The organism is Lysinibacillus sp. F12, assembly GCF_057773605.1.
In genome coordinates, this window is sequence record NZ_JBYMLP010000003.1 from 457,955 (window position 1) to 515,625 (window position 57,671).

The 57,671-nt window shown below is 36.8% G+C and carries 55 protein-coding genes, 2 pseudogenes and 1 riboswitch (1 of these 58 cut by a window edge); of the genes and pseudogenes, 39 read left to right on the forward strand and 18 right to left on the reverse strand.

Features of this window, described 5'->3' with window-relative positions:
• On the forward strand, positions 1–2,254 hold the 3' portion of the coding sequence (locus AC3CH7_RS16295; RefSeq protein WP_488381645.1) for a hybrid sensor histidine kinase/response regulator. 809 nt of this gene lie to the left of the window's left edge; 2,254 of the gene's 3,063 nt are visible here — the last part of the coding sequence; the start codon falls outside the window, past its left edge; it ends in the stop codon at positions 2,252–2,254.
• A 27-nt stretch (positions 2,255–2,281) separates the two neighbouring features.
• On the opposite strand, the gene AC3CH7_RS16300 is transcribed toward AC3CH7_RS16295, so the two are convergent.
• A complete protein-coding gene (locus AC3CH7_RS16300; protein ID WP_241740631.1) occupies positions 2,282–3,148 on the reverse strand; it encodes a DMT family transporter in 867 nt (288 codons plus the stop codon).
• A gap of 215 nt (positions 3,149–3,363) precedes the next feature.
• On the opposite strand from AC3CH7_RS16300, the gene AC3CH7_RS16305 reads away from it, so the two are divergent.
• From AC3CH7_RS16305 to AC3CH7_RS16315, 3 genes and pseudogenes are all read left to right on the forward strand, one after another.
• Positions 3,364–3,834 carry an Lrp/AsnC family transcriptional regulator gene (locus AC3CH7_RS16305; RefSeq protein WP_012294382.1) on the forward strand — a complete coding sequence of 157 codons (471 nt, stop codon included), beginning with the start codon at positions 3,364–3,366 and terminating at the stop codon, positions 3,832–3,834.
• Between the two features lie 576 nt (positions 3,835–4,410).
• Positions 4,411–4,695: an ArsR/SmtB family transcription factor gene (locus AC3CH7_RS16310; protein ID WP_481276398.1), complete on the forward strand. Its 285-nt coding sequence runs from the start codon at positions 4,411–4,413 to the stop codon at positions 4,693–4,695.
• A gap of 47 nt (positions 4,696–4,742) precedes the next feature.
• Positions 4,743–5,125 (forward strand): annotated as a pseudogene (locus tag AC3CH7_RS16315) (VOC family protein).
• Positions 5,126–5,174: 49 nt separating this feature from the next.
• On the opposite strand, the gene AC3CH7_RS16320 reads toward AC3CH7_RS16315, so the two are convergent.
• The gene (locus tag AC3CH7_RS16320) at positions 5,175–5,354 is read right to left on the reverse strand and encodes a hypothetical protein (protein ID WP_036161610.1); all 180 of its coding nucleotides are present in this window, start codon (positions 5,352–5,354) and stop codon (positions 5,175–5,177) included.
• Positions 5,355–5,436: 82 nt separating this feature from the next.
• A complete protein-coding gene (locus tag AC3CH7_RS16325; protein ID WP_031418166.1) occupies positions 5,437–6,279 on the reverse strand; it encodes a copper amine oxidase N-terminal domain-containing protein in 843 nt (280 codons plus the stop codon).
• 141 nt (positions 6,280–6,420) lie between these two features.
• Between AC3CH7_RS16325 and AC3CH7_RS16330 the strand changes: the two genes are divergently transcribed.
• Entirely contained in the window at positions 6,421–6,585 is a 165-nt protein-coding gene (locus AC3CH7_RS16330) for a hypothetical protein (RefSeq protein WP_171821090.1), read from the forward strand.
• Between the two features lie 130 nt (positions 6,586–6,715).
• Here the strand turns inward: AC3CH7_RS16330 and AC3CH7_RS16335 are convergent, their stop codons facing one another.
• Positions 6,716–7,198 (reverse strand): DinB family protein, encoded by a 483-nt coding sequence (locus AC3CH7_RS16335; RefSeq protein WP_197223966.1) that lies wholly within the window; start codon positions 7,196–7,198, stop codon positions 6,716–6,718.
• Between the two features lie 91 nt (positions 7,199–7,289).
• Positions 7,290–7,907, reverse strand: coding sequence for a LysE family translocator (locus tag AC3CH7_RS16340; protein WP_012294389.1), 618 nt, complete (start codon positions 7,905–7,907; stop codon positions 7,290–7,292).
• Between the two features lie 244 nt (positions 7,908–8,151).
• Here AC3CH7_RS16340 and fabZ point away from each other — a divergent pair, with 244 nt between their 5' ends.
• A complete protein-coding gene (gene fabZ, locus AC3CH7_RS16345) occupies positions 8,152–8,577 on the forward strand; it encodes a 3-hydroxyacyl-ACP dehydratase FabZ (RefSeq protein ID WP_197223965.1) in 426 nt (141 codons plus the stop codon).
• 857 nt (positions 8,578–9,434) lie between these two features.
• Positions 9,435–10,181, forward strand: a complete 747-nt coding sequence (locus AC3CH7_RS16350; RefSeq protein ID WP_036168261.1) for a polysaccharide deacetylase family protein — start codon at positions 9,435–9,437, stop codon at positions 10,179–10,181.
• Positions 10,182–10,237: 56 nt separating this feature from the next.
• Here AC3CH7_RS16350 and AC3CH7_RS16355 read toward each other — a convergent pair whose 3' ends face one another.
• Positions 10,238–10,510, reverse strand: a complete 273-nt coding sequence (locus tag AC3CH7_RS16355) for a hypothetical protein (protein ID WP_012294394.1) — start codon at positions 10,508–10,510, stop codon at positions 10,238–10,240.
• A 797-nt stretch (positions 10,511–11,307) separates the two neighbouring features.
• Between AC3CH7_RS16355 and AC3CH7_RS16360 the strand changes: the two genes are divergently transcribed.
• The 6 genes from AC3CH7_RS16360 (at position 11,308) to AC3CH7_RS16385 (ending at position 18,677) form a co-directional block, all read left to right on the forward strand.
• Positions 11,308–12,822 (forward strand): lmo1851 family serine protease, encoded by a 1,515-nt coding sequence (locus tag AC3CH7_RS16360; protein WP_031418171.1) that lies wholly within the window; start codon positions 11,308–11,310, stop codon positions 12,820–12,822.
• Positions 12,823–12,893: 71 nt separating this feature from the next.
• A complete protein-coding gene (locus AC3CH7_RS16365) occupies positions 12,894–13,796 on the forward strand; it encodes a CobW family GTP-binding protein (RefSeq protein WP_488381646.1) in 903 nt (300 codons plus the stop codon).
• Between the two features lie 444 nt (positions 13,797–14,240).
• On the forward strand, positions 14,241–14,927 hold the full coding sequence (locus AC3CH7_RS16370) for a CAP domain-containing protein (RefSeq protein WP_012294395.1): 687 nt from the start codon (positions 14,241–14,243) through the stop codon (positions 14,925–14,927).
• A gap of 222 nt (positions 14,928–15,149) precedes the next feature.
• Positions 15,150–16,583: a spore germination protein gene (locus AC3CH7_RS16375; RefSeq protein ID WP_488381647.1), complete on the forward strand. Its 1,434-nt coding sequence runs from the start codon at positions 15,150–15,152 to the stop codon at positions 16,581–16,583.
• Positions 16,580–17,608, forward strand: a complete 1,029-nt coding sequence (locus tag AC3CH7_RS16380) for a GerAB/ArcD/ProY family transporter (protein ID WP_488381648.1) — start codon at positions 16,580–16,582, stop codon at positions 17,606–17,608. Before AC3CH7_RS16375 ends, AC3CH7_RS16380 begins: the two co-directional genes overlap by 4 nt.
• Complete coding sequence (locus AC3CH7_RS16385) at positions 17,598–18,677, forward strand: Ger(x)C family spore germination protein (RefSeq protein ID WP_031418179.1); 1,080 nt, start codon at positions 17,598–17,600, stop codon at positions 18,675–18,677. Before AC3CH7_RS16380 ends, AC3CH7_RS16385 begins: the two co-directional genes overlap by 11 nt.
• Before the next feature lie 40 nt (positions 18,678–18,717).
• Here AC3CH7_RS16385 and AC3CH7_RS16390 read toward each other — a convergent pair whose 3' ends face one another.
• Positions 18,718–20,067: an MATE family efflux transporter gene (locus tag AC3CH7_RS16390; protein WP_099805155.1), complete on the reverse strand. Its 1,350-nt coding sequence runs from the start codon at positions 20,065–20,067 to the stop codon at positions 18,718–18,720.
• Positions 20,068–20,237: 170 nt separating this feature from the next.
• Between AC3CH7_RS16390 and murG the strand changes: the two genes are divergently transcribed.
• A complete protein-coding gene (murG, locus tag AC3CH7_RS16395; protein ID WP_012294400.1) occupies positions 20,238–21,314 on the forward strand; it encodes an undecaprenyldiphospho-muramoylpentapeptide beta-N-acetylglucosaminyltransferase in 1,077 nt (358 codons plus the stop codon).
• 72 nt (positions 21,315–21,386) lie between these two features.
• Here murG and AC3CH7_RS16400 read toward each other — a convergent pair whose 3' ends face one another.
• Positions 21,387–21,935, reverse strand: coding sequence for a GNAT family N-acetyltransferase (locus AC3CH7_RS16400; protein WP_012294401.1), 549 nt, complete (start codon positions 21,933–21,935; stop codon positions 21,387–21,389).
• 541 nt (positions 21,936–22,476) lie between these two features.
• Here AC3CH7_RS16400 and AC3CH7_RS16405 point away from each other — a divergent pair.
• The 9 genes from AC3CH7_RS16405 (at position 22,477) to AC3CH7_RS16445 (ending at position 34,654) form a co-directional block, all read left to right on the forward strand.
• Entirely contained in the window at positions 22,477–24,504 is a 2,028-nt protein-coding gene (locus tag AC3CH7_RS16405) for a sensor domain-containing diguanylate cyclase (RefSeq protein ID WP_281486477.1), read from the forward strand.
• A 113-nt stretch (positions 24,505–24,617) separates the two neighbouring features.
• Positions 24,618–25,295 (forward strand): response regulator transcription factor, encoded by a 678-nt coding sequence (locus AC3CH7_RS16410; RefSeq protein ID WP_036168245.1) that lies wholly within the window; start codon positions 24,618–24,620, stop codon positions 25,293–25,295.
• Positions 25,292–26,677 carry a HAMP domain-containing sensor histidine kinase gene (locus AC3CH7_RS16415; protein ID WP_036161625.1) on the forward strand — a complete coding sequence of 462 codons (1,386 nt, stop codon included), beginning with the start codon at positions 25,292–25,294 and terminating at the stop codon, positions 26,675–26,677. Before AC3CH7_RS16410 ends, AC3CH7_RS16415 begins: the two co-directional genes overlap by 4 nt.
• Before the next feature lie 232 nt (positions 26,678–26,909).
• On the forward strand, positions 26,910–29,735 hold the full coding sequence (locus AC3CH7_RS16420) for a 2-oxoglutarate dehydrogenase E1 component (RefSeq protein WP_036168246.1): 2,826 nt from the start codon (positions 26,910–26,912) through the stop codon (positions 29,733–29,735).
• A gap of 91 nt (positions 29,736–29,826) precedes the next feature.
• Positions 29,827–31,083: a 2-oxoglutarate dehydrogenase complex dihydrolipoyllysine-residue succinyltransferase gene (gene odhB, locus AC3CH7_RS16425; RefSeq protein WP_031418188.1), complete on the forward strand. Its 1,257-nt coding sequence runs from the start codon at positions 29,827–29,829 to the stop codon at positions 31,081–31,083.
• Positions 31,084–31,380: 297 nt separating this feature from the next.
• Positions 31,381–31,567, forward strand: a riboswitch (Lysine riboswitch).
• A 118-nt stretch (positions 31,568–31,685) separates the two neighbouring features.
• A complete protein-coding gene (locus AC3CH7_RS16430; protein WP_031418189.1) occupies positions 31,686–32,543 on the forward strand; it encodes a transporter substrate-binding domain-containing protein in 858 nt (285 codons plus the stop codon).
• A 169-nt stretch (positions 32,544–32,712) separates the two neighbouring features.
• A complete protein-coding gene (locus tag AC3CH7_RS16435) occupies positions 32,713–33,438 on the forward strand; it encodes an amino acid ABC transporter permease (RefSeq protein WP_012294408.1) in 726 nt (241 codons plus the stop codon).
• 12 nt (positions 33,439–33,450) lie between these two features.
• The gene (locus AC3CH7_RS16440; protein WP_012294409.1) at positions 33,451–34,185 is read left to right on the forward strand and encodes an amino acid ABC transporter ATP-binding protein; all 735 of its coding nucleotides are present in this window, start codon (positions 33,451–33,453) and stop codon (positions 34,183–34,185) included.
• 271 nt (positions 34,186–34,456) lie between these two features.
• Positions 34,457–34,654: a DUF6501 family protein gene (locus tag AC3CH7_RS16445; RefSeq protein WP_012294410.1), complete on the forward strand. Its 198-nt coding sequence runs from the start codon at positions 34,457–34,459 to the stop codon at positions 34,652–34,654.
• A 46-nt stretch (positions 34,655–34,700) separates the two neighbouring features.
• Here the strand turns inward: AC3CH7_RS16445 and AC3CH7_RS16450 are convergent, their stop codons facing one another.
• The 4 genes from AC3CH7_RS16450 to AC3CH7_RS16465 all read right to left on the reverse strand — a co-directional run bounded on the left by AC3CH7_RS16450 (position 34,701) and on the right by AC3CH7_RS16465 (position 39,195).
• Complete coding sequence (locus AC3CH7_RS16450; RefSeq protein ID WP_447402953.1) at positions 34,701–35,774, reverse strand: toxic anion resistance protein; 1,074 nt, start codon at positions 35,772–35,774, stop codon at positions 34,701–34,703.
• Positions 35,771–36,421, reverse strand: coding sequence for a 5-bromo-4-chloroindolyl phosphate hydrolysis family protein (locus tag AC3CH7_RS16455; RefSeq protein WP_012294412.1), 651 nt, complete (start codon positions 36,419–36,421; stop codon positions 35,771–35,773). Before AC3CH7_RS16455 ends, AC3CH7_RS16450 begins: the two co-directional genes overlap by 4 nt.
• Positions 36,422–37,143: 722 nt before the next feature.
• Entirely contained in the window at positions 37,144–37,425 is a 282-nt protein-coding gene (locus tag AC3CH7_RS16460; protein ID WP_031418192.1) for an acylphosphatase, read from the reverse strand.
• Positions 37,426–37,467: 42 nt separating this feature from the next.
• Complete coding sequence (locus tag AC3CH7_RS16465; protein WP_012294415.1) at positions 37,468–39,195, reverse strand: methyl-accepting chemotaxis protein; 1,728 nt, start codon at positions 39,193–39,195, stop codon at positions 37,468–37,470.
• Between the two features lie 87 nt (positions 39,196–39,282).
• Between AC3CH7_RS16465 and AC3CH7_RS16470 the strand changes: the two genes are divergently transcribed.
• From AC3CH7_RS16470 to AC3CH7_RS16480, 3 genes are all read left to right on the forward strand, one after another.
• On the forward strand, positions 39,283–39,603 hold the full coding sequence (locus AC3CH7_RS16470; RefSeq protein WP_227256844.1) for a DUF1033 family protein: 321 nt from the start codon (positions 39,283–39,285) through the stop codon (positions 39,601–39,603).
• Positions 39,604–39,825: 222 nt separating this feature from the next.
• Entirely contained in the window at positions 39,826–40,026 is a 201-nt protein-coding gene (locus AC3CH7_RS16475; RefSeq protein WP_004230088.1) for a cold-shock protein, read from the forward strand.
• A gap of 324 nt (positions 40,027–40,350) precedes the next feature.
• A complete protein-coding gene (locus AC3CH7_RS16480; RefSeq protein WP_036161631.1) occupies positions 40,351–40,836 on the forward strand; it encodes a YkvA family protein in 486 nt (161 codons plus the stop codon).
• Positions 40,837–40,888: 52 nt separating this feature from the next.
• Here AC3CH7_RS16480 and AC3CH7_RS16485 read toward each other — a convergent pair whose 3' ends face one another.
• Positions 40,889–41,713, reverse strand: a complete 825-nt coding sequence (locus tag AC3CH7_RS16485; RefSeq protein ID WP_031418196.1) for a S1C family serine protease — start codon at positions 41,711–41,713, stop codon at positions 40,889–40,891.
• Positions 41,714–41,774: 61 nt separating this feature from the next.
• Positions 41,775–42,383, reverse strand: a complete 609-nt coding sequence (locus AC3CH7_RS16490; protein ID WP_036161635.1) for a hypothetical protein — start codon at positions 42,381–42,383, stop codon at positions 41,775–41,777.
• A gap of 169 nt (positions 42,384–42,552) precedes the next feature.
• Here AC3CH7_RS16490 and AC3CH7_RS16495 point away from each other — a divergent pair, with 169 nt between their 5' ends.
• The 4 genes from AC3CH7_RS16495 (at position 42,553) to AC3CH7_RS16510 (ending at position 45,823) form a co-directional block, all read left to right on the forward strand.
• Entirely contained in the window at positions 42,553–43,023 is a 471-nt protein-coding gene (locus AC3CH7_RS16495) for a DinB family protein (protein ID WP_447402954.1), read from the forward strand.
• A 79-nt stretch (positions 43,024–43,102) separates the two neighbouring features.
• Entirely contained in the window at positions 43,103–43,660 is a 558-nt protein-coding gene (locus AC3CH7_RS16500; RefSeq protein WP_012294422.1) for a TetR/AcrR family transcriptional regulator, read from the forward strand.
• A 19-nt stretch (positions 43,661–43,679) separates the two neighbouring features.
• Positions 43,680–44,915: a beta-ketoacyl-ACP synthase II gene (fabF, locus tag AC3CH7_RS16505; RefSeq protein WP_012294423.1), complete on the forward strand. Its 1,236-nt coding sequence runs from the start codon at positions 43,680–43,682 to the stop codon at positions 44,913–44,915.
• 164 nt (positions 44,916–45,079) lie between these two features.
• Positions 45,080–45,823, forward strand: coding sequence for an amidohydrolase family protein (locus AC3CH7_RS16510; protein ID WP_036161638.1), 744 nt, complete (start codon positions 45,080–45,082; stop codon positions 45,821–45,823).
• Between the two features lie 49 nt (positions 45,824–45,872).
• On the opposite strand, the gene AC3CH7_RS16515 is transcribed toward AC3CH7_RS16510, so the two are convergent.
• Positions 45,873–47,477, reverse strand: coding sequence for an ABC-F family ATP-binding cassette domain-containing protein (locus tag AC3CH7_RS16515; protein WP_031418205.1), 1,605 nt, complete (start codon positions 47,475–47,477; stop codon positions 45,873–45,875).
• 1,163 nt (positions 47,478–48,640) lie between these two features.
• On the opposite strand from AC3CH7_RS16515, the gene AC3CH7_RS16520 reads away from it, so the two are divergent.
• Both AC3CH7_RS16520 and AC3CH7_RS16525 read left to right on the forward strand, forming a co-directional pair.
• Positions 48,641–49,177 carry an RNA polymerase sigma factor gene (locus AC3CH7_RS16520; RefSeq protein ID WP_036161640.1) on the forward strand — a complete coding sequence of 179 codons (537 nt, stop codon included), beginning with the start codon at positions 48,641–48,643 and terminating at the stop codon, positions 49,175–49,177.
• 1 nt (position 49,178) lies between these two features.
• The gene (locus AC3CH7_RS16525) at positions 49,179–50,780 is read left to right on the forward strand and encodes a DUF4179 domain-containing protein (protein WP_447402967.1); all 1,602 of its coding nucleotides are present in this window, start codon (positions 49,179–49,181) and stop codon (positions 50,778–50,780) included.
• A gap of 799 nt (positions 50,781–51,579) precedes the next feature.
• On the opposite strand, the pseudogene AC3CH7_RS16530 reads toward AC3CH7_RS16525, so the two are convergent.
• The 3 genes and pseudogenes from AC3CH7_RS16530 to AC3CH7_RS16540 all read right to left on the reverse strand — a co-directional run.
• Positions 51,580–51,768 (reverse strand): annotated as a pseudogene (locus tag AC3CH7_RS16530) (DUF6262 family protein); the annotation flags it as partial.
• 322 nt (positions 51,769–52,090) lie between these two features.
• The gene (locus AC3CH7_RS16535; RefSeq protein ID WP_080695195.1) at positions 52,091–52,528 is read right to left on the reverse strand and encodes a DUF3021 domain-containing protein; all 438 of its coding nucleotides are present in this window, start codon (positions 52,526–52,528) and stop codon (positions 52,091–52,093) included.
• Between the two features lie 4 nt (positions 52,529–52,532).
• Positions 52,533–52,979, reverse strand: coding sequence for a LytTR family DNA-binding domain-containing protein (locus AC3CH7_RS16540; protein ID WP_012294430.1), 447 nt, complete (start codon positions 52,977–52,979; stop codon positions 52,533–52,535).
• 174 nt (positions 52,980–53,153) lie between these two features.
• Here AC3CH7_RS16540 and AC3CH7_RS16545 point away from each other — a divergent pair, with 174 nt between their 5' ends.
• From AC3CH7_RS16545 to AC3CH7_RS16575, 7 genes are all read left to right on the forward strand, one after another.
• Entirely contained in the window at positions 53,154–53,777 is a 624-nt protein-coding gene (locus tag AC3CH7_RS16545) for a CPBP family intramembrane glutamic endopeptidase (RefSeq protein ID WP_012294431.1), read from the forward strand.
• A 430-nt stretch (positions 53,778–54,207) separates the two neighbouring features.
• Positions 54,208–54,630, forward strand: a complete 423-nt coding sequence (locus AC3CH7_RS16550) for a hypothetical protein (protein WP_036161646.1) — start codon at positions 54,208–54,210, stop codon at positions 54,628–54,630.
• Positions 54,631–54,937: 307 nt separating this feature from the next.
• Positions 54,938–55,900, forward strand: a complete 963-nt coding sequence (locus AC3CH7_RS16555; protein WP_012294433.1) for a helix-turn-helix transcriptional regulator — start codon at positions 54,938–54,940, stop codon at positions 55,898–55,900.
• Between the two features lie 76 nt (positions 55,901–55,976).
• Positions 55,977–56,609 (forward strand): type 1 glutamine amidotransferase family protein, encoded by a 633-nt coding sequence (locus tag AC3CH7_RS16560; protein WP_012294434.1) that lies wholly within the window; start codon positions 55,977–55,979, stop codon positions 56,607–56,609.
• Between the two features lie 216 nt (positions 56,610–56,825).
• Positions 56,826–57,197 (forward strand): IS3 family transposase, encoded by a 372-nt coding sequence (locus tag AC3CH7_RS16565; protein WP_081112813.1) that lies wholly within the window; start codon positions 56,826–56,828, stop codon positions 57,195–57,197.
• 3 nt (positions 57,198–57,200) lie between these two features.
• Positions 57,201–57,527 carry an IS3 family transposase gene (locus AC3CH7_RS16570; RefSeq protein ID WP_012294436.1) on the forward strand — a complete coding sequence of 109 codons (327 nt, stop codon included), beginning with the start codon at positions 57,201–57,203 and terminating at the stop codon, positions 57,525–57,527.
• Positions 57,469–57,636: an IS3 family transposase gene (locus AC3CH7_RS16575; protein ID WP_080695197.1), complete on the forward strand. Its 168-nt coding sequence runs from the start codon at positions 57,469–57,471 to the stop codon at positions 57,634–57,636. The genes AC3CH7_RS16570 and AC3CH7_RS16575 overlap by 59 nt, the downstream gene beginning before the upstream one ends.
• The last annotated feature ends 35 nt before the right edge of the window (positions 57,637–57,671 follow it).

Consider the following 57,671-nt stretch of genomic DNA (forward strand, 5'->3'; position numbering starts at 1 on the left):
AGTCCATCTTTCTATGGTAGGCATTGGCTACTCGTTATTGCAGTGTATAGAGCACTGGCTACCGCCACATTTACAGCACTATAAACGGATGTACACTTTTTTCTGCTTGGTGGCAATCCTATTAGCCTTTACTTTACCGATACGTTATCTTGTTTCCATACAAGCTTTTTATATGGTTATTTTAGGGGCTCCCATAGTGATTACTTTGATTTTGATGACCGGAAAATCCATCAAAGATATTCGCAGTAATGTCTTTATTTTATTAGGCCTAGTGGCTTTTGTGAATAGTATCCTTTGGGATGTCATGCTGCTGATTACAGGAATTAAAGTCATTTCTTATCCATTTGATTTGATGGTGACAATTGCCTGTTTAGCGACATTGTGGTTTAAAGATTACGCAAAGGTACATGCCGATACGAAGAAGCTTGCTCATAAATTGCAAGAGACTGATAAAATTAAGGATGAATTTTTGGCAAGTACCTCTCACGAATTACGGAATCCACTTCATAGCATCATCAATATGTCCAAAGCGGTACTTGATCGTGAAGCCAATCGGTTAACTGCAAAAAGTGTGACTGATTTAGAAACTGTCCTGTCCGTAGGTAATCGGATGTCTTTGTTGTTAAATGATTTGCTGGATGTCGTAAGTTTGAAAGACAATACACAACAATTACAACTAAGTAGGGTTTCCATCCATTCCATTGCTGTGGGTGTTTTTGATATGCTGCGCTTTATGATTGAGGGGAAGCCTGTTCAGTTTGTCCTGAAAATACCTGAAGATTTTCAAAGAGTGCTAGCTGATGAAAATCGTGTGATTCAAATTGTCTTTAATTTAGTGCATAATGCTGTGAAATTTACGAATGAAGGGTCGATTACAATCTCGAGTTATACACGCAATGGAATGGCGAACATCGTCATTACGGATACAGGCATTGGTGTGGACGATGAAACCATGCGTCGAATATTTGAACGATATGAGCAAGGGACGATCAGTAAAACTATGGTAGAAGGAGGGTTTGGGCTAGGACTAAACATTTGTAAGCGGCTCATTGAATTGCATGGCGGTACATTGAAAGCCCAATCTATTGTTGGACAAGGCTCGACCTTTACATTTACATTGCCCTTAGCGGTTGAATCGAATGTCCAAGAGCCACTTGAAAAGGGACGACAAAGTGTTAGCAAGATTCCAGAGCGCATAACACCTTTACAAACTGACTTGGAACATGAACAGAGTACGGAGTTTAATCATCCGCGTATATTGGTAGTGGATGATGAGCCTATTAATTTGCGGGTCGTTGAGACCATTTTAGCGAATGAACAGTATGACATTGTTACGGTGACAAGTGGTATAGAAGCGCTAGTATGTATTCAGTCACACGAGTGGGATTTAGTTATTTCAGATGTGATGATGCCGAAAATGTCAGGGTACGAATTAGTTCGTCTTATTCGGAAGCAATTCTCCATCACCGATTTACCTGTATTATTACTGACAGCGCGTAGTCAACCCCAGGATCTTGAAAATGGTTTTTTAGCAGGTGCAAATGATTATGTGACCAAGCCTGTCGATGCCCTAGAGCTACGATCACGAGTAGCGGCTTTAATAAAGGTGAAGCGATCTATACAGGAGCGTCATCGTATGGAGGCTGCTTGGCTGCAGGCACAAATTGAGCCTCATTTTCTTTTTAATACGTTAAATGCCATTTTAACGTTGAGTGAAATGGATAGTGAGCGAACAAGTAGATTAGTAGAGGCACTCAGTGATTTTTTAAGAGAATCCTATAATTTTCAAAATGTTGAAGCACTTGTGCCGTTAGAAAATGAACTTACGTTAATTCAAGCTTATCTCTATATTCAGCAGGAGCGCTTCGGCGATCGTATTCAGGTTAAATGGGATTTAGAGGCATCTACAGATGTGCTTATTCCATCATTAACGATTCAACCCTTAGTTGAAAATGCCTTACAGCACGGTATTTTAAAACGTACAGAAGGGGGAACGATCCATATTCGGATTTATGAAAGTGAATCACAACTTGAAATTACGGTTTCGGACAATGGTGTTGGCATAGATGAACAACGATTGTCCCAGTTGCTTCAGACAAAACGACAGCCATCCGGAAGCATTGGCTTAATGAATACCCATCTTCGTCTTCAACAGCATTACGGACAAGGATTGCACATTACGAGTAAGCTTCATGAAGGAACGGCTGTTTCTTTTGTGGTTCTTGTAAAGAAGCCTGTAAAACAAAATGCATGACACTTCAGTGTGCCATGCATTTTTTCTTTATATAATCGCCTGCGGAACTTTTGCTTTAAACTGAGTGAATAAATAGCATCCCACAATGACGATAAGTCCACCAATTCCCTGAAGCCAAGACATATTTTCTCCAATAAATAAATAGGCGAGAAGGGCGGTGAAAATTGGATTGAAGTTTAAAAAAATCCCCGATGTTGTCGCGCCTAGCTTCTGTAAACCGATATTCCAAAATACCATACAAACAACGGTTGAGATAATACCCGTATATAGCATGGAAAGAATGAAAGATGTATTGACATTTGTGAAGGTGAAATCTGTGCTCGTAAATGGTAGGAGCATCAGCACACCAAATATTCCTGCATAAAAGGTAGCCATTAATGGTGAGGTTGTTTGCATAGCCCATTTACTACAGACGGAATACAGTCCCCAAACACACACGGCTGCCAACATCCATAAATCACCTGTATTGAACTGGAAATCCAGCAATAGCTGCCAATCTCCTTTTGAAAGAACGAGAACTACTCCGAACAAGGATAAAATCATTGCCGATAACTGCCACTTTGTTATTTTTTCTTTAAGCAAGACAAACGAAAACAGGGCAATGGATATTGTATTCATAGTAGAGATAAGCCCAGCATTAGTAGATGTCGTACGCTCCAATGCTAAAAATTGAAAGATATTAAAGAAAGCAACCCCAGTAACCCCCATCAACATTAACGGAACAATGGCTTGTTTTGGAGGAACTAATTTTTTTTCTTTCCACCAAACTAAAGGAACAAGGACAATGACAGCAATTAACCATCTGACCGTTGTCAATGTCAAAGGTGATGCATGTGCAACAAGCGTCTTGGCAACAACAAAATTTCCACCCCACAGTAAACTTGTGATAAGCATTAGACCTATATACAATTTAACCAAAGCTCGTAACACCCTCTTTTACCTTTATGTATACTAAGAATCATAGCATTAATTGTGAATTGACTGTATAATATTTTGTGAAAGTGATTTTATTTGAAATAAACTAAAGTTATTGTGATTTTATAAAAATAATCTTCGGAAAAATAGCTTCGTAAATACATAACGAAAAATAATCGAAAGGGGACACAGCTATGGAGGATAGCAAAACGAAAGGTCTAGACAGTATGGATCTTCAAATTTTAGATATTTTGCAGAGAGAGGTTCATATTAGTAATGCCGAATTGGCTAGACGTGTAAACTTATCGCCACCAGCGACACATACAAGAGTCAAACGATTGGAAAACGAAGGATACATCGATCAGCAAGTTGCTATTTTAAATCAGGAAAAACTAGGATTTGATTTACTGTGCTATGTTTTTATGAGTACGGATATCCATCAAGCGAAGGAAATAGAAGAATTGGAAACGAGCTTAAAAACGATGACAGAAATATTGGAATGTCATTGTTTAACAGGTGCCTATGATTACTTATTAAAAATCGTCATTCGAGATCGACAAGAATTGAATCGATTTATTCGGAAATTAAATAAGTTAGGGATCTCTAGAATTCAAACAAATTTATCGTTACGGGAAATCAAATATTCCACGGTGTTACCCTTATAAAAATACAGCAAGTGTGAGTGTTCTACTCATGCTTGCTGTGTTCCTCTTCATGAGAGCTTTTACTCACATGGATTTACTAATACCTGTTTCGTTTTGAATGTCCATGGTGCAATTGTGGAAATTATTTCCTAGTTGGGAGGACAACGAATAAGCGTTAACATTGCTGGTTTAAACCCAGCAAACCAAGCACTATACCAGAAATTGAATAGTCGCATCGCATTACGACAAATATGTAGATAATGATAACAACACAAGACGACATTTTATTTGGCTTAGCGGTTTGGCGTATTTTAGCTGATGTTGTGAATATCTAAAGCGTGAATAATGAGCAGTTGTACAATTTTGCAAAATTGCCCTAGTGAATAAGCATTGCAACAGATATCCATTTGGTAGCTTTTCTTTAATGTGATAGTGCACGACTAACGCCATGTGCTTTAATGGTGATTATAAGACTTAGCTGTCCTCGACAGGTTTTCTAAAAAACGTGTCGGGGACAGCTTTTTTTGTGTGTTTTTGCAAATGATAGACGCTAAAAAATTTAAAAAGAGGGCAAAAAAAGTTGTCTATACTCGTTTTATGAAATGGGACAAAGATGCTATATTTAAAGCACTTGCGAACTTGACTAGGAGGCTTATCATAGATGAACTATGTGAACGAAATGAAATGACCTTGTATGAGCTCACGGTTCGTCTACTTTTGAAGTATGAGCTTTCCATAAAGAGACAAGCAATTGCTAAACATCTTGTTGTTTTGGTGGGGACCGGGCTTGTCACTTTCATGAGGAAGGGCAACTACCGAATTGTTATGTTTTACAATGAGCCACTTATTGAAAGAGTGGGTAGAATAATTTTACGAACATGAACAGGTGGAGGCAAGCAAGTTGCTAACTAGCAGAGGAGGCTATTCAAATGAACATTATTGTGAACAGTATTTTTGTAACAGACCAAGCAAAGGCATTGTCATTTTATACAGAAAAGCTTGGATTTGTAAAAAAGGAAGACGAACCATTAGGAAAACATAGATGGCTGACGCTTGTATCGCCAAATGATTTAGAAGGAACTGAGCTTTTACTGGAGCCGGATGAACATCCTGCCGCAAAGGATTACCAAAAGAGAATATTTGCTGAGGGTATCCTGCCACGATGTTTGGTATAGCAGATATTCACGAAGAATACAAGCAATTATTAGAAAAAGGCGTAGAATTTACGATGGTGCCAACAAAAGTGGGAGCGGTCACAATAGCGGTCTTAGATGATACTTGTGGCAATCTTATTCAGATTATCCAAAAATAATTCATATTGAAAGCGTGTTTAGAGTCTAGTCCAAACACGCTTTTTTTATTTATTTGTGTATTGCTAAACCTCGGTCAACATTTAACAAGTCGAGGTTTTCTTTTGGTTGTGCATTCACGGTCTGTTCTTTAGCTTCAGCTTCTTCGCTTGGTGGCGCTTCCTCTGATGAACAGGCTGATAAAGCAAATAATAAAAATAATACCAAACTAAATGACAGTAATTTCTGCATGAGGCAAACCTCCATCCATAAATCGTTGATATGAATATTTTGCACATTTTCATACAGAATATGTTTAGTTTACTGTTATTTTTTAAGCAACGGTGTTGCTAATAATTTTGTTGAATCCGTTGTTAGTGGCCGCATTAATAAGCTTTTGAATAGACTCCTTGTTAATATCTGAGAATATATACCAACTATCATTACTAACATCATGGAGAAGAACAGTAGGATAACCTTCTAATAATTCATCCGGGAATGCCTGATTTAATGAGTACATATCGAACTGCTGAACACTTTTATTGTCAGCGTTTAAAAAATCATATTGTCCAAGCTTATAATAAGATCCAGGTACGTCCAGATTTAATTGCCAAGAATAGTCTTTAGGAGCTTCTACTTTAGCTCCTTTTTGCTGAAAAATCTTGAACATAGCGTGATGATAGCTATTGCCCTTCATTTCTTGAATAATGCCACCCATCGTCATGTGATATTCATAGTGAAGGGCCTTGATTTTTTGATTGTTTAATAATAATGGCTTAGTGGCAATAGTGACAGTACTTTGTTTGTAATCAACTTGACTGCCGAATGTTTCCGCAATAAAGCGAAGCGGTACATAAGTACGATTGTTTTTAAGATATGGTGTTGCATCCAAGTGCTCGGCCTTACCATTTTTCATGACGGTCTGACTGTTTAATGTTAACAAAACAGTTGATTGGTTCATGGTAAGAGTAATTTGTGAATCCTTCCATTGAACCTGTGCACCTAGATTTTCACTAATTACTCGCAAAGGTACCATGGTACGATTGTTTTTGACCTCAGGTGCTGCATCTGTTTTCACAACAACTTCGTCAATCATAAGCTGAGGTGTTGCTGCGTCAGCAGGGGAAGCTGTCCATAATACAGAGGTTAATAATAAGCCTGTAAAGATTTTTTTCATGGAAATTATCCTCCTTTATTTTTACGACCTTATTTTACCATAAAATTCAATTACGATTGTGATAGTTTACTATTTATTAATTTTTAACAGTGTATAAACCGGTTTTGAAATCGAATACTAATCGTGAAAGGAGGTTTTTTTGTGAAGTTTTTAACTTGGGGCATAGTAGGTGCAGCATTGTTCGCTGCTATGAAAGGTTACGGGAAATCAAGTCAAGGACAGAAGGATAGCTACCAACAAACGACAACACCTGTTCAATTAGTAGCTAATGCGAATCCTTTGACAGCTAATACACCGAAACAGTAAGAGGCGTCACGGCTTATAGATTATGTTGATCTATAAGCTTGTTATATTTTACATAAAAATCCTATAGTTGCTTGATAAAGATAGATAGAATATTGGTTGATGTCAATCACCCTTAAGTGGCAAAAGGATTTTAAGAAGCTTCCTGCTGAGACTCCTTTAGAATCCGATGAATCGTTAAGACAGCCTGTATATGCATGCCCTCATGGAAAATAGTCCGCCATAACACTTGTTCAATGGTTTGCATGCCCATCTCAATAGGGGAAAATTCTTCCATAAGTCGATGACCATATTGTTCCTTTAGCTGTTCTGGCTGCTGTGCCAGTAATATTTTTAATGCCTCAAAAGATGGCGTATTTTCATCAAAATCATCAGGTGAGGTGCCGAACCCAAACCAGTGAACGAAAGAATTTAATTCCTCTTGTTTTTCTTTCGTTAGAGCCTCTATCCATAAATATTGATCAAGATATAAATGGCCCATATTCCAGCGGATATTATTGCGGAAGCCAGTTGGAATGATATGGGCCTTTTCCTCTGTTACATCATCTAGTACTTGTAGTAGCTCGCTCCGGTAATGCTGTAGTTGTTGAAATAAATTTTCTTGTCGCTGATACATTGTAAAACCTCCTTTAAGTATGTATTAGCTATTTTCACCTAATTTCCTGCAAAAAAAAGAAGAACTCTGATGAGGGTTCTTCTAGTCACATTTATTTACTTTGTGTTTGCAAAGCTAGTCTTACACCGAGACCGATATAGACAAAGCCAACTGTTTTTTCAAGCCAACGGGAGCTGCCACTTGCTTTTGTAAAGATTTTTTCACCGATAAAGCTTGTCACAACAGCTAGTAAAATAGTATACAACGCGCTCATTACTACGAAAGTAATGCCAAGTGTCAGCAGCTGGACTGTAATAGATGTCTCATTATGCTGGATAAATTGTGGTAAAAAGGCAAGGAAAAATAAGGCCGTCTTTGGATTTAGTATTTCTGCTAAAAAGCCTTGGCGGAATGATGTACTCGCAGGGCTTTGTTCCACAGTAGGTTGTTCAATTTTCTTCGGTTTCGTAACAAGCATCTGTATCCCTAAATATACAAGATAAGCTACACCAACATATTTCACCACTTCAAAGGCTGTGGCAGATTGCATTAAAATAGCTGATAGACCTAAAACGGCTGCTAACGTATGGACTAAGTCACCGAGGCCGATACCTAAGGCTGTGTAAATGCCGTTTTTCTTACCACTTTTTAGCGTTTGTGTAATGGTGATAATAACTGCAGGTCCTGGAATTAAAAATAATAAAAGAACTATTGCGATAAAAGATAACATGCTTACCATCCTATTCTAATAAACTAATCATTCTAGGGTGAATGCATGACATATTATATTCTAGTGACTATAGAACTGTCGATAAAGAAATATTGAAAAAGGAATGAAAAAATATTCAGAAAATATTTGAACGAGGTGGTTTATTCAGATTGAATGGAATTTTTATGCATGTAACGATATTATTAGTACCAACTAATAATATTTAATGATAGAATTAGGTCATTAAAAAATGGGAGGTATCTTCATGTTAACTAGTCAACAAATTCAAGAAATTTTGCCACATCGCTATCCATTCCTTTTAGTAGATCGCATTGTGGAATTAGAGGAAGGGAAACGTGCGATAGGTCTTAAAAATGTGACCATCAATGAGGAGTTTTTTAATGGACATTTTCCTCAGTATCCTGTAATGCCAGGTGTGCTCATTGTGGAGGCATTAGCCCAAGTTAGCGCTGTAATCATGCTGACGAAGGAAGGCAATGAGGGAAGACTAGGATTACTGGCAGGAATAGATGAATGTCGCTTTAAAAAACAAGTGAAACCTGGAGATCAATTACGACTTGAAGTTGAAATTACACGCATAAAAGGCTCAATCGGTAAAGGGAAGGGACTCGCGACAGTTGATGGAGAAATGGTTTGTGAAATGGAGCTTGTGTTCGCGTTTGGTAATTAATGTACGCAATGAAGGGACAATTTTGCCATGTACAGCGCTTATAGCTGAAGCTTCTTTGTGAAAATGGTCATTAGATGCCTCTAAGCGCATTACACCACTAACTTTCTTTCATATAGTACATTTATGAGAGAAAGAGGGGTTTGGGTCGCTGTTTTTGAACGAAAAGAAGGGCTGTTAAGGGCTGAGGATGCATTGGATAATGATTTTTGTGATCGATTTGTACAAAAAAGCATAAACAGATTCACCATAAAAAACGCCATCGAGCTATCTATCAGTGCTATTTTTTTTTTTTTTCATCAACAATATACAAAGCTATAGAGCTAAGGCTATATAATCCGTATTTTATGGCAGCAGGCGTATCAAATTATGCGTTTAAAGCCAATTTCTATAACATTGAGCGGGGTCATTTTGTCCATTTTTATGTTGATTGCTTCCGTTTTAAATGGCTTGTCCAAATGTAGTATTTGCGATATTTTACAACTTATCAAAATGAAGATGAGCATTATTCAGAGCATCATTGAACATTTACATTTTTAGCCTCTTAAAACGCCAGAACATCGTGACTCGAATAAATGGTCCAATGGTTTATCAAAAAGCTGTTTAACGCTTCACCATAGTCTACATAAGACCAAGTCTAATAGGTCAAAGCGAAGGCTATCAAAATGCCTATAGTCGAAATCTTATTATGATGGACGAGCTTAATTTAGAAGATTTTGGTGTTGTTGGAAAACCTATCTTCACGGCCATTATCTCTCAGTTATGGTAAAATGCATTTTTATTATTTATTGAAACGTAAGCATTTTTTTGCGAATTCCTCAAATAATAAAGTACGAAAAAAATTTTGGGGACGTGAAGATTTGAAAAAAGTATTACTGTTTTTACTGCCACTTTGTTTGGTTACGGTGTCATTTTTTTATGTCAAGGCGAGTACTTATGACAATAAAGGGAGAAAGTATTATGAAGAAGCGGGGCAAATACTATGGGAAATCCAAACGGAGGAGAAAATCATTGCTCTTACTTTTGATGATGGACCACATCGCACCTACACAGCGGATGTTCTGGATGTTTTGGATAAATATCAAGCAAAAGCCACTTTCTTCATTGTCGGTCAAAATGCAGAAAAAAACCCTGAGCTTATTTCGAGAATGTACGATGAAGGGCATGAATTGGCCAACCACACCTATACGCATCCTTTAAAAACAAATGTCTCGAATTTGATGAAGGAAATTGATCAAACCAATGCAACTCTTTACAGCATTACCGGCTTTAAACCAACATTATTCCGTCCGGTGGAAGGGCAATTCTCCGATGCAATGATAGATGCAATTGCCAAAGAGGGCTATAAAGTGGTGATGTGGTCCTGGCATTTGGATACGCTTGACTGGAAAAGTCCAGGAGTTAATCGAATAGTGAATACCGTATTAAAAGGAGTAAAGGCAGGTAATATTGTGTTATTCCATGATGGTGGAGGTAACCGAGCACAAACTGTGAAGGCACTGGAGCAAATATTACCGGAGCTTGAAAAACAGGGTTATCGATTTGTGACGGTTTCAGAATTGCTTGAAGTGCAGATGGCGCATAAAAAAATGGAAAAAAAACAGTAGTGTTGAGAGTCTTCTTTCAACACTACTTTTTATGGTGCTATCTCTTTATGTAAAGGTTATTTTAACAATTTTTTGATGTGCTTCAGCTCACTAATTAAGTAATCAATTTGCTTCTGCATAGTATCAATTTGAACGTTCGACTGACTGTCTCCATTATTATTTTGAGAAGTATCCTTATTAGCGTTGACAAGTGCCTCTAGTGCGAGACCTGATGCAATAGTCTGTAGGCCATCTCCTAGTGTTGAAATGGCAGTACCAATATAAGCTAACTTAGCTGCATAAATTTCTAGGGAATCATTGTTTTGATTGGGCTTATTATTTCTTCCCATTATTTTTCCTCCTTATGTTTGTCATTACTTGCATCATATGCGTGAGGAAGAGAAAAGGAGAACGATTTAATTGATTCACAGGAAATGGTAAAATTAACAGAACGACAACATATTGGAGGAGCGGTCATTGACATATATAGAGATCGTTGAGATGGATAGACAATTGTTGGGCTGAATAGGCTGTTATTGAAGGAGCAAGAAAAATGGGTTCCTGCATTTCCCTGTTAATTGGAATAAACGATTAGTAGGCTTTCTTATATGTGGAAGTTACGACGGAAAACGTCTTAGTCGCAGCCAGCAAGCTATGCCTCTCAGTTGACCTGGTTCAAGATTAAAAGCATGGAAAAGTTGATGGAGAAATCGCCGCCACCCTATGAGGTCTTCTCTGTCATCTATAATGGACAGCTTATTTCTTTTCACCGATTAACGGTTCATTCGGTCTATAAAAAGCTTCAGCACAGTATTAGGAGTACCTGTGTAAAAAAATGTCCATGATTTGAAACTTTTTGAGTCATTGGCACGTTATATTCTTATAGTATTTCTATGAGTCAATTGATTTTTTAGTTGACTGCTACTAGGAAATGAGTAAAATTAGAAGGCAGTACCATTATATACCTAAAGCTTTTATAGGGAACAATGGATTCATGAGCATTAGGATGCTAGATGGTTGGAAGCATGATCAGACAAGGTCTGTCATAAAATTTGGACAGTCTTTTTCTTTTCGTCTTCTGTATAACCTGTTAAGATGGTAATAGTGTGACAACAAGTTAGTGTATATGAGAGTGGTGACAATCAAGATGGATGAACAGAAAAAAGAAAGTACAGAGCAGCAGCAAGAGCCAACGCCTGCTGAAATCAAGCCAGCAGGACAATTTATACAATTAAAACCGTTTAAATTCATCATGCTAATGTTCTTTACAATTCTTATTACTGCCGGCTTAACGATTTTTGCGTTAACATTTGGTGATAAGAAAGTGGTAGAAGTGAAAGTTCCTGTAGAACGTGAGGAATTTACGAAATTATATGAAGCATTTGATTTACTGAAAAATAACTATTACAAAGATATTGAGGATGAAAAAGTAGTTGATGGTGCTATTAATGGCATGTTCGATGCATTAGGCGATCCGTACTCTGATTTTATGGTGAAGGAAGAAGCAGACCAATTTAACTCTGGTTTATCTTCAAGCTTCCAAGGAATTGGTGCAGAAATTCAAGAACGTAATGGTTATATTACAGTTGTGTCACCGATCAAAAATTCTCCTGCTGAAAAGGCAGGCTTATTACCAAAAGATATCATCTTAACGGTCGATGGGAAAAGCATTCAAGGCTTCAGTGCTACAGAAGCAGTTGCGTTAATTCGCGGCGAAAAAGGAACATCTGTAAAATTATCAGTGAAACGTGGCGAAAATACTGAGCCTATACAAATGACTATTGTTCGTGATGAAATCCCAGTAGAAACTGTATACGGTGAGATGCTTGATGGCAATATTGCCCATATTCAAATTACATCGTTTAGTGAACAAACTGCTCAAGAGCTTGAAAAAATCCTTGTTGAGTACGAAGGCAAAGGTATGAAGGGGATTGTTTTAGATTTACGTCAAAATCCTGGTGGCTACTTAAAGGCTGCAGTGGATATTTCTAATTTATTTGTACCAGAAGGCAAAGCCATTGTGCAGGTACAAGAAAAAGATGCAGAACCAGAAGTCACAAATGCGATTGCTGGTAAAAAATACGATTTACCAATCACTGTTCTAGTTGATGGTGGTAGTGCTTCTGCCTCTGAGATTTTAGCTGGTGCCTTAAAAGAATCTGTTGGTGCAAAGGTGGTTGGTGAAACATCCTTTGGTAAAGGCACAGTCCAAAATGTCACTCCGTTGAAGGACGGCTCTAATCTGAAATTTACTACAGGTAAATGGTTAACGCCGAACGGTAACTGGATTAATGAAAAAGGGATTACTCCTGATGTTAAGGTTGCTTACCCATCATATGCCTCGTTACCATACTTGAACGCTTCTATGGAAATGAAGGCAGGTATGCAATCAGACACTGTGAAGGCGGCAGAAGAGATGCTTCAAGTACTAGGGTATGAACCTGGTGAAGTAGATGGTCTTTTCGATGACAATACAGCGCGTGCAGTAGAACAATTACAAGCTGCGAATAATCTTGAAGAGACAGGTGTTTTAACAGGAAATACAACGTATGCATTAATGGATGCGTTACGTGCAAAAATGAAAGCTGATGATCCTCAGTTGTTAAAAGCGAAAGAGCTTCTATTAGGTACAGCTGAAAAGGCTGAGGAAACTACAAACTAACAAATACAGCTGTCGCAACAGTCGTCTTTCACGGCATCTGCGACAGCTTTTTTTATAGGAGGAAGAAGAGAATGAAGGATGTATACCTATTTAGTGGCTTTTTAGGGAGTGGCAAAACATCAATGCTGACAGATGTAATTCGCCAACTAAAAGAAAAAAATTTAAAGCCCGCCGTTATTATGAATGAACTTGGCAAGCTACCATTTGACTCACAGGCCGTGGAAAAGGATATTCCACTCAAAGAGATGCTAGAAGGCTGTATTTGCTGTTCAGGTGCTGAAAAGACGGAGGCACAAATTCAATCTCTTCTATTAGATAGTGATTTTGATGTATTAATAATTGAAACAACTGGTGCTGCTCATCCAGTTGAGGCATTAGATGCGGTGTATTCACCATTGTTTGCTGATCAGCTTAATGTCAAAGGCATTGTTACAGTGGCAGATTCTAAGCTATGGCTTCACCGTGATACTCTGACACCACAAGTACGTTCTCTATTTATGGAACAAATTCGCCATGCTCACTTATTACTAGCGAATAAAACAGATCTTTTAACAGAGGCAGAGCAAGGGCAAGTAGTCTATGAGCTACAAAGCTTAAATCCCCATGCATTTATTTTGCAAACGACAAATGGACGAGTACCTTTGTCATTGTTAGAAAGCTTAAAGGCAACCGCACAAATGGATAAAGCTGATATTGTAAAAGCGCCGATAGCCTCTATGCAACTTGGCTCGCGCTTAGTAGAATTCGCTGATATGGAGTTTACCCAGGAGCAATTTGAAGAATGGGTACGTGCCTTACCTGAAACAATTTATCGAATGAAAGGATATGTACCGATTGAAGGAGTTAAAAATCCAATGCTATTCCAATATGCATATGGCATGGTTCAATGGCTACCGGAATATATAAAAATGCCAGCGAAACTTGTTATTATCGGTGAAAACGTAGGATCTCTTCCTGTCATTGGCATTCAATAAAGAAAATGTAAACCTGTGGATATTTGCACAATTTAGACAATGTGTAGATTACGCAGGTTTTTTTATTTTTATGTAAAGAGAATGTAATGTGTCTGTAATATGTTTGTAATATAAATGGTGAGAAGAGCCACTAGAAGTAGTGATATCACAATTCTGGGGGCTTTCGATAAGGATATTTAGAGGGACTGAATCAGTGAATAACGCATACATTTTGGTCTCGCTTTCGGGGCAAATTTACGATAATATTAGCTAGATTTAAAGGGGTGTCAACCCTCTTTCAAACGTAAGTATTTCATAGATTGGTTAATCCTACTAAAAAATATAGCAAAAAAACGTAGATTTTTCGCGTATTTATTTCCGCGTTGGGGTAGTTAGCAAATGCTGGTAAGAATTGAATGAAAATTATCCTTTACGATAAATGGCATAGAAGGAGGAATTGCAAACATGAAAAAAACACTAACTGCAATTTGTGCAACATTTCTTTTAGCAGCTCCAATTCAAATAGCTTCTGCTGCTACAAATACAACAGAGGGGAATTCAGTAAAGCAAACAACAAACTGTAAAGTTTATTATAAATGGTCTAACAATCATAAATGGAATATTCAATTCCCGCAGGCATCTACACCATCTAATGAGACGCCTTCAACAAATACTAATAATACGGCAGCAACGCCAAACAATAATCAATCATCACAAAACGAAAAACCAGCAACACCACCAGCTAGCTCTACACCTTCAACAACAACTTCAGATGTGAACGCATTTGAACAAGAGGTAGTAAAATTAACAAACGCTGAACGTACAAAAGCTGGTTTATCACCATTACAAACGGATGATAAATTAATGGCGGCAGCTCGCGAAAAATCACAGGATATGCAAAGTAATAACTATTTCTCACATACAAGCCCAACATTCGGTTCACCATTTGATCGTATGAAAGCTTTAGGGATTACCTATAAAAGTGCAGGAGAAAACATTGCACAAGGTCAACGTTCACCACAAGAAGTAGTGCAAGCGTGGATGGATTCACCTGGTCACCGTGCTAATATTTTAAATGGTAAGTTTACGCATATTGGTGTAGGCTACGTGAAATCAGGTAATTACTGGACGCAACAATTTATTACTAAATAAGAGTTGTGTTCAAGAAAATGTCTTATAAGTCTACTAGGCTTATAGGGCATTTTTTTGATGGCATGAAGGTAGAAAAGGGGGATGTACAGTTACAGCTAAAAATATTTTTCAGTAAGATGCCAAGATGATATCGTCAGGGCATCTTTTTGGGCGATGAATCCCTCTATAACGCGTTTGAAATAAGCGAAAAATGCTTATACTCTCAAGTAGAGGAGGCGTTTTATGGATAGAGTGGAATATATGATGAAAAGCCTGCAAAAAGCATTCTACCATTCCTCTGATTTGACAGTCAGACAGGTAGATTGGCATGAAGGAAATACTGCTATTTTATGCTTTTACACGTCTCTTGTAGATGCGAAGGAAGTGCAAAAAGTTCTAGATACCATTTATGCACGTTTAGATTCCGATAAACCTTTTTGGAGTGAAACATTAATTACAACATTAGACAATTTTTCATTACCCCTCGCCATTGAGCGAGTATGTCAGGGAGAAACCATCGTTATTTTGCCTGAGACAGGAAAAATGCTGGCACTTACTATAGTGAATGAAGTTCGTCGAAATCTCGAAGAGCCGAGTAACGAAAGTATTTTGCGCGGTTCACATGAAGGTCTGATTGAACGTGTGGATACCAATTTAGCGTTAATACGTAGGCGTGTCAATAATCCTGCACTGGTAGTAAAATCATTTACGATTGGTCGACAAACGAAAACAAAAGCCTATTATCTTTATATGGATGGGGTAATAAAGCAAGAGACATTACAAGAGATGGAGAAGCGGATTGCAGCTCTTCAAATAGATTATTTTTATAGCTCTGGTCAATTAAGTGATGCGTTAGAGGATTCGGTATTATCTCCCTTTCCACAATTGTTAAATACGGAGCATCCAGATCGTGTAGTAGCCAATTTAGTAGAGGGTAAGGCTGTAGTCATGACGGATATTTCACCGACGGCTTTCATTGGTCCTGTTACTTTTTTTTCTTTCTATCAAACGCCAGATGACTATAATGGTCGAGTTGTCGTCGGTTCTTTTTATAAAATTGTTCGTCTTCTGTCATTTATAACTGCCGTTTTTTTGCCCGCTTTTTATATAGCGATCATTAGTTTTCACTTTGAAGTCCTACCTTTGGAATTAAGTAATCAAGTGAAAAACGATGTCAATGAAATTCCTTATCGACCATTGATTGAAGCGTTGATTCTAGAGATTATTATGGAATTAATTCGAGAGTCAAGTATTCGATTACCACAATCGGTAGGACAAACGATTGGAATCGTAGGGGGGTTAGTAATAGGGGATGCTATCGTAAGTGCGGGATTAGTATCCAATTTAATGGTAATAGTCGTCGCCTTAACGGCTATTTCCAGCTATGTTGTCCCGTCGGTTGAATTAAATAGTACCATTCGGATGATACGTTTTCCCTTTATGGTGCTAGCCTCTTTGTTTGGGTTTTTAGGGATTGTCGTGGGGGTTGTCATATTACTCATTCATCTTATTAATTTGACGTCTTTGAAACAGCCTTATTTTTCGCCTATCATTCCTTTTCAACCGAAGGCTGTGCTGAAAATTTTTTTACGCTGGCCGTTTATCAAGCCGACCGTGCAAGTCACATCTTTCCAACCACCAAAGGATGAACAAGCCAAAAACGAGGATACACCATGAATATTTCCTTGACGAAGGCGCAGTTCTTTTTACTATTATTTATATTTCAAACGGGTATTGTCTACATCGCCTTTCAAACGCCGTTAATTAGCTCCAGTAAAAATAGCTCATGGTTAATTTTTATTGTAGCGAGTGTGATACATTATGGCCTACTTCTATTTTTTGAACGGTATCATTCGTATTTCTATTTAAATGTTTTTTTTCGTTGGGTTTATCAAATCTATTGGCTGTTATTGACTGCTGCGTTTATTGCCTATATGAGCTATGTTTTGGCATCGTGGGTATTGCCACAAACACCTGAGTGGATAGTCGTTGTCATTATTGTTGTTCTATCGCTATATGCCAACTTAAGTAGACCCGGAACGGTCATCAATATTGGTGTGATGTTGATTCCCATTATTTTCCTATTCGTCACTTTTCTAATGCTAGCGATACCAGATTTAACTTGGAGTAATCTTTTCCCCATAGAATGGAATCATACAAAACAAATAGGAGCTGGTTTGATTCATAGCATCTATGCGTACTTTGGGATTGAAATGTATCTAATTTACCGACCATTTTTACAAAAAGATTTACAGGTAAAAGGAAAGCCCTTATTGATGTATCAGCTAGTTATTTTTGTGTTTTATTTTATTTCAGTTCTTTTTACACAAATGTTTTTCTCAATCGAAGAAATCAACCTCATACCGGAGCCCATTATGTATATTTTAAAATCCCAGGAAGTTACATTTGTCAAGCGACTTGATATTTTTTTCGTTTATATTTGGCTTTCTTGGTCAATTGTCACCATCATGATTTTTGGTCTATCTTTTCGAATGCTTCATTTTGTGAAAAAAAAGCAGCATCCAAATAGTCGTATTATTGTGTATCATATTTTTCTAGCCATCCTACCACTCTTTGTCATTCATTTTCGAAGCATTGAGTTGATCAAAAATTCCTTACACTATGTATTTATCTTCTTTACTTTCTTATTACCCATAGTCATTATCGGTTGGAATAAATGGAGGGGAAAAAGTGTATCGTAAAGGGCTAATGATTGCCATGTCGTTCTTACTGCTAGCTGGATGTTGGGATGAGCGCCTTTATAAAAACTCTTCCGTTGTGACACTCGTAGGGATAGAAGGATATGTTGGAGCGTATAAAGGTTATTATGCCTATCCGACTTCGATGACTCAAGACACGGAAATTATCGAAGCAGAAGGATTGTCACCCCGTGAAGTCCGGACAAATGCAAATTTAAAAGTGGAGCAAACACTTGATTTATCGGAGCTATCAACGATTCTAATTTCTGATCATACAGCGAGAGAATCGATCTATGAATTATTGGATATTTATTTTCGGGACCCCCAAAATCCTATATCTATTAAAATGGCGCTTACGGATGGGGATGTCAAACCGTTTGTAGATTTGACAAAAGATTTAACGAATAGTGCTGGAAGCTATTACCAAAGATTTATTGAAAGTTCAGAAGATAATACCTATTTTCCGAAGGTCAATTTACAAGAAGTAGGTTCGATGCTTTTTGATCAGACAATTGATATAGCTTTGCCTTATTTTCAACTTAGTGAAGATAAAAAGCATGTGGTGGCAGGAGGCTTAGGTTTATTTACTGGACCAAGCTTTACGGGCACTGTATTAACACCGTCCCAATCCTTAACGATGCTGCTATTAATGAATCAAAAAAGTAAAGCGGCACGGATGAGCTATCTGTGGCAAAAGGATGGGAAAGTCAATCCGATTACTGTCGATGTATTAAAGGTGAAGCGTAAATGGACTGTCAATGAGGAATTGCGAACAATAGATATGAGCTATACCATTGATGTGGAGGTTGAAGAATTTCCGCACGATCATTTATATAAGGATGAAATTTTTCAGGACGTACAACAAATGATAGAGGAAAAAATGCAAGCTGAATTTGAAGAAGTCTTGCGGATTCTTCAAAATCAAAAGTCTGATACATTAGGGATTGGTCGTTATATTCGGGCTTACCATCCGAACATGTTTAAGGAAGAAGATTGGCATACAGAATTCTCCTCTTTATTACTCAAACCGAAAGTGGATGTAAAAATCATTCGAACAGGAGTTTTACGTTAAAAAATCGCCTTTCCTAGAACTTAGGATAAGGCGAATTTTATTAGGCAGCAGTCACTCTTTTTTGAACAAGTAGCAAGCGAATCAATAGTGTAGCAGCGCCAGTAGTCAATCCTGCAACGAGTCCAATCCAATAGCCAAAAGGCCCTAAATCTGTGTGGGTCGCAAGCAAATAACCAACTGGTAAACCAATTACCCAGTAAGAAATAATGGCCATAATAAATGTTATCATTACATCTTTATAGCCTCTTAAAGCACCTTGTACAGGGGCTTGGATGGAATCTGATAGCTGAAAAATAGCGGCAAAGACTAAAAATTGCACGGCATATTCAATTACGTTACTATCTGTCGTATACATGTGCGCAACGGGTTCACGGAAAATAAAGAGTATACAAGCAGAAATAAAGCTAAAGATGATGGCAGTACCCACACAAAGATAACTATATGTACGTGCATCTCGCATGCGGCCTGCACCTATTTCAAAGCCCACTAAAATGGTGACACCCATCGAAATGCTTAGGGGCACCATATAAAGGAGGGAAGTGAAGTTAATCGCAATCTGATGGGCAGCAATAATGGTTGTGCTAAAATTACTCATCATCATTGTGACGGCTGAAAAAATACTTGTTTCTGCGAAGAGTGAAATGCCAATCGGCACACCAATCAGCAAAATTTCCTTCCATTGTAGCCATGCAGGCTTGCGCCAATCGTGAAACATACGAAATCGTTCAAAAGGCACTCGTTTTGCGATAATCCAAGCAGTAATGAAGAAAATCAGCCAGTAAGTAATGGCTGTGGCTACCCCGGCTCCAATTCCACCAAGCTCAGGTGATCCAAATTTTCCGAAAATAAAAATGTAATTCAATACAATATTAATAGGTGTTGTCATTAAGGTAATGATCATCGTGACACGTGTTTGTCCGAGTGCATCAATGAAACAACGCATAACAAAAAATAAAAATAGTGGTAATAGACCAGCGCACATCGCATAGATGTAGCCCTTAGCTATAGTATGTACAGATGTTTCTAAGCTCATTTTGCTAAGTATCCAATCGATGCCAAAGAAAAGTCCGATGAAAATAATGATGGACAGTGTAATGGCGACATAAATGCCTTGTTGAACAGCCTTTTTAGCATCCATTTCCTTTTTTGCCCCAACAAGCTGGGAGACAATCGGTGTTATGGCTAGGAGAATGCCAGATAGTCCTGTATAAATCGGCATCCAGATGGAGGAACCAATCGATACACCTGCTAAATCAGACGTCCCATAGCGACTTGACATTAACACATCAAAAAAAGAAACAAGGTAGATGGCTACTTGTGTCACTAGAATAGGGATAATCATTTTTAAAAGTAGTGCGTATTTTTCTTTCAAAGTGGATGTTTGATACATGTATGATACTTCCTTCATTAACATAATGAACAAGTATAGCATATGTAAAGAGAGAAAAGCTGAAATTTTATGGCTTCATCTATATCTTTTCGTTGGCATATAGTAAAATAGAACACTGTAAACAAAAAGTAGTCTACCTACAATGGTTTTTAAGGAATAGGAGAATTCATGTGAAACAACAAACAATCATTTTAACCGGTGGTGGGACAGCTGGCCATGTATCGTTGAACCAAGCGATACTCCCGTCTTTACTTGAACTAGGTTATGATGTCCACTATATTGGCTCAGAACAGGGTATTGAAAAAGAATTAATAGGCGAGGCTTTCCCTGATGTACCTTTTTATGGTATTGCAAGCGGCAAATTGCGTCGTTACTTTTCAATGAAAAATTTTACTGATCCATTTAAGGTGCTTGCGGGAATGATGCAGGCTTTTCGTATTATTAAAAAAGTAAAGCCGCAAGTCGTATTTTCGAAAGGGGGCTTTGTTTCTGTCCCTGTTGTCATGGCAGCCAAACTGGCAGGTGTTCCAGTCGTAATCCATGAATCAGATGTGACACCTGGGCTTGCCAATAAAATTGCTTTACCTTTTGCCTCTCACGTGTTCACCATTTTTGAAGAAACATTGAAGCATTTACCAAATGATAAAGCAACTTGTACAGGTTCCATCATTCGTCCTGAATTGTTGGAAGGGGAAAGAGCAAAAGGATTAGCATACTGTGGCTTTACGACATTAAAACCTGTTTTGCTTGTCATGGGTGGAAGCTTGGGCTCAGTGGTTTTAAATGATGCCCTTCGAAAAAATTTACCAGAGCTTTTAAAACAGTTTTATGTAATTCATCTATGTGGGAAAGGGAATTATGATGAAACGTTAGCTTCATTGCCTGGCTACAAACAATTTGAATATGTGACGACAGAGTTGCCTGATTTAATGCATGCAGCAGACTTCATTGTGTCTCGAGCGGGGTCAAACTCTATCTTTGAATTTTTGGCACTTCATAAACCGATGCTTTTGGTGCCATTATCTGCTCAAAAAAGCCGTGGTGATCAAATATTAAATGCTAATTTATTTAAAAAGCAAGGCTATGCAGAAGTGTTACAGGAAGAAGCTTTAACAAAGGAATCCTTCATGAAGTCTGTTTATACATTAACAGAGCGACAAGTGGAAATGGTTGAAACGATGTCCAAAACAAAGAAACCAAAAACGCCTGACGAGATGGCGTCATTAATTTTGCACTATCAAAAATAAATATCCATTAAAAAAGCTATGAGGGATGTCGATGATGACAACACCTCATAGCTTCTTCTTATAGTAATAGGCTTACATTGCTTGTTCTTCGCCTTCTTGCATTTCATAAGCAGTTGTTAAGTAGAATAAATCCTTTGGAATTTTAAATAAATCAAATTGTGCCATACCACTATTTACTTGAGCTAACAAAGTTGGGTGACTTTCATTAGCGCTCACAACATAGGGTAATTTTAACGCAGCACGCTGTGATTTTATATTTTCAACGCGAATACGGAGGAATACCGTATGAAAATTATATTCAAAAAATAACTCGTTTAAAAAAAGCATTTTTGCCTTTTGATTATAGCCTTTTCCTTGGTAAGGGAGTCCAATCCACGTTCCTAAAAAACCTGCACCGTCTTCAACATCGTGTATACTAATGGTGCCGATTGGTTGACCCCAGTCATCAGTAATGGTCCTCGAGATAGCGAGTCCTCTCGCTTCCTCTTCGATCAATTGCTTTGTCATAAACCAGTATTCATCAGCGGATGTGGCTTTCTGACGGACAAAAGGGAATACAGAAGGGTGTGATAATAGCTCATAAAGCTCTGTACATTCATGCAGGTCTCGATGTTTAAGCATACGAAACGCCTCCTTTACTAGGGTAGTTAAAACAATTCCGTTGAAGCATAAAGAAGAAAACTAAATTTCGTACTGGAATTAAAACCCAAAGAACTAGACGTTATAACTATGATATTCCATAATCTCCCGCTGTCTTACTGATTTCGACCATACCGAAAAAAGACTAGTTTTTTAAATATAATATAACATGCTAGCTGTTTGATGCAATCATTTTGCTCGTAAAAAACAAAATTTTAAGTTTAATAGTCAGTAAATTCTGATAAATGGATAGAAATGATTCATTTATTTGCCATATTTAAAATTAAGTAAATTCTATTACTTTTATCTAAAATTAATCAATTAAATAGTTCTATAGTATTATGTTTTTATATTTAAATAGTTAAATTATCAAAAATGTCCTTAAAAGGATATAATTTATCTAATTCTAGAACGGTAATTTTTTATTTTTATGTTATAATAGCAGAATTAGTTTTTGCGTATAATGACGTATATACATAGCATTTTATTATGATGGCAATGGCCTTTTTCTGGAGGTGACAGTATGGAGTATCTTTTAAGCGAAGATTTTTTTAATGAATTATTTATTGGCAATGATTTTGTTTTTCTTATGAAAAAAGTAAAGGAAGATTTTCAATATATTCGCTTAAACAATGCAGCTCGAGAACTGTTATCGATCGATGTAATTGGAAAAATGCTTTCCGCCGTTACCTCGAATCGAAATTTTTCGATCATTCAGAAAAACTATCATCATGCAATTGAAGAACATATTCAGGTTGACTATGTAGATTATGCATATGTACAGTCGGAGGTTCGTAAATATGAAACAACTGTACGCCCTTTGCGCTATAATCAGGAAGACTTTGTTTTAGCCATTACAAAGGAAATTCATTATGACCGTAGTATTGAAGATAAGTTTTTGTTTATGCGGTCCCTATTCGATCATGCCTTTTTTTCGACTGTTGTGTTATCAGCTGAAGGTATGATTTATGAAGTGAATTCAAGCTTTATGGAAGATTTTCAAATAGATAATGAAGCCGTCAAACAAAAAATGTTTTTTGATTTACCGATTGTTCCTAAAGAAGAAATTCAGCAAATTAAATGGTATCTACAACAAGCGGCTAGAGGAGAAAACGTTCATGAAAAGTTTGTAAGACTGCTTACGTTGGATCACCAAGAACGCATGTATTTACTGTCACTTTCGCCTGTCATGCAGGAGGATAATTCCTTTGCAATCTTTCTGATTATGCAGGACTTCACACAGTTCACCTTGCAAAAAGCAGAATTACGTTCGAAATCTCACGGCTTTGAAGTGTTTAAGTCGGCATTAAATTCAGCTACGGCCATTGCTATTTTAGATAGTGAATGTCATATTTCAGAAGTGAGCGAGATGTTTTTACAAGCTTCAGGTTACACAGAAGAGGAATTAATTGGTCAGCCTTATGCGCTACTTAAGCCACGGTACCAAACACAAAATTTTTTACAATTAATCAATGATAAACTTGCTAGTGGGGAAATCTGGCGAGGAGAGCTGTGCTATCGGACCAAATATCATGCTGATTATTGGGTGGAGGCAACTATCGTCCCATTAAAAAATGAGTTTGGTGAAATTGAACAAATTTTAACCATTAACTATGATATTACAGACAAGAAAAGAATGTTCACAGAACTAAAAAATATTGAACGAACTTTCCGTCTCATTACGGAAAATACAAATGATTTAATTGTCATCACGAATGAGGATGGAATCATTATTTATGCTTCACCCTCCTATGAAATATATTTAGGCTATGAAAATGTGGAGCTACAAGGTCAGTTTTACAGTGCCATTATTGATACAGAAAGCCAGCATGAATGGCAAACATTTATAAATAACTATACTGGTCAGACAGATACACAGTTCGAGCTTTTATTGAAGGCGAAGGACGGCACACCTATTTGGACAGAAGGCAATGTCACGGTGGTTCATGACCCTGATCGAGAAAAAGTTTCACAAATTATGATGGTGTCCCGTGAAATTACCCATCGTAAAGAGAGAGAAAATGATTTGCTGTATCTTGCCTACCATGATTCTTTAACACAACTTCCTAATCGCCGTTATTTACAAAAAGAGTTTCCGACAATATTGGCAGAAGCCAACGAAAACAATGCAAGTATAGCGATGCTTTATTTAGATGGGGATGATTTTAAAGCTGTCAATGATCGCTTTGGCCATGATACAGGGGATGCTTTTATTCAGAGCTTTGGTCAGGCTTTGAGCAAAACCGTTAGAAGTCATGATATCGTTATTCGAATAGGGGGTGATGAATTTCTTGTCATCCTCACAGGTCTAACGAGGGAAATTGAAAAAAGGCATAGTCAAATTATGCATATTATCCGTCGCATTCGAGATGAATTAGCAACAGGCTGGATGATTGAGAATCATCAGTTTACGCCAACTGCTTCAATAGGAATCTCGTATTATCCTGATCATGCCCAAACATTGGATGAATTAATGGATTTGGCTGATCAAGCACTATATAAATCAAAAGAAGCAGGGAAAAATAATCTCTATATTTCGGAAGCCCATTAAAAAAGTCTGTCCACAAATTATTCGTTGTGAGACAGACTTTTTATTTGATGTTATGCTATAACAGTATAGGGATAAAAATCCTACATCGTTATTTCGGAATAGAAGGTGATTATGTGCCTAAGAAAATATTATTAGTGGAAGATGAAAAGCATATTGCGCGTTTTGTTGAGCTCGAATTACAGCATGAAGGCTATGACGTGACGGTTGCCTTTGAAGGGCGGGAAGGGCTATCCCTGGCAACAACAGATGCATTTGATGTGCTATTACTAGACGTGATGCTACCCGGTATTAATGGTATTGAAATTTGTCGGCGAATTAGGACACAATCTCAAGTGCCTATTATTTTAATAACGGCAAGAGATGCTGTTATGGATCGTGTAGCTGGTCTAGATGCTGGAGCAGATGACTACATCGTCAAGCCATTTGCGATCGAAGAACTATTAGCAAGAATTCGAACGATTATACGTCGTGCAACAACACAAGAGCCAGCAAATAGTGAATGTTTGAGTTTGCGTGATATTGAGATAGATATTGCAGCCTATGAAGTTTTCGTGCAAGGGAATAAACTCGACCTAACTAAGACAGAATATGATTTACTGAAACTATTAATTGAACACAAAAATAGAGTTTGTACACGCGAGCATATTTTAACGTCTGTATGGGGCTATGATACAGATATAGAGACCAATGTGGTAGATGTGTATATACGTCATTTACGGTCTAAGCTCCCAGGTGATACGAATGCCTATATTGAGACGGTTCGAGGGGTTGGGTATGTGATGCGTGAATGAATCAGTTACTTATGTACCTCCGTCGTCAATCTTTGCAGAAAAAATGGATGCTCACCTCCAGTAGTGTGATTTTTTTAAGCTATACGATTATTTGCGTGGTTGTTTATATTTCCCTCCATACGTGGCTATTAAATGATGAGGAAAGCAAAGTTGAACGGACTAGCAGGGATATTATTTCATTTTTACAATCACAGGGACCAGATATTACGATTCAACAAATTCAACAAAATACTGGTTTGCTCAAATCGATTGTCGACCGAGATGAAACTGTTAGAATGTTTAATGCGGACGGCGTGGATATTTTGCGTATCAATAATACTTCAGCTGCTGCACCACTTAGCTCCATGCAGGAGATTTTTGAGACGACCATTGATAAGCAGGATGTACTGGTCATGAATGAACCAATACGCTTAGGCTTTTTTCAAGGATATGTCCAGGTTGTCCATCCGCTCACTGGTTTTCAATCGCTCATGCATTATCTATTAACAGCCATGCTCATCGCAGGTGTTGGGGCATTGGTGTTATCAGGTTCTATTGGATATTATCTAGCCAATTATTTAATGAAGCCATTGCGTGAATTACGTGCTTCCATGAAAATGGTGATGGATCAAGGCTTTAATGAGCCCATACAGTTAACCAACACGTCACACGATGAGATTGGTGATTTATTGAACATGTACAATGCCATGATGAATGAGCTGCAAATTTCTTTTACACAGCAGCAACAATTTGTCGCTGATGCTTCTCATGAGCTTCGTACGCCCATCCAAGCAATTGAAGGACATCTTTCTCTGTTGAAAAGATGGGGCAAAAATGATCCAGCTATTTTAGAGGAGTCGATTGATACTTCATTAACAGAAATTGCTCGCATGCGTAAAATGATTGAGGAATTATTAGAGCTTGCAAGACGTGAGGAAAAAGATGAAATGAGTGAGGCGAATGCACTAGCTGTAATTGAAGCTGTTATCGATGAAATGGAGCTTGTACATCCAAAAGCGCGAATTATGCTGTCGAAAAATGATGAAATAGGTCCTTTATTTATAACTGAAAATGCACTAAGTCAAATCATTCGTAATATAATAGAAAATGCAATTCGTTATTGTGAAAAAATTCCTGAGATACAAATTTCTATTTCAGTTGCTGGAAATTATGCATGTTTAGAAATTGCTGATAATGGTATAGGAATAGCAAAAGACAATATTCCTTTTATATTTGATCGTTTTTATCGAGTGGATGAGGCAAGGAACCGTAAAATTGGTGGAACAGGCTTAGGATTAAGTATCTCGAAGATGTTGCTTGAAAAGTATAATGCCACGGTAGAAGTCAAGAGTGAGGTTAATATTGGAACCGTTTTCTCGTTAAAGATCCCGCTAAAATATTAAGAAAAATGCACGCTTTATTTCATTATTCTATCCTTTGCGAAAAAAATTGCTTAATTTGCTAAAAAGAGTTGTATTTTTTGTGAAGAGTAGTAAGATTGAGATGGAAAAAACGTTCTTTAAAATATGGAAAAGTAGTGTGAAACATTCTTTTAAAGAACGGCTAAATATTATATAATTAATTGCAATTTAATTAATGGAACTGCCGTAAGGCAAAATTTGGAGGTCATTTTTCATGTCGAACAACGTTACAACTGTAAGTTCTCCATGGTCAGCTTTCTCTGGTCCTAACCTAGGATATGTGATGGAGCAATACGACTTATTCTTACAGTCTCCTGAAGAAGTAGAACCGGAGTTAGTTTCTTTATTCCAACAATTTGGTGCACCAGTAGTAGTAGAAGGTGAAGTAGCTGTAGCTAGTCATACAGCAGCGGCTCCTGCTGGCGATTACAAAAAAGTGTTAGCCGCTGTGAGATTAGCCGATGCAATTCGTTCACGCGGTCATTTAGCGGCAGATATTTATCCTCTGAAAAACCGTGAACTACAAACAGCTCAAATTGACGAAAGCGCGTTCAACTTAAGCGCTGCAGATTTAGCTGAAATTCCTGCAGCAATCTTCTTCAAAGATGTGCCAGCAAACGTGAAAAATGGTAAGGATGCAATTGACTATTTAAAAGCTATTTATACAAATAAAGTAGCGTTTGAATATGAACATGTAGTAGCTACAGAAGAACGTAATTGGATTCAAGCGCAAATTGAATCAGGCTCTTTCCAACAAGCACTTTCTTCTGATGAAAAGAAAGCCTTATTAGATCGTTTAACACGTGTTGAAAATTTTGAGAAATTTATCCATAAAACATTTGTAGGACAAAAGCGTTTCTCTGGTGAGGGCTTAGATACGCAAATTGTACTATTTGATGAAATCATTAAAACTGCAGAAGCGCTAAGTGTTGAAAAAGTACGTATTGGTATGGCACACCGTGGTCGCTTAAATGTTTTAACACATATTTTAAATAAACCTTATGACATGATGTTCTCTGACTTTGCACATGTATCAAATGATTTATTTATGCCGGAAAATGGTCGCCTTGAAATTACAAAAGGGTGGACAGGTGATGTGAAATACCATATGGGTGCTTCTTATAACCGTGATTCAGGTATGAATGTGAAACTTGCCTACAACCCATCTCACTTAGAAGTGGGCAACCCAGTAGTTCTAGGTGCTACTCGTGCAACACAAGATGACACTTCAAAGCCAGGTCAAGCGGTTCATGATCGTACAAAAGGCTTAGGAATCCTAGTACACGGTGATGCAGCATTCCCAGGTCAAGGTATCGTAACTGAAGTATTAAACTTCGCTAAAACTGAAGGATTTACAACTGGTGGTACTATTCATATTATCGCGAATAATATGATTGGTTTCACTACGGAACAATATGATTCTCGTTCTTCTGTTTACTCATCTGACCCAGCAAAAGGGTATGAAGTACCAGTAGTTCATGTGAATGCAGATAGTCCAGAAGCAGTGGCTCAAGTAGGTCGCTTTGCAGCTAACTATCGTCAAAAATTTGGTAAAGATATTGTTGTTGATTTAGTTGGTTACCGCCGTCACGGTCATAACGAAACAGATGATCCAACGGTTACAAACCCAGAAACATATAAATTAGTTTCTAAGCACGAAACTGTTCGTGCGTTATATGGTGCAGCATTAGTAGCAGAAGGTCTTGTATCAACTGAAGATGTAGCAGCATTAGATACAGCTATCTATGCAGAAATGCAAGCTGCTTACGATCATGTAAAAGAAATGGCTTCAAAAGATGAGCATCATCAATTAGAAATGCCAGAAGAATTAAAAGTAGAGTTCCCACAAATTGATACAGCAGTTGGTGCAGAACGTTTAGGTAAAATCAACGAAGAGCTTCTAGTGTTTGAAGAAAACTTCGAGCCACAGAAAAAGCTTGGAAAAATTTTAGAAAAACGTCGTGATGCATTTGCATCTGCAAAAATCGATTGGGGTCATGCGGAAACTTTAGCATATGCAACAATTATCCAAGATGGCACACCAGTACGCTTCACAGGTCAAGATGCTCAACGTGGTACTTTCTCACAACGTCACTTAGTGCTTCACGATAAAAACAATGGTAATGTCTTTACACCACTTCATCATATTTCTGGTGCAAGTGCATCCTTTACAGTACACAACTCACCACTGACTGAAGCAGGGGTAGTTGGCTTTGAGTATGGTTACAATCTAGAAAATGGCCATGTATTAACAGTTTGGGAAGCACAATTTGGTGACTTTGCGAATATGGCACAAGTAATGTTTGATAACTTCATTTCAGGGGCACGCTCTAAATGGGGTCAAAAATCTGGCATGGTGATTCTATTACCACATGGTTATGAAGGCCAAGGTCCAGAGCACTCTTCAAGCCGTATGGAACGTTATTTACAAATGTCAGCAGAAAATAACTGGTTTGTAGCAAACTGTTCAAATGCAGGTAACTACTACCACTTATTACGCCGCCAAGCAGCGTTATTAGGTACTGAAGGTGTTCGTCCACTTGTGGTTGTATCACCAAAATCATTATTGCGTCATCCATTAGCAGCAGCTAATGCTGAGCAATTAGCAGATGGTTCATTCCAAGAAGTGATTGAACAACCTGGCTTAGGTACAAAAACGGATGCTGTAGAGCGTATCGTATTAGGTACTGGTAAAGTGATGATCGACTTAGCAGATCGCGTGAAAGATGGAGAAGGTTTCGATCACTTACACATTGTTCGTGTAGAACAACTTTACCCATTCCCAAAAGAGCAAGTTGCTGGTATTATTGCTAAGTATCCTAATGCTAAAGAAATCGTATGGGTACAAGAAGAACCTAAAAACCAAGGCTCATGGAATTATGCTCTAGAAACATTATATGAACTTGCAGAAGGTAAAAAGCTTCGCTATGTAGGTCGTCCTGCAATGAGCTCAACTTCTGAAGGAGATGCAGATTCTCATAAAGCAGCTCAATCATCACTTATTGAAGAAGCAGTTGCTGAGCCAGTAAAGGTTAAATAATCACATATAAATATTGATAGCTGGGCTACTTGCCCATAAGCAGTAGCCCTTTTATGTGCATCATGCACGTTAATCAAAGGAGGAAATGAAAGTGGCTGAAATTAAAGTCCCTGAATTAGCAGAATCGATTACAGAAGGTAGTATCGCACAGTGGGTAAAAAAAGTGGGCGATCGCGTTGAAAAAGGTGAATTCATCGTTGAACTTGAAACAGATAAAGTAAACGCTGAAATCATTTCTGAAGAAGCAGGTGTATTAACACAAATTTTAGCTGAAGAAGGCGATACTGTACTAGTTGGTCAAGTTATCGCAATTGTAGAAGCAGGCGAAGGCGCAGCAGCTGCACCAGTAGCGGCAGCACCAGCTGAAGCAGCTCCAGCTCCAGCAGCGCCACAAGCAGCACCTGCAGCACCAGTAGCAGCAGCACCTGTAGTAGAAGAAACTTCTGGTGAGCGTGTCATTGCATCTCCAGCGGCACGTCGACTTGCACGTGAAAAAGGTATTGACCTTGCAGCGGTATCACCAGTAGATCCACAAGGCCGTGTACGTGTACAAGATGTAGCGGCACATGGTACAGCACCAGTAGTAGCAGCACCTACACCAGTAGCAACTACAGGTGGCCCAGTTGTATTCACACCAGCAGCTAATTCTGACCGTGTAACGATTGAAAAAATGAGCCGTCGTCGTCAAACAATTGCAAAACGTTTATTAGAAGTTAAACAATCAACAGCAATGTTAACAACATTCAACGAAATTGACATGACAAACATCATGGCACTTCGTAAACGTAAACAAGAAGAGTTTGTGAAAGCAAACGACATCAAACTTGGTTTCATGTCATTCTTCACTAAAGCTGTTGTTGCAGCACTGAAAAAATACCCATACGTAAACGCTCAAATCTCTGGCGATGAAATTCATTTAAATAACTTCTTTGATATCGGTATTGCAGTATCAACTGAAGAAGGTTTAGTAGTACCAGTTGTACGCGATGCGAATAGCAAAAACTTTGCAGAAATCGAAAAAGATATCGCTAACTTAGCGACAAAAGCTCGTGATAAAAAATTAGGCTTAAATGACATGGCTGGTGGATCATTCACAATCACAAATGGTGGTGTATTCGGTTCATTAATGTCAACACCAATTATGAACGGTACGCAAGCTGGTATTTTAGGTATGCACTCCATTGTAAACCGTCCGGTTGCAGTAAATGGTGAAGTTCAAATCCGTCCAATGATGTATGTAGCACTTTCTTACGATCACCGTATCATCGATGGAAAAGATTCTGTAGGATTCTTAAAAACAGTTAAAGAGTTAATCGAAAATCCTGAAGATTTATTATTAAATTCATAATTCCTTTAAACCCTGCAAACTTTGCAGGGTTTTTTCTTGGCTTCTGTATCACTAAAGTCATTAGTAATTTTGATAATCCAAAACTATTTACTTAGTATAAAAAGAATAGGTAGTAAAAATATGTTGTTTTCCAGCAGATATATGGATAAAAATACGTAGATTAATAATGGATAGGGCAAGCATAATACCCTAATATTGTCATTAGTCAGAAAAATGATAAAACTCTCTTGACGTACATACTAGTTTTATAGTAGTATCTAAATATCAATTAAATAAACAAACCTCACTAACAAACATCAGTGAGGTAGAGGCGCGGTATTTATTAGTTCATTGTTGAGTACAAGCAAACAAAGACGCAATGAAGAAGGAAATATCGCCGAAGTATAAAAGGAGCTCGTACTTTTATGCTGGGTCTGCAGTGAATAAGTGCAGGACTGTCCTAGTAAATTCATTTCCAGGTTTACTAGGTTGTGCTATCTCGGAAACATGGAATACTAGTGAGGATTTGGGCAACTGTCATAAAAGGTAAGACCTAAGTTCACAAGACTTAGGTCTTTTTTCGTACAGTTGTCTTATTTTTTTACAGAAAAGGGGAGTTTTTCATGAAAAGAAAATGGTTGTTAGTAATGATCTCTATCATGACGGCAATTGTGCTAGCTGCATGTGGCACTAGTGACAAAAAAGAAAGTAGTTCAGGTGATGCTGGCGCAGATAAAGAAGAAGGCGGCGGTGAATTCCGAATTGGAATGGAGGCGGGCTACCCACCATTCAACTGGACACAGCAAAACGATGCAAATGGAGCAGTAAAAATTGCAGATAACGCAGAGTATGCAGGTGGCTATGATGTACAAATGGCGAAAAAAATCGCTGAAGGTTTAGGCAAAGAATTAGTGATCGTCAAATTGGAATGGGACGGCTTAGTACCAGCGCTACAATCTAATAAAATTGATGCAATCATCGCGGGAATGTCGCCAACAGAAGAACGTAAGAAAACAATTGATTTTACTGAAAACTACTATACTTCTGATTTTGTAATGGTTATTAAAAAAGGTAGTAAATATGAAGGTGTCAAATCAATCCAAGATTTCTCTGGCGCAAAAATTACATCACAACTGAATACTTCCAACTACAATGTGATTGATCAAATTAAAGGTGTCAATAAACAAACAGCAATGGAAAGCTTCCCAGCGATGCGTGTAGCTTTAGAGGCAGGCAAAATTGATGGATATGTAGCCGAACGTCCTGAAGGAATTTCTGCGGCAGCTGCCAACGATAAATTCACATACGTAGCATTTGAAGAAGGCTTTGATACAGATCTTTCAAATACTTCGATTGCTGTAGGCTTACGTAAAGATGATGCTAATCTAGAAAAAATCAATGAAATCCTAAAAGGTATTTCTGAAGATGATCGTCAAGCGATAATGGAAGAAGCTATTTCTCAGCAACCAGCAGCACAATAAAAAAATGGCACGGACTAGTTGCTAGTCCGTGCACTATCATTTCATCATTATTAAAATGAGAACCTCTCTACATAATGATAATGTCCTAGCGAAATAAATCATAGACTAGTAGAAAAAGCTAGGGCACGAAAAAGATAGCAAGCAACATGACATTGTAAGGAGGAACATCATGAGTCTTGAATGGATACTTTCAATTATTGAAAACAACTGGCAAATGTTTTTACGAGGTGCGTATTATACGTTACTGATTTCGACTATAAGTACAATTATTGGTGCATTTATCGGATTTTTCATCGGAATTATGCATACGATTCCAGTTCGTAAAAAAGGTGTGAAATTTTATAGCTTAAAGCTTATTAATTTTATACTCACATGCTATGTTGAATTTTTCCGTGGTACACCAATGATTGTACAGGCTATGGTTGTCTACTATGGATTAGATATCGCATTTGGCATAGACATGCACTTTATTACAGCGGGGATTTTAGTCGTTTCACTTAATACAGGTGCCTATATGGCAGAAATTGTCCGAGGTGGTATCGTATCGATTGATAATGGTCAATATGAGGCAGCATCAGCTATCGGTATGAATCACTTCCAAATCATGCTTCACGTAGTCCTACCACAAGTAGCACGAAACGTACTGCCTGCGACAGGCAACCAATTAATTATGAATATTAAAGATACAGCTGTACTAAACGTTATTGGAGTAACAGAATTATTCTTCCAAACAAAATCAATCTCCGGTAACAACTTCCGTTATTTTGAATCGTTCTTTGTAGCTTGTATTCTTTATTTCATAATGACATTCACTGCATCACGAATCCTTCTCTATGTTGAAAAACGTTTAGATGGACCAGATGCCTATCAAAAAGAACAAAAAGAAGCAATATAGGGGGACGCACAAATGGCAGTCATTAAAATTGAACATTTAAGTAAATCATTTGGACGTAACCAAGTGTTAAAAGATGTTAATTTTCAAGTGGAAAAAGGAGAAGTTGTTTGCTTAATAGGCTCCTCTGGTTCAGGCAAATCCACTTTACTTCGTTGCATTAATTTATTAGAAACACCAAGTGGTGGGCAAATTATTTATCAAGGGGAAGACATCCTAGATGAAAAACACAATATCCAAGAATATCGAACACATTTAGGGATGGTATTCCAGCAATTCAATTTATTTAACAACCACAATGTTTTAAATAATTGTACGGTGGGGCAAATAAAAGTTTTAAAACGCTCGAAGAAGGAAGCAGAGGAAACAGCGCTTAAATATTTGAACATTGTTGGTATGGAACAATATGTAAACGCAAAGCCTCGACAGCTTTCAGGGGGGCAAAAGCAACGCGTAGCCATTGCCAGAGCATTATCCATGAATCCTGAAGTGATGCTTTTTGACGAACCTACATCAGCACTAGACCCTGAGATGGTAGGGGAGGTATTAAAAGTGATGCGTCAATTAGCTGATGCAGGCAATACGATGCTGATTGTAACGCATGAGATGGAGTTTGCCAAAGAGGTAGCAGATCGCGTAGTCTTTATGGATAAAGGTGTAATTGTCGAAGAGGGCCCACCATCACAGGTATTAATAAACCCTCAGCATGATCGGACGAAAGAGTTTTTAAAACGAACATTAAAGCAGTAGGACCTCATCAAAAAAAGTGAGTCCTATAATAGAGACTCACTTACTTTCTGGAATTCCATTCTGCATAAAGGACAAAGCAGATTACGAATGCTATTGCAATAATAAAAAACCATTGTGGTACACCGCCAAAGCTCATCATAACACCTCAAATGTAAAATTATTTTTGGATAGATTAGGTATTGTATTTCTTTTTTCTCCACAAAAGCCTAAAAATATTATAAAATAGGCATTAGACATTAGCTTTATGCTAGTAAAGAGAGGTAGAGAGAATATGTTACATTTAAAATGGAAAGATGCGCCAACATTACGAACAGTGACTTGCAAACATACCAATGCATCAAAATACCTAGTATCAAATGTTTTAACAGTAGGAAAAGAATATGAAGTAAAAAATGAAACAGAAGAGTTCATTTTTATCATTGATAACACTGGCAACGTCGGTGGCTACTATAAAGATTATTTTGCATAAAAAGAAGATAGGGTGGTTCAGATCATTTACTGAGCCACCCTTTTTTTCATGAATCCCTCTGATAGCCTCTTATATCCGTCGTATTTTGCAACTGTTGCTTTTCCTGTTCCGTCGCCGTATGTAAGGCGAACACATCTTTTATAGCTGTTTGTAGCTCATATTGCGTTTCCTTAAATTTCGATACTTGCTGTTCGAATGAAGGTCTTGCAAAACGATCCTGTGTCTGTAATAATCGTTCCTCAAGCTGTGCATAATGATGATCCATATGCATGGATAGCATCATTGCTAGTTGATTTTTCCATAAAGGAATTAATGTGACAATGGAAAACTCAATTTTTTCAGCTAATGTTTGATTCGCTTGCTGTATCATACGAATTTGTGGTGCCGTTTGTAGGGCTACTTGTTGAGAAACCTGTAAATCATAAATACGTTGATCCAGCCTCTCAATTTGTGCAGCGAAATCATTTAGTTGTTGAATGGCAAGAGGCTGTTTATTTGCTTGGACACTTGTTATTTTTGTAGGAAGCTCCACCTCAATGGCCTGCTGCTTTTTCATTTGACCAGCTGCAATCGCAGTAGCTAGTTCCTCGAAAAATCCTCGATTATGTGTATAAAGTGCTTCTAAATTCTCTACATCCCGAATTAGTTGGAGCTGAGCACGTTCCAATTGCACCCCGATACGTTCCACCTGAATACTAATACGCTCAAATTCTGTTAGGGTTTGTTTCACAGTAGGCTCTGTTTTACCACCAAATATTTTTTTGAAAAAGGTTTGTTTTTTTGGCTCTAAAGCTGTCGGGTCTACGCGATCTAAGGTTTGCATTAAGGAGTCTAGCATTTGACCTATTTTGGTCACGTCCTTTTGCTTCACCTGCGCTAACATTCGATCCGCAAACTGGGACAGGGAACGCTGTGAATCCTGTCCTAAAGACAGCAATGATTCAAAATCAGTTAAATCAATTTGGCTGGCATATAGTAAAGCCCGACTTTGCGCAAGAGGCGATAGCGTTTCGTACGTCGCCATCGCCTCATTTTGTGGAGTTGTTTCTAAATAAGATTGTACTAATGGAGAAAGACCAGGAATGGTATTTAATTGAAAAGCATGTTCATCTGCCGTCATTTGTCATCGCCTCGCCAGTCCAATTGTTCTCTACGTCTAAGATTAGAACGATTTGCGAATTCAATCTCCATTTGTAGGTGGTCAATATCATTCGCAAGCGCATCCTTTAAATCAATTTGAATCGTATCATTTAAGTCCGTTAGTGTTTCACGCGTTTTTGATAACGTCAATTGAATTTCTTTATCCTTCACAGGCTGTCTAGAAAGCATTGTATACTTATCCGTTAATTCCACTGCTGAAGGTAAATGTGCATAGAAAAAGGGTTCAACATTGTAAAACTTACGTGGGTCTGTCTTGACAATTTTGACGATGTTTTTTGAAATACGGGTCATCTCCAGTAGTTGTTTAAAAGCAGATACGGAACGTACACGTAAATAGTTTTGACTTAATGTTTGAATTTGCTTATTAGCGGTTGATAATTGTGTTTCAATGTGTTTGAATTCTTCTTTTGTGATACCTGCTATTTGCATGACTTTCTTTTTTTGTCTATGTTTCAGCAACGCTGTACTCGTCGCATATGAACCAGCAAACAGTAAACCACCAAGGAAGAATCCAGGATTTGCTGCAATTGCTGCGATAGAAACAGTTGTTAGCGAAATAACGAAGCTAGCAGTATGTCTAGAAAAAAACTGTCCAATACTAAGCATTGTTTCTTCCTCCTTGCATTTCAATATGTCTATCTTCTTATACGAAATAATCGACATAAAGTTTCAATGAAAAATGAAACCTTACATAAATTTTACTGCGAATCGCAAATTTTCTCAATGATATTACCTAGAATAACTAGGATTAAGTTGTTCAGTATGTATGTCCACTTATTTTTAAGAGATTTGTGAACATCATATCGTATGGATTCGAAATTCTAATGATTAGGTTTATGTGCTGTCTAGCTTGAAATAAACGTGTTGACTTATTTTTCGATCGTGCGGTTCTATTTCCTAGTGTAAGAATTAAGCATGGATGTTACTTTTTTATTCCCTAATACAAAACATCAACAACTGCTTTTAAACGAACCACCAATCTAAGTGCTTATTTTAAAATAGTTTAATAAACCAAAATAGGATAATTATTGTATAATAAAGTCGGTATATATGATAATAGGATTGTGAAAAAAGAAAGCGGTGGAAAAATGAACAATAAAAAAGGAATAATTATTGCTAGCATCATACTCTTATACTGTGTAATTGACGTTATCTATACATTTGTATTATCTGGAAAAATCAATTGGTCTATATTATTTTTAGCCGTATGTATGATTGGTTTAATAGAGGTCGCCATATTCAATAATAAATACCTAAAAAAGAATATAAATCATTAATTATTATAGGGTGCATTTACCTTTAATACCTTGTAAAAAAGAAGAGCCAGACTAAACAATGTCTGACTCCATTCGTACATATCCTTTTAAATCATCATATAACTCTAAAGAAAATGAATTGGAATCGGCTTGGGGACTAACACCCTTTTGGACAAAAAGAAGGAATTCATTCAGCGCTTTTTCAGGTCCTTCTACTTCAACCTCAATTTGCTCGGCAGCATTCAATCTACAATACCCTTTTAGCCCTAATTCAATGGCTTTTTGTTTAATAAAGAATCGGTAGCCTGTCCCATAGACGTCACCAAAAAATTTAATACTTGCTCGTTTGTTCAAGGAAATACCTCCTACCATTAGAGAGGGGATGAGCCTCTCTCTTTATTGCATAACTCGTTCCTTTTCTAAATAGGCAATTAAGTTATTAATATAATATAGAACTTGAGTTGACGCTTCATCTACTTCTTTAAGATGGCTATCAGCTTGTGCGATATTGCCAGCTTTAAAGGCTGTTGCCGCACGCTTCGCTGATTCGTGGACAAGTAAATGATAATTGTCTAAATCATGATAATCCTGTAAATGACCGAAACGCTCCACCGTACGAGAAGCTGTATACCATTTGCCAAGTCGACATTCTCTATGCGAAGAAACATCACTTGGTTCAACATGTTCTAGGCCAAGGAACATGTTATAAATGCGCCATTTCCATAAAATATGATCAGCTTTAGATAGCTGTAAAAGGGCTATGGATGAAAGCTGTACATTATTATTGGCAATAATATCATTACGGAAACGATTGATTTCTTTCCCTAAAAGGTGGATATCACTGGATGTATTATGACTATAATCTCGAATATCTTCCTGCAAGCTAGAAATTTCAATCATTCTAGAGGAGACTTCATCGATGGCTGCCGCCTGTTGCTGCGAAATCGCTGCTGTATTGGTCACATCTAAGTTAATACCTTCAATCGCATGGACAATCGCATTCAATAATGGTAACGATTCTTTCGCCTCAACAGTTGCTTCTTTAATGATTGCTGTTGTTTCAGTAATCGAGTCGGAGACTTCATTGGAATAGCTCTTTAAATGGTGAACATTCGTTGAAACCTCGCTCAAAGCCGAGACTGTGCTTTCCGCAAGTTTTCGTACTTCTTGTGCGACAACCGCAAAGCCCTTGCCATGTTCACCCGCACGTGCAGCTTCAATGGAGGCATTTAGAGCCAGTAAATTGGTCTGGTCCGCAATTTGGTTGATTAATGTCACGACTTGTTCAATATCATTCACCCGTTTTTGTAATTCTGAAAAAGATTCTACAATCGAAGTAAACGTTTCTTCCGTTTTAAAGATTTCTGATAATGCATGTTCAATGGCATTTTTACCTTGTGTCGCATGGTCAACAGATTCAGTTGTTTTCTCAGATATATGAGAGGACATGCGGGCAACTTCATTGATTGAAGCGGCAATTTCCTCAGTAGCAGCTGTAGAGGACTGGATCTCCTCATTTTGCTTATCTAAACTAAATACTAAATCTTTCATATACATGATTTTGGCATTGACGTCCATCAAGGATGATATTTCACCCACAACATTCTCAATGATGCGCTCCGTCAATACCTCCACTAATAGTTCCTGATCGACATTGACAGCGGACTGGAAGGATTTCATAAACTGGAAGGCTTTATTGGGCTTCATTCCAAAGTTATGTAAAATATAAGTAGTAATATAAAAGGCAAACTGATTGAAAACGACAATTAATTTACCAGGCTCATATTGATGCTTACGGAATAAATTGAAAAACTTGACGGTTTCATCCACATATTCGTCATCCCGCGTTGCTAGGAAAAATTGTGTTAAGTATTGATTAATGTTTTCTTCACTAATGGTTAATTGAGAGGTAGGGGATATCTCACTTAAATAGTGGTGAAAAATGGCATTCATAGAAGGAGTAATATCTTTTAGCTTTTCGTAGAGCGTCTTTAAATGCTCTTCATCTTGCGTATTGAAATGGTTAAATGCCAATGTTTGATGGAATCGGCCTGTTGCACGTAAATCTGTACCACGTTTTAGTAGTTCTTCTAGCTCAGCTTTAGGTCGAATGCTTGAAAACATATAAAAACCTCCAAAAATTATGTATAATAAGGTAATAATAGCATAATTCAGGTGGTTTTAATAGACATTTCGGGTGTGTTTGCTAAAATGAAAATATCTTATGACAGCAAGGAATGGGCAAATATGTATACAATTATTTACATGAAAGCAGACTATGAGCCTTGGTGGAAATTTGAGGGCTGGGAAGCTTTTATTCAAACACACGATACATTTGAAGCAAAGGAGCAGTTTGAGCTGGCTTTACAGCATAAATTAGCACACTTTCGTTCAACATATGATAATGAAGCAGTAAAAGAAGGGCAATATTGGGCTTTTTGGTCAGAGGATGAAAGTTTCTACTGTGAGGCATGTGATGATGACGCACAAGTATATCATGGAATTATTGCATGTAAAATGGAAGATATGTAAAAATTTTTTGAAATAAAGTAAAAAAACAATTTTCTTTATTTGACAAAATTATGAATGATGGTTATACTTAGGTTAACAATTTAATTGCTTCACCGGAAACATGAATTCACATATTACAAAAAGTGATCGCATTAGTACGGTACTCTTTGTAATATGTGAATTTTTTTCAATCGCTGAAGAAATTACATATTGTTCACTTTTATTTTTTGGAGGTTTTCTTAAATGAAACAAGGTACAGTAAAATGGTTTAACTCAGAAAAAGGTTTTGGATTCATCGAAGTTGAAGGTGAAAACGACGTATTCGTACACTTCTCAGCTATCCAAGGCGAAGGTTTCAAAACTCTTGACGAAGGTCAAAAAGTGGAATTCGAAGTTGTAGATGGCAACCGCGGACCACAAGCTGCTAACGTAACTAAACTTTAATTCTCAGAAATTAAAATTACTTTCGTTAAACCCAGACATCCTATGCAAATAGGATGTCTTTTTTTTATATCATTGCAATGTTCAATGATTATAAATCTTAAAATGGGATAAATATAAAGTAGTACTGGCAATGTGCTATGAAATGGATAGCGCGGCAAAAGATGCAGATAGAAGTGTCAAAGTACTGGATCACGCGCAAAGCGGTGGATAGAATGAGCAGAGTGACGGATAGAACCACAAACGTGAAGGATTGTGCCATGAAAGTAACTGATTAGCGTCATAAAAAGGCAAACAAGGGTACTTACTATTGGAGGTAGATTTATTATGGAAAATTTAGCAAAATTACCGAATGAACAGGAGCAGCAAGATTTTTATCAGAAGTTACGTACAAAATTAGTAGAATTTCTTGGGTCGAAAAAGGGGAAAAGCAGTAAATTTACACCGTATTTAATGTTTGTGCCTGATTTATTTCATCTATTAGTGAAAACATTAACCGATGCAGGGGTGGATAAAAAAAGTCGGGCATTGATTGGTGCGTCAATTGCGTATTTTGTGTTTCCAATGGATTTGATGCCTGAGGGAATATTAGGATTTGGTGGCTATTTAGATGATATTGTGTTGGCAACATTTGTGGTGAATACGATTATTAATAAATTAGGGCCAGAAGTGCTGGAAAAGCATTGGTCAGGGGATGATCATCTTTTGCATGCCCTCCAGAAGGTCGCTGAGATTAGTGATGAGGTTGTAAGTAAAATACCTGTGAAATCAGCCATTGCTCAGTTTGTGAAACAGGAAAATAAAGATAAATAATATTATTATGTAAACTTAATAGCTGATAAAAATGAACCTGTATCTTACAGGTTCATTTTTTGTTCGCCTGTTCTAATATGTGGTGGAGTTGCTGGACAGGGACAAACAGACCAACTCGTCCTATAGGTTCATATTTCATTGTTGCGAAGATAACACCGATGACCTCACCCTGTTGATTAATGACGGGGCTACCACTATTACCCCGATAAACGGGCGCTTTCAGCATCATTACGGGTTCTTGCCACTCGTCTAATTGAATGGATTCCAGCAATGTTCCCTCATTAGCTATTCCTGTAAAGGCAAGGGGGTTACCGATAAAATGGATATGCTCATTGGAAGGGAAGGTTGGATCATCTGCTAACGGAAGATAAGGGAGCTGTTCTGCTTGTACTTGCAATAAGGCTAAATCCACATCCGGATAGCTTTCGATTAGCTCTGCTTCCATTACTCCTTCATCAGGAAACACAACGGATAAAGTTCGTGCTTGTCCTACTACATGGGCATTGGTGACAATAAGACCATCAGGTGAGATGGCAAAACCAGTGCCTTTACTGGAAGCTGTCGAAATTTCCACAACAGCTTTTTTGTAGGTTTGTATATCTTCTTGTGCGGATAGCTTTGTTGATACTTTCATAAATTCGATAGCTGGAATGGAATAGATTTGAAAAATAAGTGCGAATGTATTGAAAAACAGGACGAAAGCCATACTCCATACAATCCAGCGTACGAATGGCTTGGGTTTTTTTGTTTTTTTGCCTTGAAGACGGTCTTCTTGCTCTTGTGCTAATGCTTTTTGCTGTTCAGTTAACACAAGCTCAATAAATTCTTCTTCCGTTAATTCTTCCTGCTCGTTAGCTGGCTTATGTAGGTCACTCATAGGATGATGCCTCCTTTTGCTACATAACAGGCGCCCAAGCAGAACGCCTGCTATCATCATACTATTCTATTTTTTGTAAGGTTGATGTTACGACAAATGGCTGCTCTTGATCAGACTCCATTCTATCTTCCTTTTTGATGAGTCCAACCCCTTGTGCAAAATAATTGGTCGTTGTGAATTGATCTTCCGTGCGTGTAACTTGGATGACATTCGAATAGACTTTTGTTCCTGTATCGACTTTAGCGGTTATGGATTGAATGGTCCAGCCTTGAAAGCTTGTCCCTACTTGTATAGGTTGTTGCAGTACTGTTTCTAGCACAGGGTAAGCAGCTACTTCTGTTGAACTAGGTAAACGAGGGTTGCTGTCAACGGGTTCACGATAGATAAGCTCAATCTTTGAATCTGTAATGCGATAAATTTTTAATAGGGTGACACCACCATTATCTTCAACCTGAGCGATATGTTGTGGATCTAGATAGGTAGTTTGTAGGGTAAAGCTTGCAAATTCATTTCCTTCACCTTGAAAATAAGCGATAGAGCCATCAGGTGGGAAAAAGGTGAGTAGGGACATTTGATCTTGGACAATTGGGTGCACAGGTTCATTTTTTATTTCTTCATTGCACCCTGTCAGTAAAAGGGCAACAGTAAGTATGAGAATAGGATGTTTCATGGGCACACTCCTTCGCTACTTTTTATAATTATACGTGAATGCAGGGAATTATACGAATCATAGCTAATGTTTATTATAATATTATTATGTAAACTAAAAGCTAGAAACTTGTAACTAGGAAAAAATTTAACTAACATAGAATTGAAGTTAAAAAATGGGGGGCATGGTTATGTATAGACAAGCGGATGATTTTTTACAGGAATGGACAATGGCTGCAGAAGGAACATTGAAAGTATTACAGGCAGTAACTGATGACAAGTTAGATCAAAGTATCGTGGAGGGTCATAGTACACTCGGCTGGCTTGGTTGGCATTTAGTTGGAGCGGCTGGATATTTTAGTTATCTAGCAGGCTTAAAGGTACCAATGATTCGTCAAGAAGACCCTGTACCAACATCAGCAGTAGAAATTGTACAAGCGTATGCGAAAGTTGTGAATGGTATAAAAGAGGAAGCGGCAAAGCTTTCAAATGAAGATTTACTTGAAGTTGTGAATGGCTTTAAAGGACCAATACCAAAAGGCGCATTATTACGTGCATTAATCGATCATCAAACACATCATCGCGGACAAATGACAGTGCTACTTCGTCAAGCTGGTTTACCAGTACCGGGTGTTATGGGACCAACAAAGGAAATGCAATAGACTTCCATTGCAGCAGATAAACAACGTATCTGCTGTATTTTTAGTTGACACTTACCTACTAGTAAGTTAGTGTAGAGCCATGACAAATAGAAAATCACAAATTATCGAATTAACATTGAAGAATATTCAAGAAAAAGGTTTCACATCATTTAGTTATGATTATTTAGCGAAAGAGCTCGGTGTCACTAAAGCAAGTATTCATTATCATTTTGAAAAGAAGGAAGACTTAGGGCTGGCAGTTTGCGAAAGAATTCAAAAAGGATTAAGGGAGGTTTATACATTCATTAAGGAATCTACAGTTGCAGCTGAGGATAAACCTTTCGCTTTTATATTACAACGGATAAAATTCCTAGAACAAGATGGTGTTTGTCCCATTTCAGCATTGCATGCGGACTATCAAGAATTATCACCTGCGATGCAAGAAAAAGTTCAACAACTTAGCCAAATGGAAGTAGATGTCTTGGTGGACTTACTTCAGGATGCTAAGCACCATGGCTCATTAAAGTCGACAATGGATTTAGAGGCATTAGCCATATTGCTCATTTCTAGTACGAAGGGTGCCTTGCAATACAAACGCGTTTTAGGGGAAGATTTCTTTCACAAAGTGCTAGATCAATTAAAGGAACTGTTAAAGTAAACGAGGAGGAGAAACATAGATGGTACGTAGAGTAGTTGTTACAGGATATGGTGTCATCTCACCACTTGGTCAAACAGTATCAGACTTGTGGGGGAATATTAAAGAAGGACAATCAGGTATTAAAAGGTTAGAAGCAGAAGAATTCCACGGCATTAATACGCAAATTGCTGGTTCTATCACTGACTTTGATGCCACTAAGTATATGGATAAAAAGGAAGTAAGTAAATATGATCTTTTTGTACAATATGCACTGGCTGCATCTCAGCAGGCTTTGGAGCAAGCAAACTTAAATATGGAGCAAGTTGAGAAGGAACGTCTAGGTGTTTATATTGGCTCAGGTATTGGAGGAATTGAGACGATTTTAGCGAATCATCAAGCCATGCTTGATAATGGACCAAGGAAGGTTTCACCGTTTATGGTGCCGATGATGATTAGCAATATGGCCGCAGGGATTATCGCGATTAAAACAGGCTTTAAAGGGCCAAGCTTTTCACCAGTTTCTGCTTGTGCAACGGGTAACCAAGCGATTGGTGAAGCATTTTTAAATATACGTCACGGCTATGCAGATGGAATTTTAGCTGGTGGGGCTGAGGCACCGATAAATCCGCTGAGCTTTGCTGGATTTTCCCGTATGAAGGCGATGTCTACTAGAAATGATGCACCAGAACAAGCTAGTCGACCATTTGATAGTCAACGTGATGGCTTCGTAATGTCAGAGGGAGCAGGGATTGTGTTCCTAGAGGAATATGAACATGCTAAGCAAAGGGGCGCAACAATTCTTGGAGAGATTGTAGGCTATGGGGTGACGACAGATGCTTTCCATATAACAGCCCCTGACTATACTGGGGCGGCTCGTGCGATGAAACTGGCATTAAAAATGGCCGATATTGACGTGACCGCTGTCGATTATATCAATGCCCATGGTACGAGTACACCAGAGGGAGATAAATCGGAAACAAAGGCTATTAAAAGTGTATTTGGTGAGCATGCCTATCAATTAAAAGTGAGCTCTACTAAGTCGATGACAGGTCATCTTTTTGGGGCGGCTGGTGGAATCGAGGCCATCATTACCTTAAAAAGTATTATGGAAGACATCATTCCACCAACGATCAATTACGAAACGCCTGATCCAGAGTGTGATTTGAATTATGTTCCAAACGAGGCGCTTCATCAAACCGTCAACATAGCTTTGTCTAACGGTTTTGGCTTTGGTGGTCATAATGCTGTATTGGCTTTTAGAAAGTTTGAGGAATAATAGCATTCAATGGTATGAAATAAACGTTTCATACCATTTTTTTATGGTCTATAGGAAAGGGTTTACACCTGTATAATAAGTTTTACTTATGGACTTACACAAATAATCAATATTTTCGCTTATGTTCTTTCTATGATATGTTTAAAAGAAGGGGGGGATGGATAGTGAGAATTTTTGATGCGCATTTCCATATTATTAATTTTGATTTTCCAATTATAGAAAATCAAGGCTATACACCGCCAAGCTATGTGGTAGAGGATTATCAAAAGGAAACAGCTCTTTTTAATGTAGAGGGGGGCGCCCTTGTCTCTGGTTCCTTTCAAGAATTCGATCAGAATTATTTATTGAATTCTTTGACACAATTAGGTCCTGCTTTTTGTGGCGTGACACAATTACCGTATACAGTGACTGATGATGAAATCCTTCATTTACATAAAAATGGGGTTAGAGCCTTACGCTTTAATAGTCAACGAGGCGGTTCAGAGGATTTATCAAGACTTGATAGCCTGGCAAGAAGAGTGTTTGAGCTGGCAGGCTGGCATAGTGAACTTTATATAGATGCCAAATATTTACCTGAGATTGCTTCAACGCTTGAAGCATTACCAGCTATTTCAATTGACCATTTGGGCTTATCGGAGGAAGGGCTACCACATTTGCTAAAGCTTGTAGAAAAGGGTATACGTGTGAAAGCGACTGGTTTCGGACGGGTAGAATTGAATGTGAAAAATGCTTTGCAAGCCATCTATAGCATCAATCCAGATGCGTTAATGTTTGGAACAGATTTGCCATCGACAAGAGCTAAACGACCTTTTGAATGGGCGGATGTTGAAATGATTCAAGAGCTTTTTGATGAACAGGCTGCGGATAAAATTCTCTATCAAAATGCTAGGAAATGGTATAACAAGTAAATGCAAAAAATCCTCTACCCAAACGTACGGTAGAGGATTTTTATTGGGATTAGCTTAAACCTTGGCTATCTTTCCACTCTAAGAATTCATCATATGTTAATTGCTTATCTAAAATTGAACCGTCTTCACGGATTTCAATTACACGGTTAGCAATTGTTTGAATGAACTGATGGTCATGAGATGTGAAAATCATTGCCCCTTTGAAACGAATTAAGCCTTCGTTCAATGCTTGAATGGATTCAAGGTCAAGGTGGTTTGTTGGTTCATCTAGTAAAATCACGTTTGCTGTTGCAAGCATCATTTTTGATAGCATACAACGTACTTTTTCTCCTCCTGATAAAACAGAAGGTGATTTTTTCACTTCTTCACCAGAGAACAGCATGCGTCCTAAGAAACCACGTAGGAAGCTTTCTGTTTCATCATCAGGAGAATATTGACGTAACCATTCCACTAATGATTTTTCTGTGCCTTCGAAGTACTTGTCATGATCGTTTTCGAAGTAGCTTTGAGAGGTAGTTACACCCCATTTAAATGTACCAGCATCTGCTTCTTTATCTTCCATTAAGATATCAAGAAGCGCCGTTTTAGCAAGTGGGCTACCCAGTAAAACGATTTTATCTTCTTTGTTCATGGAGAAACGAATATCTTTGAATAGTGATTCGCCCTCATGGCTGGCAGTTAGACCTTCAACTGTTAATACATCATTCCCGATTTCACGACCAATTTGGAAATTGATGAATGGATATTTACGGCTTGATGGTTTAATGTCATCTAACTCGATTTTATCCAGCATTTTTTTACGAGATGTCGCTTGCTTCGATTTAGAAGCATTGGCAGAGAATCGTGCGATAAAGGCTTGTAATTCTTTAATTTTTTCTTCTTTTTTAGAATTTTGGTCTTGAGCCATTTTTTGAGCTAATTGAGAAGATTCATACCAGAAATCATAGTTACCTACATATAATTGGATTTTAGAGAAGTCCAAATCGGCAATATGTGTACATACTTTGTTTAAGAAGTGACGGTCATGGGATACAACAATGACTGTGTTTTCAAAGTTAATTAAGAATTCTTCTAGCCATTGAATAGCTTTTAAGTCAAGGTGGTTGGTAGGCTCATCGAGTAATAGTACATCAGGCTGACCAAATAGGGCCTGTGCCAGTAATACTTTTACTTTATCAGAACCTTCAAGATCACCCATTAGCATGTAGTGAAGGTCATCAGAGATACCTAAACCGTTTAATAATGTTGCTGCTTCTGAATCAGCTTCCCAACCGTTTAGCTCTGCAAATTCACCTTCTAGCTCAGCGGCACGCATACCATCCTCATCGGAGAAATCTTCCTTTGCATAGATAGCATCTTTTTCTGTTTTTACGTCATAGAGGCGTTTATTCCCCATAATAACAGTGTCAAGCACTGTATGATCATCGTATTCAAAATGGTTTTGTTTGAGGACAGATAAACGTTCGTCCTTGCCCATTGATACGTTACCCTCTTGTGCTTCAATTTCACCAGAAAGAATTTTTAAGAATGTTGATTTACCAGCACCGTTTGCGCCAATTAAACCATAGCAGTTACCTGGTGTGAATTTTATATTTACGTCTTCAAATAGTTTACGATCGCCATAGCGAAGACCTACATTACTAACTTGAATCATGCAAGTTCCTCCTTTTTTCACAATGGCTCTAGTATATCATGAAATATGTTCCATAGTCTATAAACATTATGACAGCAAGGTTTATTGGCAATTGCTTGAACGGGATATGTGTAGGAATAATGGAGTGTGGAAATACGAATCGAAATAAGTAAGGTTTTTAAACGTTTTTAGGGAAAAGAACAGGTAAGTAAATGAAATTGATTTATCCCTAATTTATTACCTTTTAATACTTAATTGAAAGGAAGATATTAAATGTCTAGAAAAGTAAAAGCATTGAGAATGGATGATGTTGTTTTTCAGCCTAGCTTACAACCCAAGCAATCTGGAGATAATACCAATATGATGGTTATGATACACCAGATTATAAAATAGCTTATTCCTTATCTTTTAGACTTGCTGAAATGAAAGAATTCAGAGTAATTACTGAGATTTCAATAGATAAGGAAACGAGATATAAAGTCTGTGTAATATCTGCTTAGAATTGATTACATTTATTTAAACCTAGCTTCTTGAATACATCTTGAAACCCTGAATCGTAGACACTTAAAAAGTGTAGACTATTCGGGGTTTTTGTTTTATGGCGAAACCCCTATAAATATCTATTGGAATATTAAGTGGCATGTGATTGGATTCATCTGTTCAATATTAAATTTAAAGCTTATTAATAAATGTTCATTTTAAGTAGACCCTAGTTAAACAAAACGATAATGTAGTAATATCAATGTATTGAGTTGTTTGTTAAAAGTTGTTGAATTAAAGGAATCAATACATATTAATTTTTGGTTATGTGAGAGTTAGTTCTGTTGATCAAAATTTAGATTCGCCAGTTGAAGGAGCTTGAAGTGTCACTTTAGGAATCATTTCCCACCTATTCTAACGATAAGTATAAAAAGCCAAATTTCTCATCATTAAAATTGAGAAATTTGGCTTTTATCGTTGCTCTGGAATAGCGCCCGGTTGCTGAGTATCAAGTCGGTGATTTGTCTTTTGCTTGTTAAAGTAAGCACGCCGTTAGTTTAAAGAAGTTTATAATTATAATAAGTGTTTTTGAATTATATAAAGTGCTTTCTCCATCAAATTCGAAGAAAGTATTCATTTGAAAAATGAACTATTTATAATGCTAAATTGTTACTTGTGTAGAAATCGGAAAAGGAGGTGGGATTGTGGAACAAATTAGCAATGAAAGGGTCTTGTTTCAAACATATTATAAGGACGTCTTCAGAGCTTGCTATTACATGCTTCAAAATAAATACGATGCAGAGGACCTTTGTCAGGATGTATTTGCAAAAGCTTTGAGTGAAGATTTCCAATCTATACAAAATCAAAAATCTTGGTTACTTAGTATTTCTATGAATATGTCTCGAAATTATTTAAAGAAAAAGAACAGACTGCTATTAAAAGAAAACCTTGATTTCCTATCATTGATACGAGTTGACAATACCCAAAATATTGAGCGAACAATACAGCTCAATGAAAATAAAAGTGAGTTAGTCGACTTAATGAACAAACTACCTGTTCGTATACGGAAGGTAATGGTATTGAAATATGTGCATGATTGTAAAGATAGAGAAATCGCTGAAATTCTAAAAATACCTGAAGGGACGGTTAAATCGAGGCTTTTTAAAGGTAAAAAATTAACGAAAGAGTTTATCCAAGTAGATGAAAATTTGTTATTTGAATGGAGGGATCATCGTGAGTAATATGGACGATTTAATGAAAGAAAAAGTGAAGTACGATCAAGTAGATTATCCTACTGAGAATGAAATGTGGAGTAAAATCATCCGTAAACAACAAAATCATAATTTTAAAACTAAAAAACATAGCTATAAACCACAAGTTATATTAACCGTCATTATGTTCACAATTGTTTTATCAGCCACACCTGTATTTGCTAAATATACAACAGAAATCTTGGACTGGATGCGAAATATGAATAGATCAGGCATTATTACTTCTTTAGAAAATGGCTTTGGACAGGAAGTCAATAAAACTGTAGAAAACGAAGCTGGTTTATTAAATATCCATAATATAATTTCAGATCAAAATGGTACTACTATTAACTTTAGCTTAGATATTGATCATAAATATCCAATCGATGCAGCAGATTTTGAACAAGCATTACTCAAAATAAATGACGGAAAAGAAATAAAGCTGGAGACTAACGCAGTATATAATCAGGAAACGGATCAAATAGTAGGGATTCTACATACAGATGAGGGAATCCCGCACAACAGCAATGTTACACTTCAACTTGGAGGTGTAAAGGAGACACAGTTGAAAAGTGTAGAGTTAAAAGATGTGCTTCAATCAAATGCGTTCCCTGAAAAGATTACTATTAATCAAGATGGAATATCACATATAGAATTCACTTCAAATGAATATCAAAACGGGCAGTATACATTGGATTATCTTATTGATCTGGAAAAGTCCAATAACATAGAAAATGCATATTTATCTTATAAAATTCAAGGTGAAAACATTGCCAATTTTGGCGTTACTTATAAACGTCCACAACCAAATGTCATTAAAAGTAGTGATTCACTAGAGATACCACAAGAAATGGTAGAAAAATTAGGGGTATTTTTAAGTTATACTGATACAGTAAGCTATAAACCAGATACATGGAGCCTAGATTTCCAATACAATCAGGATCTTGCTAAAAAATCTACATTTGTTATGAATATAGACGAAAAAATTGAGATAGGCTCTCAGCAACTTCAATTTAATGAGCTTGTTATTACACCGAGTGAGGTAAAGCTTTATTTTGATAAAAAATATATAGATTCTAATTCTAATATAGCTCATTTCAACTATCGTCAGTTTAAATTACGAATTGGTGAACAGGAATTATCGGGATATAATTTTAAAGATTATATTTCTTTTGAAACACTGGGGCTTATAAAGGATATTACGAATAAAGAAATTTCTCTTACTTTAAATGATGCGAAGGTTTCTTATGAAGCTGGGAAGCAAGACAAAGTAGAGCTAACAAATATTTCTGAAGTTCCAAAGACTATCAATGCAGAATTAAACGGGTATCCCATTGATATTACCTACTATACGAAAGGTAATGATTTAATTGTTGAATCAGAAAGTAAGAACGAGCAATTTGGAGGTATCACACAAAATGTTATTTATGAGAATGGCAAAAGAATCTTTGCTGAAACTCGTTCTAATGACGGAGTGTTAAGAACACACAACCAAGTAGAAACATTTAAAAATATAAAAGAAAAAGATATTACATTAAACTTCTTCCTTTATACTGTCAATGAGGATCGAGCTAAAACTATTGTTTTACAGTAAATCGTTTGCAGTGTAACTTCTTTCAGCAAATGTTTTATGTAACGTGAGTGAAACGGCAGTTACAAATGTTTTATGTAACGTAAGTGAAACGGCAGTTACAAATGTTTTATGTAACGTAAGTGAAACGGCAGTTACAAATGTTTTATATAAGTCTTTTCGTAGCGAAAGTACACGACTGCTTGGTGTTTTATGGTAGATTAAGGAGACTGTGAAGAACTGTAAGTCAACAACATGATAATAAAAGGATGACTCATTTGAGTATAAAAAAAGCGTGTTTTGATTAATTCAAAATACGCTTTACTATTTCCTTGGTTGTTGTTTTCGAAAAGATTATTGCTTTTCAACGCTTAACGCATCTAAATGAGTGATTTTTGTTTGCTTTACTTGTGTTTATGTATTGAAAGCTTCGCCTCAAAAAGCTTTCCACGACCGCTAAATACAATACATCTGCATCTAATTGAGGAATTTCCTCTTTGAAAAAATCAACTGTTATGATTTCTTAACTAGATTTTGTGCTTTATATGCTTTGATAAATACTTTCCCTGTTGCCATACTAACTTTTGTTTCTATTCTTTCTGGTTTGTTGTAATGAATAAAACTTTAGTTACGATATTATCTTTTCAAGAAATTTACAACAGTCGTTGCGAAAATTAGTATAAACCAATTTGACTGTTCAACAAACCATCACGATAGGTGCAGTTGTTGTCAATCCAATATTCAGCTAGGATTAACTAAAACGAGACAAATAAAAACACCTCAACACAATTTGCTTCGTTACAAACACCTTCTCCGGAGAATCTTGTTGAGTTCGTAGTGTTTCTATTCTCGAACGGATGTCCTTGTTGTTATAAAGTGTTGCTTTCGATACATAAGCTTCGCCAGACACACTATTAAAATTTATCCGTTCATTCGCTTTTATAAGCCTTTTAATTGCTTCATCTACTTTTTGATGTGTGTTAGCTAGACCTAAAAGAAAAAGGTCAACCAGAAAAAACTGGCTAACCTCATATTACAAACTTTGGCCAGATTGTGGAGGAACACTTTTCAACGGGATTTGATATTGTTGTTAAAATTCAGAGTGAGATTGTGAAGTTTCTCACTTAAACTAACAGGTCAGGTTAGTTGTATAATCTTCGGCTCATGCAGTTATAGCTGTATGAGCCGAAGAATAGTTAGTAGGGGATAAAGATGGAGACTGTTTAATTTAAGTCGTTTGAAAACGAATGGAAATATCCGGAAAATGAGGCTTGAATACAAAAGAGGCTTCTTATGTTGATTAACCTCTTTAAATAATTTTCTATCAAAGAAATCTATTGATTATTACTACTGTCTGTATGAACAATGATTTTCTGCTTCATTTTTTTTACTTCTGATTGACTATAAAAATAAAATAACAGCCAAACTAGTGCAAAAATTAATACATTAAATAGTAACAATAGAATCGTTAGTTTTATCGAAAATGTTGGAAGCCATTTTAAAGAAAAGGCGACAGCTATAAAGGTCCCTATAGCGATAAAAAAATGACAAGCACTTTGTTGTAAAAATGTTAAACGTTCTGTCCTATAGACGTATGAAGGTAGTATACAGGCAATGCCAACAGTAACTGATCCCAAAATTTGTTGTGGAAAATTAGATATAACAGCTTCTAAAAACAAATCCCCTTTCAACCAATATCCAATAAGATTTACAAAAACAAAAACTGTACAGCCCATACTTATTCCAAACCATAAATTCTTGAAAAAGTTCATGTACTTATACCCCCAAGCGCTCTTTAAATGATTTTTTATAATTGCGTGAAATGACTTCTTTTATTCCTAAAGTAAGCTCGATTTCCATTGTGCCATTAAAGGAAGCTTCAATATTTCTGATTTTTCTAGGATTAATGATGGCAGATTTAGAAATCCGAATAAATCCTTCCCCTAGTTGCTGCTCTAACTCGTACAAAGGTTTATTCATAAGTACACGATTACCATCGTCGCTATATAGTACTAAATCTTTGCCTTCCGTCCTAATAGCTATAACAGAATTAGGCTCGATAATATGCACTTTATTGTTAGCGGTCCCTGTTAAAATTTGTTGTTCTTCTTGTTGTAAGAGTGAGATTGCAGCCTGTATAGTTGGCGTTAATTTAGAAACGCAGATTGTTATGTAGGGTTCATCAATTTGTGGATCAATTTTTATGTCTATCTTCAACTCCATCACCTCTCTATAAAAATATACCATAAATTACAAATCGAATAATGCAGGTTGTCATCCATAAAAAGCATTTCACCTTTCAATAAAGACATGTTACATGTAACGTATTGTTGCTAAACTTTGATGTCGTTATATTAGGCCTTAGAAACATTAATTTAATATAAGGGGACAGTTAATATGAACGAGATCACAACGCTAAAAGAGCAAAGAAAGGCAGGATGGATATTAGCAAGCATATCAAGTATGCTTTCATTAAGTGTTATTTATTGGTATGTAACTAATCCTAAAAAATTTATTGAGAATGGGTTGGGCTATTCTCTGGAACTGCACTTGAACTTACCTATGTGGTTTTTCACTGCATTCATCGTAATCGGGTATATTTCCTATACAATTTCTGCAATACCTTTAGTAAAAAGCAATTTGTTTACATTTTCTTGGCTTAAATTGATTGGTATATGGGCTGCTATTGTAAGTGGAATAGTAGAAGAAGTCGTATTTAGACATTTGCTCATGGAGTATGTATTATCTATTGGATTTTCAAATCTTTCACAAGTAATAATCTCAGGAATTGCGTTTGGAATTGCTCATGGCGCATGGGTGTTATTGCGAGGAGAGATGAAAATTGCGCTTCCAGCAATTCTTTCAACGACAATCTTAGGTTGTCTACTTGCTATGCTCTATATTTATACTGGAAGGAGCACCTTTGCACCAATTGTAGCCCATATTCTAATCAATATGGTAATAGAGCCATGGTTGATGCTAGCTGCTATTTCAGGGAAATGGCAGCTAAATAAAAATTAATGGTAATAATTGAGAGGGATGTTGTGTAATTTCGCCTCTCGATATTAAATAATTTTATGGGAAAAGGTTATTTAATTTACCACTGTTAGCAAATTTGAAGTTTTTTCAGGACCTATGAGGTTCAGTTGTTTAATCTAAGCTCTTGAATTCCTATAAAAAAAACGGAGTAATCTTTCATTTTCTGTGATGAAGCATCGATTTTACCCGACGTGATGGCTAACGGAGTGATTTAGTTCAACAAGCTATAAGCGATTTTAGGAATAAGCCCATATTTTAGTTATTCCATTAAAGGGAGCTTTACTTGAAGATCATTGAGCTGCATAATGTAGCTCTTTTCTCTTATTGAACTAACGGGGCAGTTTAGTTGAAGAAGAGGCTGATAGTATAGTGAAGCGTTATAAAAGTCACCCTATAAAAGGAGTTTATTAAAATGAGTATGGCAACCTATATTGGTTTGAATTTTTCAGTAAAACTTAATGAGTATTATACAAAGGATGAAGTTGAAATTGATTACGTTTTCTCAGATCAAGAAAATCGTAATGTAGTTAAACAGAAGCATTTTACTACGCCCTATATTTATGAAGTTTCTGAGAAAGGTAAGCCTATTTGGCAAATGAATGAATATCAAAAGATGCATTCACCACATAACTACAAAAAATCCAAAAAGACTTTTCTCTATTTATGTCACTTACTAAAAGAGTTACTTCCACAAGGTGATTATTGTGAAGTTTATATTTGTTGGTTGGGTGAAGAAGATGAAGAGCGTGAGGGTGATTTGAAAATTAACTTAAATAATCTACAGATTGATGCAATAGATATTTATGAAAAATACTTTATCCGCATAGAAAACTAAAGATTCAACTTAAAATAAAATTAGCCTTCTTTTTGTTGAACTTACTAAACTAACGAGGCATTTAGTTGAAGAGTGTTTTTTAACTTGTTGTTCAACCTCCGAGCCAGATTGTTGAATAACACAGTTGATGAGTTATGCCCAAAAATAGAATTAGATTATGAAGAATTATACTTAAATTAACAAGACAGAATTGTCTAATTCATGGAAATAAGTTAAATTCTAATGATAAATGTAAAATTTATTTTTACTAATTAAGTAAAATAAACTTATATGATAGATAGTAAATTCCAAATAGAGGTGGATTTATATGCCTAAAATTGACAATATGTTAGCAATTATATGGATGCTTAGTTCAGGTGAAAAAATTACTGCAAAACAAATTGCAGAAAAGTTAGAGATGAATATAAGGACTGTTTATCGTTATATTGATACACTTTCAACAAGTGGTGTACCAATAATTTCAGACACAGGACATAACGGTGGATATACATTATTAAATAATTTTATTGAAGTTCCTCTTTTTTTTGATTTTGAGGAGCAAACTTCACTATTCCACGCTGCTGTTTTTGCAGAAGAAGCCGGATATTATGGAGGTGAAGCACTAAATAGGGCCATTTCAAAACTAAGTAAATACTCAAATCAAGAGCAGGAAACAAAGATAAATCAACATTTAACTAGTCTTGAAGTAATAAGTCGATTAGGTTCACTCTCTCTGGAACCTTTTTTGAAGGAGTTGGAGCAGGCCGTAGCTGACGGGTACTCAGTAAAAATTCTTTACCATAAAAGTGGCGAAAAGCAATTAAATTATAGATTGGTCGATCCGTACAGAATTATCTATTGGAATAATAAGTGGTATGTGATTGGATTTTGTCATCTTAGGAATGATATCCGTAGTTTTAGAATTGATCGAATTGAAAGTCTAATGCTAACCGAAAATAAGTTTAACCGGCCAGAAAATTTTTCAGCAAGTGACTTTTTTATGAAAAACCTCCTTCCAACTATAGAAGATAAGGAAGGGATTACTTCTTTAGTTATTAATGGGAATACAGGGACGTTGGGAGATATTTGCCAACATTGGTTTTTAGGACATTATTTACAAGAACGTACTTCTAATCAAGCAGTATTTCTTCTTGAAAAGGATATTATACATACATATGTACCATATTTACTTTTACCGTATGGTAAATCTATTCAAGTTATTGAGCCAATAAGTCTTAAGAAAAGACTTATTGAAGTTCTGTCGGAATTAATAAAATTTCATCAAGTATAATACAACTTCCCTGACGTTAGGTGTCAGGGAAGTTGTATTATACTAGGCATATCAATTCGGATAGGAGAGTTATTTAATGCAAACAAAAAAAGTTTATCTTTATGTTTTTAATACAATGTCAGACTGGGAATATGGATATTTAATTGCTGAACTAAACTCAGGGAGATATTTCAAAAAAGATTTAGCCCCATTAAGAGTAGTTACAGTAGGAGCTAATAAAGAAATGATTACTACAATGGGAGGACTGAGCATACAACCAGATATTTCTCTTGATGAATGTACGCTTAAGAGTAAAGATCTTTTAGTCTTACCTGGTGGGACTACTTGGAGAGAAGATATTCATCAACCGATCTTAAGAAGAATTGGCGAAGCTTTAAAACTTGGTACTATTGTTGCTGCAATTTGTGGTGCAACTGAGGCTCTTGCGAATATGGGATACTTAGATTCTAGAAAACACACAAGCAATGACTTAGAGTATATTAAAATGGTCTGTCCTAATTATAAAGGAGAAAAATTTCATGAGATGGGACCTGCGGTATCAGGTGTGAATTTAATTACTGCATCAGGGGTAGCACCTCTAGAATTTACTATGGAAGTACTGAAAAAATTAGATGTATTTACACCTGACACATTGCATTCATGGTATAACCTAAATAAGACTCATAAAACTGAATACTTCTTCCAGTTAATGAATTCAATAAATAGCTGATCTAAAAATCAACTTAGCAGTTTTATATTAGTTCAAATAAAAACCATGCTTTAGACACAATGTCAAAGCATGGTTTTTGTATATTACTTAAATATGTTTATGTAAGTAAATATGGTGAAGAGGCTCTGCAGGATAAACGTGGTCGTAAGAAAGAAGAACAGGAGTTAACAGCTGAAGAAAAATTCAAGCTAGAAATGAAACGTTTAGAACGTGAAAATGAACGATTACGTGAGAAAATGCCTTTTAAAAAAAGTTGGAAGAACTCGAAAGGAGGAATCGTTAACAAGCGTTCGTTTACAAAATAAATATAGAGCGATTCAAGAGTTACATGCGAAAGAAAATCTGCCAGTAATCCTTTTATGTGATATTGCCGGTTTATCTCGTGCTGCCTATTATAAATGGCTACAACGTACGCCAACAGTTAGAGAGCTAGAGAATAAAGCGATTCTTCAGGATATCCAAGCTATTTATCGACAAGTCGAAGAAATTTATGGATATCGAAGAATGACTTTAAATATCAATCGTAAATACAATAAAAAGCTCAATCACAAACGTATTTATCGATTAATGCAAATAAGTGGTTTATAATCCGTGATTCGTCGAAAAAGAAAGCGATATGTTTCTTCACCTGCACAACATGTCGCTGAAAATCGATTAAATCGTGAATTTACTGCAAGAAAACCCAACGAAAAATGGGTAACAGATGTGACGGAGTTCAAATTAGGAAATGGAAAGAAAGCTTATTTAAGCGCTATTCTAGATCTTTACGATGGCTCTATTATCAGTTATGTATTGGGGCATTCAAATAATAATGAATTGGTATTTAAGACGTTTGATTTAGCAATGCTTACTTTAAAAGATGGAGAACAACCGTTACTTCATAGTGATCGTTGCTATCAGTACACACCAAACATTTGAAGCGTTACAACAAGCGATTGAGGATTATATCCAGTTTTACAATAACGATAGATACCAAGAACGATTAAACGGCTTAAGCCCATTAGAATACAGGGCTAAAGCCGCTTAAAAGCTTTTTATTATTTCCACTGTCTACTTGACAGG

What these genes read in the sequence shown, in the direction of transcription:
- AC3CH7_RS16490 (WP_036161635.1), bottom strand. Translation starts at nt 42,383, where the DNA reads ATGAAACATCCTATTCTCATACTTACTGTTGCCCTTTTACTGACAGGG.
- AC3CH7_RS16500 (WP_012294422.1), top strand. Translation starts at nt 43,103, where the DNA reads ATGACAAATAGAAAATCACAAATTATCGAATTAACATTGAAGAATATT.
- AC3CH7_RS16475 (WP_004230088.1), top strand. Translation starts at nt 39,826, where the DNA reads ATGAAACAAGGTACAGTAAAATGGTTTAACTCAGAAAAAGGTTTTGGA.
- AC3CH7_RS16565 (WP_081112813.1), top strand. Translation starts at nt 56,826, where the DNA reads ATGAACGATTACGTGAGAAAATGCCTTTTAAAAAAAGTTGGAAGAACT.
- AC3CH7_RS16440 (WP_012294409.1), top strand. Translation starts at nt 33,451, where the DNA reads ATGGCAGTCATTAAAATTGAACATTTAAGTAAATCATTTGGACGTAAC.
- AC3CH7_RS16430 (WP_031418189.1), top strand. Translation starts at nt 31,686, where the DNA reads ATGAAAAGAAAATGGTTGTTAGTAATGATCTCTATCATGACGGCAATT.
- AC3CH7_RS16545 (WP_012294431.1), top strand. Translation starts at nt 53,154, where the DNA reads ATGAACGAGATCACAACGCTAAAAGAGCAAAGAAAGGCAGGATGGATA.
- AC3CH7_RS16480 (WP_036161631.1), top strand. Translation starts at nt 40,351, where the DNA reads ATGGAAAATTTAGCAAAATTACCGAATGAACAGGAGCAGCAAGATTTT.
- AC3CH7_RS16390 (WP_099805155.1), bottom strand. Translation starts at nt 20,067, where the DNA reads ATGTATCAAACATCCACTTTGAAAGAAAAATACGCACTACTTTTAAAA.
- AC3CH7_RS16470 (WP_227256844.1), top strand. Translation starts at nt 39,283, where the DNA reads ATGAAAATATCTTATGACAGCAAGGAATGGGCAAATATGTATACAATT.
- AC3CH7_RS16445 (WP_012294410.1), top strand. Translation starts at nt 34,457, where the DNA reads ATGTTACATTTAAAATGGAAAGATGCGCCAACATTACGAACAGTGACT.
- AC3CH7_RS16435 (WP_012294408.1), top strand. Translation starts at nt 32,713, where the DNA reads ATGAGTCTTGAATGGATACTTTCAATTATTGAAAACAACTGGCAAATG.
- AC3CH7_RS16535 (WP_080695195.1), bottom strand. Translation starts at nt 52,528, where the DNA reads ATGAACTTTTTCAAGAATTTATGGTTTGGAATAAGTATGGGCTGTACA.
- AC3CH7_RS16365 (WP_488381646.1), top strand. Translation starts at nt 12,894, where the DNA reads ATGAAGGATGTATACCTATTTAGTGGCTTTTTAGGGAGTGGCAAAACA.
- AC3CH7_RS16420 (WP_036168246.1), top strand. Translation starts at nt 26,910, where the DNA reads ATGTCGAACAACGTTACAACTGTAAGTTCTCCATGGTCAGCTTTCTCT.
- AC3CH7_RS16340 (WP_012294389.1), bottom strand. Translation starts at nt 7,907, where the DNA reads ATGTTATCTTTTATCGCAATAGTTCTTTTATTATTTTTAATTCCAGGA.
- AC3CH7_RS16325 (WP_031418166.1), bottom strand. Translation starts at nt 6,279, where the DNA reads ATGAAAAAAATCTTTACAGGCTTATTATTAACCTCTGTATTATGGACA.
- fabF (WP_012294423.1), top strand. Translation starts at nt 43,680, where the DNA reads ATGGTACGTAGAGTAGTTGTTACAGGATATGGTGTCATCTCACCACTT.
- AC3CH7_RS16455 (WP_012294412.1), bottom strand. Translation starts at nt 36,421, where the DNA reads ATGCTTAGTATTGGACAGTTTTTTTCTAGACATACTGCTAGCTTCGTT.
- AC3CH7_RS16360 (WP_031418171.1), top strand. Translation starts at nt 11,308, where the DNA reads ATGGATGAACAGAAAAAAGAAAGTACAGAGCAGCAGCAAGAGCCAACG.
- AC3CH7_RS16560 (WP_012294434.1), top strand. Translation starts at nt 55,977, where the DNA reads ATGCAAACAAAAAAAGTTTATCTTTATGTTTTTAATACAATGTCAGAC.
- AC3CH7_RS16335 (WP_197223966.1), bottom strand. Translation starts at nt 7,198, where the DNA reads ATGTATCAGCGACAAGAAAATTTATTTCAACAACTACAGCATTACCGG.
- AC3CH7_RS16550 (WP_036161646.1), top strand. Translation starts at nt 54,208, where the DNA reads ATGAGTATGGCAACCTATATTGGTTTGAATTTTTCAGTAAAACTTAAT.
- AC3CH7_RS16515 (WP_031418205.1), bottom strand. Translation starts at nt 47,477, where the DNA reads ATGATTCAAGTTAGTAATGTAGGTCTTCGCTATGGCGATCGTAAACTA.
- AC3CH7_RS16355 (WP_012294394.1), bottom strand. Translation starts at nt 10,510, where the DNA reads ATGGGAAGAAATAATAAGCCCAATCAAAACAATGATTCCCTAGAAATT.
- AC3CH7_RS16450 (WP_447402953.1), bottom strand. Translation starts at nt 35,774, where the DNA reads ATGACGGCAGATGAACATGCTTTTCAATTAAATACCATTCCTGGTCTT.
- AC3CH7_RS16375 (WP_488381647.1), top strand. Translation starts at nt 15,150, where the DNA reads ATGGATAGAGTGGAATATATGATGAAAAGCCTGCAAAAAGCATTCTAC.
- AC3CH7_RS16400 (WP_012294401.1), bottom strand. Translation starts at nt 21,935, where the DNA reads ATGCTTAAACATCGAGACCTGCATGAATGTACAGAGCTTTATGAGCTA.
- AC3CH7_RS16310 (WP_481276398.1), top strand. Translation starts at nt 4,411, where the DNA reads ATGAAATGGGACAAAGATGCTATATTTAAAGCACTTGCGAACTTGACT.
- AC3CH7_RS16370 (WP_012294395.1), top strand. Translation starts at nt 14,241, where the DNA reads ATGAAAAAAACACTAACTGCAATTTGTGCAACATTTCTTTTAGCAGCT.
- AC3CH7_RS16405 (WP_281486477.1), top strand. Translation starts at nt 22,477, where the DNA reads ATGGAGTATCTTTTAAGCGAAGATTTTTTTAATGAATTATTTATTGGC.
- AC3CH7_RS16415 (WP_036161625.1), top strand. Translation starts at nt 25,292, where the DNA reads ATGAATCAGTTACTTATGTACCTCCGTCGTCAATCTTTGCAGAAAAAA.
- AC3CH7_RS16495 (WP_447402954.1), top strand. Translation starts at nt 42,553, where the DNA reads ATGTATAGACAAGCGGATGATTTTTTACAGGAATGGACAATGGCTGCA.
- AC3CH7_RS16485 (WP_031418196.1), bottom strand. Translation starts at nt 41,713, where the DNA reads ATGAGTGACCTACATAAGCCAGCTAACGAGCAGGAAGAATTAACGGAA.
- AC3CH7_RS16465 (WP_012294415.1), bottom strand. Translation starts at nt 39,195, where the DNA reads ATGTTTTCAAGCATTCGACCTAAAGCTGAGCTAGAAGAACTACTAAAA.
- AC3CH7_RS16300 (WP_241740631.1), bottom strand. Translation starts at nt 3,148, where the DNA reads ATGCTTATCACAAGTTTACTGTGGGGTGGAAATTTTGTTGTTGCCAAG.
- AC3CH7_RS16320 (WP_036161610.1), bottom strand. Translation starts at nt 5,354, where the DNA reads ATGCAGAAATTACTGTCATTTAGTTTGGTATTATTTTTATTATTTGCT.
- fabZ (WP_197223965.1), top strand. Translation starts at nt 8,152, where the DNA reads ATGTTAACTAGTCAACAAATTCAAGAAATTTTGCCACATCGCTATCCA.
- AC3CH7_RS16305 (WP_012294382.1), top strand. Translation starts at nt 3,364, where the DNA reads ATGGAGGATAGCAAAACGAAAGGTCTAGACAGTATGGATCTTCAAATT.
- AC3CH7_RS16380 (WP_488381648.1), top strand. Translation starts at nt 16,580, where the DNA reads ATGAATATTTCCTTGACGAAGGCGCAGTTCTTTTTACTATTATTTATA.
- AC3CH7_RS16575 (WP_080695197.1), top strand. Translation starts at nt 57,469, where the DNA reads ATGGAGAACAACCGTTACTTCATAGTGATCGTTGCTATCAGTACACAC.
- AC3CH7_RS16555 (WP_012294433.1), top strand. Translation starts at nt 54,938, where the DNA reads ATGCCTAAAATTGACAATATGTTAGCAATTATATGGATGCTTAGTTCA.
- AC3CH7_RS16525 (WP_447402967.1), top strand. Translation starts at nt 49,179, where the DNA reads ATGGACGATTTAATGAAAGAAAAAGTGAAGTACGATCAAGTAGATTAT.
- AC3CH7_RS16540 (WP_012294430.1), bottom strand. Translation starts at nt 52,979, where the DNA reads ATGGAGTTGAAGATAGACATAAAAATTGATCCACAAATTGATGAACCC.